The 57,671-nt window shown below is 64.9% G+C and carries 47 protein-coding genes and 2 tRNA genes (2 of these 49 running past the window's edge); 26 read left to right on the forward strand and 23 right to left on the reverse strand.

What is annotated here, in order from left to right; genetic code table 11:
• The 5 genes from N6L26_RS08640 to N6L26_RS08660 all read right to left on the reverse strand — a co-directional run.
• On the reverse strand, positions 1-475 hold the 5' portion of the coding sequence (locus N6L26_RS08640; protein ID WP_263605190.1) for an energy transducer TonB. Its footprint begins 272 nt before the window's first position; 475 of the gene's 747 nt are visible here — the first part of the coding sequence; it begins with the start codon at positions 473-475; its stop codon lies beyond the left edge, outside the window.
• Positions 475-903: a TonB system transport protein ExbD gene (gene exbD / locus N6L26_RS08645; protein WP_263605191.1), complete on the reverse strand. Its 429-nt coding sequence runs from the start codon at positions 901-903 to the stop codon at positions 475-477. The genes N6L26_RS08640 and exbD overlap by 1 nt, the downstream gene beginning before the upstream one ends.
• 1 nt (position 904) lies before the next feature.
• On the reverse strand, positions 905-1,639 hold the full coding sequence (gene exbB, locus N6L26_RS08650; protein ID WP_263605192.1) for a tonB-system energizer ExbB: 735 nt from the start codon (positions 1,637-1,639) through the stop codon (positions 905-907).
• 264 nt (positions 1,640-1,903) lie between these two features.
• Positions 1,904-2,242, reverse strand: a complete 339-nt coding sequence (locus tag N6L26_RS08655) for an ArsR/SmtB family transcription factor (RefSeq protein ID WP_263605193.1) — start codon at positions 2,240-2,242, stop codon at positions 1,904-1,906.
• Entirely contained in the window at positions 2,239-2,910 is a 672-nt protein-coding gene (locus tag N6L26_RS08660; protein WP_263605194.1) for a peroxiredoxin, read from the reverse strand. The genes N6L26_RS08655 and N6L26_RS08660 overlap by 4 nt, the downstream gene beginning before the upstream one ends.
• A 74-nt stretch (positions 2,911-2,984) precedes the next feature.
• On the opposite strand from N6L26_RS08660, the gene N6L26_RS08665 reads away from it, so the two are divergent.
• From N6L26_RS08665 to N6L26_RS08720, 12 genes are all read left to right on the forward strand, one after another.
• Positions 2,985-3,914 carry an MBL fold metallo-hydrolase gene (locus N6L26_RS08665; RefSeq protein WP_263605195.1) on the forward strand — a complete coding sequence of 310 codons (930 nt, stop codon included), beginning with the start codon at positions 2,985-2,987 and terminating at the stop codon, positions 3,912-3,914.
• Positions 3,911-4,360, forward strand: a complete 450-nt coding sequence (locus tag N6L26_RS08670; protein WP_263605196.1) for a YeeE/YedE family protein — start codon at positions 3,911-3,913, stop codon at positions 4,358-4,360. The genes N6L26_RS08665 and N6L26_RS08670 overlap by 4 nt, the downstream gene beginning before the upstream one ends.
• The gene (locus N6L26_RS08675) at positions 4,357-4,779 is read left to right on the forward strand and encodes a DUF6691 family protein (RefSeq protein WP_263605197.1); all 423 of its coding nucleotides are present in this window, start codon (positions 4,357-4,359) and stop codon (positions 4,777-4,779) included. Before N6L26_RS08670 ends, N6L26_RS08675 begins: the two co-directional genes overlap by 4 nt.
• The gene (locus N6L26_RS08680; RefSeq protein ID WP_263605198.1) at positions 4,776-5,189 is read left to right on the forward strand and encodes a TIGR01244 family sulfur transferase; all 414 of its coding nucleotides are present in this window, start codon (positions 4,776-4,778) and stop codon (positions 5,187-5,189) included. Before N6L26_RS08675 ends, N6L26_RS08680 begins: the two co-directional genes overlap by 4 nt.
• A 26-nt stretch (positions 5,190-5,215) precedes the next feature.
• Positions 5,216-6,448 carry an FAD/NAD(P)-binding oxidoreductase gene (locus N6L26_RS08685; protein WP_263605199.1) on the forward strand — a complete coding sequence of 411 codons (1,233 nt, stop codon included), beginning with the start codon at positions 5,216-5,218 and terminating at the stop codon, positions 6,446-6,448.
• A complete protein-coding gene (locus N6L26_RS08690; RefSeq protein WP_263605200.1) occupies positions 6,448-8,271 on the forward strand; it encodes a SulP family inorganic anion transporter in 1,824 nt (607 codons plus the stop codon). Before N6L26_RS08685 ends, N6L26_RS08690 begins: the two co-directional genes overlap by 1 nt.
• Positions 8,271-8,432: a transposase gene (locus tag N6L26_RS08695; protein ID WP_263605201.1), complete on the forward strand. Its 162-nt coding sequence runs from the start codon at positions 8,271-8,273 to the stop codon at positions 8,430-8,432. Before N6L26_RS08690 ends, N6L26_RS08695 begins: the two co-directional genes overlap by 1 nt.
• Before the next feature lie 58 nt (positions 8,433-8,490).
• Positions 8,491-9,945, forward strand: a complete 1,455-nt coding sequence (locus N6L26_RS08700; RefSeq protein ID WP_263605202.1) for a cytochrome ubiquinol oxidase subunit I — start codon at positions 8,491-8,493, stop codon at positions 9,943-9,945.
• A complete protein-coding gene (gene cydB / locus N6L26_RS08705) occupies positions 9,935-10,942 on the forward strand; it encodes a cytochrome d ubiquinol oxidase subunit II (protein ID WP_263605203.1) in 1,008 nt (335 codons plus the stop codon). The genes N6L26_RS08700 and cydB overlap by 11 nt, the downstream gene beginning before the upstream one ends.
• A complete protein-coding gene (locus N6L26_RS08710; RefSeq protein ID WP_263605204.1) occupies positions 10,942-11,064 on the forward strand; it encodes a DUF2474 domain-containing protein in 123 nt (40 codons plus the stop codon). Before cydB ends, N6L26_RS08710 begins: the two co-directional genes overlap by 1 nt.
• A gap of 195 nt (positions 11,065-11,259) precedes the next feature.
• Positions 11,260-11,889: a peroxiredoxin gene (locus N6L26_RS08715; protein WP_263605205.1), complete on the forward strand. Its 630-nt coding sequence runs from the start codon at positions 11,260-11,262 to the stop codon at positions 11,887-11,889.
• Between the two features lie 76 nt (positions 11,890-11,965).
• The gene (locus tag N6L26_RS08720) at positions 11,966-13,327 is read left to right on the forward strand and encodes an MBL fold metallo-hydrolase (RefSeq protein ID WP_263605206.1); all 1,362 of its coding nucleotides are present in this window, start codon (positions 11,966-11,968) and stop codon (positions 13,325-13,327) included.
• Positions 13,328-13,351: 24 nt separating this feature from the next.
• Here N6L26_RS08720 and N6L26_RS08725 read toward each other — a convergent pair whose 3' ends face one another.
• Genes N6L26_RS08725 through N6L26_RS08735 form a run of 3 tightly spaced genes read right to left on the reverse strand, consistent with a single transcriptional unit; the run spans position 13,352 to position 19,811 of the window.
• The gene (locus N6L26_RS08725; protein WP_263605207.1) at positions 13,352-17,149 is read right to left on the reverse strand and encodes a GMC oxidoreductase; all 3,798 of its coding nucleotides are present in this window, start codon (positions 17,147-17,149) and stop codon (positions 13,352-13,354) included.
• Entirely contained in the window at positions 17,146-18,582 is a 1,437-nt protein-coding gene (locus N6L26_RS08730) for a metallophosphoesterase (protein ID WP_263605208.1), read from the reverse strand. The genes N6L26_RS08725 and N6L26_RS08730 overlap by 4 nt, the downstream gene beginning before the upstream one ends.
• A complete protein-coding gene (locus tag N6L26_RS08735; protein WP_263605209.1) occupies positions 18,579-19,811 on the reverse strand; it encodes a serine hydrolase domain-containing protein in 1,233 nt (410 codons plus the stop codon). The genes N6L26_RS08730 and N6L26_RS08735 overlap by 4 nt, the downstream gene beginning before the upstream one ends.
• A gap of 198 nt (positions 19,812-20,009) precedes the next feature.
• Between N6L26_RS08735 and N6L26_RS08740 the strand changes: the two genes are divergently transcribed.
• Complete coding sequence (locus tag N6L26_RS08740) at positions 20,010-23,576, forward strand: hydantoinase B/oxoprolinase family protein (protein WP_263605210.1); 3,567 nt, start codon at positions 20,010-20,012, stop codon at positions 23,574-23,576.
• A 9-nt stretch (positions 23,577-23,585) separates the two neighbouring features.
• On the opposite strand, the gene N6L26_RS08745 is transcribed toward N6L26_RS08740, so the two are convergent.
• Positions 23,586-25,007 carry an aldehyde dehydrogenase family protein gene (locus N6L26_RS08745; protein WP_263605211.1) on the reverse strand — a complete coding sequence of 474 codons (1,422 nt, stop codon included), beginning with the start codon at positions 25,005-25,007 and terminating at the stop codon, positions 23,586-23,588.
• 125 nt (positions 25,008-25,132) lie between these two features.
• On the opposite strand from N6L26_RS08745, the gene N6L26_RS08750 reads away from it, so the two are divergent.
• Both N6L26_RS08750 and N6L26_RS08755 read left to right on the forward strand, forming a co-directional pair.
• Complete coding sequence (locus N6L26_RS08750) at positions 25,133-26,269, forward strand: acyl-CoA dehydrogenase family protein (RefSeq protein ID WP_263605212.1); 1,137 nt, start codon at positions 25,133-25,135, stop codon at positions 26,267-26,269.
• Complete coding sequence (locus N6L26_RS08755; RefSeq protein ID WP_263605213.1) at positions 26,266-26,997, forward strand: acyl-CoA dehydrogenase family protein; 732 nt, start codon at positions 26,266-26,268, stop codon at positions 26,995-26,997. The genes N6L26_RS08750 and N6L26_RS08755 overlap by 4 nt, the downstream gene beginning before the upstream one ends.
• On the opposite strand, the gene N6L26_RS08760 is transcribed toward N6L26_RS08755, so the two are convergent.
• Entirely contained in the window at positions 26,994-27,992 is a 999-nt protein-coding gene (locus N6L26_RS08760) for a helix-turn-helix transcriptional regulator (RefSeq protein WP_263605214.1), read from the reverse strand. The genes N6L26_RS08755 and N6L26_RS08760 overlap by 4 nt on opposite strands.
• An 84-nt stretch (positions 27,993-28,076) precedes the next feature.
• Here N6L26_RS08760 and cysD point away from each other — a divergent pair, with 84 nt between their 5' ends.
• On the forward strand, positions 28,077-28,997 hold the full coding sequence (cysD, locus tag N6L26_RS08765; RefSeq protein ID WP_263605215.1) for a sulfate adenylyltransferase subunit CysD: 921 nt from the start codon (positions 28,077-28,079) through the stop codon (positions 28,995-28,997).
• Positions 28,997-30,904 carry a sulfate adenylyltransferase subunit CysN gene (gene cysN, locus N6L26_RS08770; protein ID WP_263605216.1) on the forward strand — a complete coding sequence of 636 codons (1,908 nt, stop codon included), beginning with the start codon at positions 28,997-28,999 and terminating at the stop codon, positions 30,902-30,904. The genes cysD and cysN overlap by 1 nt, the downstream gene beginning before the upstream one ends.
• A 96-nt stretch (positions 30,905-31,000) precedes the next feature.
• Here cysN and N6L26_RS08775 read toward each other — a convergent pair whose 3' ends face one another.
• From N6L26_RS08775 to N6L26_RS08795, 5 genes are all read right to left on the reverse strand, one after another.
• Positions 31,001-34,039: a CHAT domain-containing protein gene (locus N6L26_RS08775; protein ID WP_263605217.1), complete on the reverse strand. Its 3,039-nt coding sequence runs from the start codon at positions 34,037-34,039 to the stop codon at positions 31,001-31,003.
• Positions 34,029-39,080, reverse strand: a complete 5,052-nt coding sequence (locus N6L26_RS08780; protein WP_263605218.1) for a beta strand repeat-containing protein — start codon at positions 39,078-39,080, stop codon at positions 34,029-34,031. Before N6L26_RS08780 ends, N6L26_RS08775 begins: the two co-directional genes overlap by 11 nt.
• Before the next feature lies 1 nt (position 39,081).
• Entirely contained in the window at positions 39,082-40,908 is a 1,827-nt protein-coding gene (locus N6L26_RS08785) for a ShlB/FhaC/HecB family hemolysin secretion/activation protein (protein ID WP_263605219.1), read from the reverse strand.
• Between the two features lie 203 nt (positions 40,909-41,111).
• Positions 41,112-41,187, reverse strand: a tRNA-Thr gene (locus N6L26_RS08790).
• 23 nt (positions 41,188-41,210) lie between these two features.
• Positions 41,211-41,284 (reverse strand) — tRNA-Cys (locus tag N6L26_RS08795).
• Between the two features lie 124 nt (positions 41,285-41,408).
• Between N6L26_RS08795 and N6L26_RS08800 the strand changes: the two genes are divergently transcribed.
• On the forward strand, positions 41,409-42,188 hold the full coding sequence (locus N6L26_RS08800; protein WP_263605220.1) for an acyl-CoA thioesterase: 780 nt from the start codon (positions 41,409-41,411) through the stop codon (positions 42,186-42,188).
• Positions 42,189-42,263: 75 nt separating this feature from the next.
• Here the strand turns inward: N6L26_RS08800 and N6L26_RS08805 are convergent, their stop codons facing one another.
• On the reverse strand, positions 42,264-42,929 hold the full coding sequence (locus N6L26_RS08805) for a hypothetical protein (protein ID WP_263605221.1): 666 nt from the start codon (positions 42,927-42,929) through the stop codon (positions 42,264-42,266).
• 258 nt (positions 42,930-43,187) lie between these two features.
• Entirely contained in the window at positions 43,188-44,354 is a 1,167-nt protein-coding gene (locus tag N6L26_RS08810; protein ID WP_263605222.1) for a hypothetical protein, read from the reverse strand.
• Positions 44,355-44,871: 517 nt separating this feature from the next.
• Between N6L26_RS08810 and N6L26_RS08815 the strand changes: the two genes are divergently transcribed.
• Positions 44,872-45,276 carry a GFA family protein gene (locus N6L26_RS08815; protein ID WP_263605223.1) on the forward strand — a complete coding sequence of 135 codons (405 nt, stop codon included), beginning with the start codon at positions 44,872-44,874 and terminating at the stop codon, positions 45,274-45,276.
• A 64-nt stretch (positions 45,277-45,340) separates the two neighbouring features.
• Here the strand turns inward: N6L26_RS08815 and N6L26_RS08820 are convergent, their stop codons facing one another.
• A complete protein-coding gene (locus N6L26_RS08820; protein WP_263605224.1) occupies positions 45,341-45,838 on the reverse strand; it encodes an RrF2 family transcriptional regulator in 498 nt (165 codons plus the stop codon).
• A 68-nt stretch (positions 45,839-45,906) separates the two neighbouring features.
• Here N6L26_RS08820 and N6L26_RS08825 point away from each other — a divergent pair, with 68 nt between their 5' ends.
• Positions 45,907-46,833, forward strand: a complete 927-nt coding sequence (locus N6L26_RS08825; RefSeq protein WP_263605225.1) for a hypothetical protein — start codon at positions 45,907-45,909, stop codon at positions 46,831-46,833.
• Between the two features lie 72 nt (positions 46,834-46,905).
• On the opposite strand, the gene N6L26_RS08830 is transcribed toward N6L26_RS08825, so the two are convergent.
• The 4 genes from N6L26_RS08830 to N6L26_RS08845 form a co-directional block, all read right to left on the reverse strand.
• The gene (locus N6L26_RS08830; RefSeq protein WP_263605226.1) at positions 46,906-47,649 is read right to left on the reverse strand and encodes a hypothetical protein; all 744 of its coding nucleotides are present in this window, start codon (positions 47,647-47,649) and stop codon (positions 46,906-46,908) included.
• Between the two features lie 63 nt (positions 47,650-47,712).
• Positions 47,713-48,510 carry a crotonase/enoyl-CoA hydratase family protein gene (locus N6L26_RS08835; protein WP_263605227.1) on the reverse strand — a complete coding sequence of 266 codons (798 nt, stop codon included), beginning with the start codon at positions 48,508-48,510 and terminating at the stop codon, positions 47,713-47,715.
• An 80-nt stretch (positions 48,511-48,590) separates the two neighbouring features.
• On the reverse strand, positions 48,591-49,244 hold the full coding sequence (locus N6L26_RS08840; RefSeq protein ID WP_263605228.1) for a winged-helix domain-containing protein: 654 nt from the start codon (positions 49,242-49,244) through the stop codon (positions 48,591-48,593).
• A gap of 107 nt (positions 49,245-49,351) precedes the next feature.
• Positions 49,352-50,539 (reverse strand): LL-diaminopimelate aminotransferase, encoded by a 1,188-nt coding sequence (locus N6L26_RS08845; protein WP_263605229.1) that lies wholly within the window; start codon positions 50,537-50,539, stop codon positions 49,352-49,354.
• A gap of 135 nt (positions 50,540-50,674) precedes the next feature.
• Between N6L26_RS08845 and N6L26_RS08850 the strand changes: the two genes are divergently transcribed.
• From N6L26_RS08850 to N6L26_RS08875, 6 genes are all read left to right on the forward strand, one after another.
• Positions 50,675-52,540 (forward strand): PHA/PHB synthase family protein, encoded by a 1,866-nt coding sequence (locus tag N6L26_RS08850; RefSeq protein ID WP_263605230.1) that lies wholly within the window; start codon positions 50,675-50,677, stop codon positions 52,538-52,540.
• Between the two features lie 107 nt (positions 52,541-52,647).
• Positions 52,648-53,397 (forward strand): phasin family protein, encoded by a 750-nt coding sequence (locus N6L26_RS08855; RefSeq protein WP_263605231.1) that lies wholly within the window; start codon positions 52,648-52,650, stop codon positions 53,395-53,397.
• A 208-nt stretch (positions 53,398-53,605) separates the two neighbouring features.
• Entirely contained in the window at positions 53,606-53,968 is a 363-nt protein-coding gene (clpS, locus tag N6L26_RS08860) for an ATP-dependent Clp protease adapter ClpS (protein ID WP_263605232.1), read from the forward strand.
• Between the two features lie 140 nt (positions 53,969-54,108).
• Positions 54,109-55,272 carry an LptF/LptG family permease gene (locus N6L26_RS08865; RefSeq protein ID WP_412071352.1) on the forward strand — a complete coding sequence of 388 codons (1,164 nt, stop codon included), beginning with the start codon at positions 54,109-54,111 and terminating at the stop codon, positions 55,270-55,272.
• A 9-nt stretch (positions 55,273-55,281) separates the two neighbouring features.
• A complete protein-coding gene (gene lptG, locus N6L26_RS08870) occupies positions 55,282-56,379 on the forward strand; it encodes an LPS export ABC transporter permease LptG (RefSeq protein WP_263605234.1) in 1,098 nt (365 codons plus the stop codon).
• A complete protein-coding gene (locus N6L26_RS08875; RefSeq protein WP_263605235.1) occupies positions 56,376-56,894 on the forward strand; it encodes a GNAT family N-acetyltransferase in 519 nt (172 codons plus the stop codon). Before lptG ends, N6L26_RS08875 begins: the two co-directional genes overlap by 4 nt.
• Before the next feature lie 37 nt (positions 56,895-56,931).
• Here N6L26_RS08875 and N6L26_RS08880 read toward each other — a convergent pair whose 3' ends face one another.
• Positions 56,932-57,671, reverse strand: the 3' portion of a protein-coding gene (locus N6L26_RS08880; protein ID WP_263605236.1) for a fatty acid desaturase family protein. It continues 358 nt past the right edge of the window; the window shows 740 of its 1,098 coding nt (coding positions 359-1,098); its start codon lies off the right edge, out of view — the gene reads right to left on this strand; it ends in the stop codon at positions 56,932-56,934.

Genomic DNA, 57,671 nt, shown 5'->3' on the forward strand with positions numbered 1-57,671 from the left:
GCGCGTAATAGTCAGCCTCTTCGCGCTTGGCCTTGGGGTCGTCGCCCGCAGTCGCGGCGGTCCCGGTGCCGCTGCCTTCGGGAGCGACCGCCAGCGCATTGCGCGCGGGCTGGACGGGTGCGATGGGCTGCGGCGCGGGCGTGACGCTGCGCCGCGAGGGGAGCGGCGGTGGTGGTGGCGGCGTGGCGACGAAATCGCGCGGCAACGGCGCCCGGACCTGCGGTGCCTCGATGCGCGGCTGGAAAGTCTGCGGCGGTACGTAATCGGGCTGGAGCGCGTCGACCGGCTGTTCGTTCAGCGCCGCAGGCGCCGGGGCGGCCTGCCGGGGCAGTTCGAGCAGGACGACCGGGTCTTCGACGATGGGCTTGGGCGGCGTGGTGCCGATAAGCAGCAGACCCGCGACCACGGCTGCGTGGCCGGCGAATGCGACGCCGCCCCCCAGCATCCAATTGGTGCGTCCTGCCTCTCCCAGCATCACTGCGCCGCTGCCCCGGATTCGGCACCGACCAGCGCCACATGGACATAGCCCGCGGCGCGCAGCGCGTTCATCGCCTGCATGATTGCGTCATAGGTGATCGCCTTGTCGGCGCGCAGGAAAACCCGCTCTTCGCGGTCGCCTGCGGTCGCTTCGGTGATCGCGGCACCCAGCGCGGCCAGTTGCACCGCGTCTTCATTGACCAGGATCGACCCGTCGGCCTGCAGCGACAGATAGACCGGCGCTTCGGGCTTGGCTGCAGATGCCGCGTTGGACACCGGCAGATCGACCTTCACATCGACCGTCGCGAGCGGCGCGGCGACCATGAAGATGATCAGCAGCACCAGCATCACATCGATAAACGGCGTGACATTGATTTCATGCGCGACCGCGAGGTCTTCGCTGTCCGAGGCGAGCCGGAGCGCCATCTCAGGCCTTGCCCTCCGGCAGCGTGCCACGGCTGAGATCGCGCGAGACCACGCGCAGCAGCGCGGCCGCACTATCCGCCACAACCGCACGGTGCGCCGCGATGGCGCGCGCAAAATGGTTGTAGATCACCACCGCCGGAATGGCGGCGACGAGTCCGAGTGCGGTGGCCAGCAGCGCTTCGGCAATACCGGGTGCGACCACTGCCAGATTGGTAGTCTGCTGTTCGGCAATGCCGATGAAGCTGTTCATGATGCCCCAGACAGTGCCGAACAATCCGACGAAGGGTGCGGTCGCCCCGATCGTGCCGAGGATGGTGACGCCCTGTGTCATCTTGCGCGCAACCTTCGCCTCGTGCCGGTCGAGCCGCGAGACCAGCCGTTCCTTCAGCCCTTCGCGGTCGTCAAGCGACCCGGCCGACTGGGCGATTTCTTCTCGCGCCTGGACGACGATCGGATGGTCGGCGAAGGCGGGGTCGAGCTGCGCCAGGGATTGCGTGGCGGCGAGCTTGTCGCGGCACTGCTCGGCGTTCTCGCGTTGCCGTGCGAGTTCGAGATGCTTGGCGACCAGCACGGTCCAGGTGACCAGCGAGGCCAGCACTAGCCCGATCATCACCAGCTTCACCACCCAGTCGGCCTGCGCAAACATGCCCCAGACGCTGAGATCGGTCGGCAGGCTAGGCGCGCCCGCTTGCGTTCCACCGACCTGCGCCTGCGCGCTGGCGGGGAAGGCCGTCAAAGCAAGGACGGCAGCAGAAAAATGATGTCGAGACACTTGTATGGGGGCCCTCGTGATTCGCTCGGAGGCCCGCCTAGTGCGACGCGCGCACTATTGCAAGTCATTCGCATTTGCAGGGCGTCTGCCCGCATTTACGGGTGGTATTGTTGCCACGAGCGCCGATCAACGATCACCGCGAGCCACGCCTTAGCTGTAAACGACCTGCGCAACTCGCAGCCCTGGGCGTTTCGAGAAGTTTCGCCCCCGCCCCGTGCGAACGGCCGATCAGGTAAGCCGCGCGAAGTTGGCGACGCCCGGGGCCGGGCTGCGGGTCGGACGCGTGGGAGCGATGTCTATTCCGGCCAGGCCGCCGAGCGCAGCCGAAACCGCCGCGACCCGCTGATCGTCGATGCGGTAGAAGACCAGCTTGGCGTCCTTGCGTGTCGTCACCAGCCCGGCATTGCGCAGCACGGCGAGCTGCTGCGACAGCGTCGGCTGGCCGATGTCCGCCACCTCGTCGATCTCGCCGACATTGCGTTCGGTCCCGGCGAGCGCTTGCAGGATGCGCAGGCGCACCGGATGCGCGACCGCCTTGAGCGCGTCGACCAGTTCGTCCCCGGTCATCTGCGCTTGCCCCGGCCCACTTCCTGCAGGAACCAGTCGGTGTGATCCTTCGCCGCGAAGACATCGTCGAGCTTGGCGCTGGGCTGCCGCAGCAGCTTCTCTCCCGGCTCCCAATTCGCCGGCGCAAGCACCGGATCCTTGTCGACCGCCTGCAGCGCATCGAGCGTACGGAGCATTTCGGGGGTCGAGCGTCCGACATTGGCAGGATAGCAGGTCATTGCGCGGATTACGCCGTGCGGATCGATGAAGAAGGTCGTGCGCACCGTGGCGCTGTCATTATCGCCCGGCGCGACCATGCCATAGGCGCGCCCGATGACGAGCGTGGGATCTTCGATGATCGGGAAACGCACTTCGATGTCGAACCGGTCGCGGATCATCCGCAGCCAGGCGAAATGCGAGAACAGGCTATCGACCGACAACGCCATCAAATCGCAATCGCGCTGCGCGAACTGGTCCGCCGCCTTGGCCAGCGCCACGAACTCGGTCGTGCAGACGGGAGTGAAGTCCGCCGGGTGCGAGAACAGGACCAGCCAGCGGCCGCGGCAATCCGACAGCCGCATGTCGCCCGCAGTGCTCCGGGCGGAAAAATCGGGGGCGATATCGCCGATCCGCAAGCCGGCCCCGGGGGCGATCCGCTCGCCACTGTCAGTCGAAGTAGGTTGAGTCATTTCGACTGCATACCACTTGACATCGGAAACGCAACACATATAAATAGTTTATGTAATCGAATGGAGTGAGAATCATGCAAAACGATCAATCGCTACAATCGGCCTCCCAGCAGATCGCCCGCGCACAGGACGATAAGGGCCTGCGCCCGTCGATCGCCGGGTTCTTCGACGAAGCAACCAATACTGTCTCCTATGTGGTGCATGACCCCAAGACCAGCGAGGCCGCGATCATCGATTCGGTCCTCGATTTCGAAGCCGCTTCGGGGCGGACTTCGAACGGTTCCGCCGATCGAATCGTGGAATACGTCACTTCCAATAATCTGAAAGTGACGTGGCTGATCGAAACCCATGCGCATGCCGATCACATTTCGGCGGCGCCCTATCTGCAGACCAAGCTCGGCGGCAAGCTCGCCATCGGCCGCGAGATCATTCGCGTGCAGGAAGTGTTCGGGAAGCTGTTCAACGCCGGGACCGACTTCGAGCGTGACGGGTCGCAGTTCGACAAGCTGTTCGACGATGGCGAGACCTTCAAGCTCGGTGAGCTCGAGGGCATTGCGCTTCACGTTCCCGGTCACACGCCCGCTGACATGGCCTTCATCATCGGCGACGCGGCGTTTGTCGGCGACACGATCTTCATGCCCGACTTCGGTACTGCGCGGGCGGATTTTCCCGGCGGGGACGCGCATCAACTGTTCCGCTCGATCCGGCGCCTGCTGTCGCTGCCGGACGAAACGCGCCTGTTCCTGTGCCACGACTACAAGGCCCCGGGGCGCGACGAATATGCCTGGGAAACCACGGTCAAGCAGCAGCGCGAGGAGAACGTGCACGTCAAGGACGGCGTTACCGAGGACGATTTCGTCACCATGCGCACCACCCGCGACAAGGGCTTGGACATGCCCAAGCTGATCATGCCGTCGGTGCAGGTGAACATTCGCGGCGGACGCCTGCCCGAACCCGAGGATAATGGCGTGAGCTACATCAAGATCCCGGTGAACGCCGTATGATGTTGCCAGGATTTCCAGATGCTGCGCCGCTCGCCGGCCTGGCGGGCGGCGCACTTATCGGTCTTGCCGCAGCGCTGATGCTGCTGGGGCTTGGCCGTATCGCGGGCGTTTCCGGGCTGGCGGCGAAGGCAGTCGGTCTCGGGGGTAGCGGGATCGCGCGCAGCGCCGCGTGGATGTTCGTGATCGGCCTGCCGCTCGGCGCACTGATCGTATCGCTCCTCAGCGGCGGGATCGACGCGCAGTTCGCCAATCCGCTGACGCTGGCGGTGGCCGGTGTGTTGGTCGGGGTCGGAACCCGGCTCGGCAGCGGCTGCACCAGCGGGCACGGGGTTTGCGGGGTCAGCCGCCTGTCGGGCCGCTCGATCGTCGCCACGGCGACCTTCATGGTTGCGGGCATTGCCACCGTCGCGCTGATGAACGCGATGGGGCTGGAGGTATTGCAATGAGCCGGATCACCTTTCCAAGCCTGATCGCAGGCACGCTGTTCGGCGCCGGACTGGCGCTGGGCGGGATGACCAATCCTGCGCGCGTGCGCGGATTTCTCGACATCTTCGGCGCCTGGGACCCGACACTTGCCTTCGTCATGGGCGGCGCGGTCATTGTTATGGCGATCGCCTGGCGGTTCGTGCCGCGTATGGCGGCGCCGCTGTTCGGCGAGCATTTCCACCTGCCGACCCGATCCGACCTTACCCCGCGCCTGATCGGCGGAGCGGCGCTGTTCGGCATCGGCTGGGGCGTGGCCGGACTGTGCCCCGGACCGGGCATCGCCGCGCTGGTGATCGAGCCCGCATCGGCAGCGATCTTTATCATGGCCATGCTAGCGGGCATGGGTCTTGTCCGGTTGTTCGAAGGAGCGGGCGCATGACAATTAACGAAGTCACCGAGCGGTTCGCGGTCGCCCCGCAAGTGCAGGTCGCCGAGATGCAGAGCGTGGCCGATGCCGGCTACGGCACGGTCATCTGCAATCGCCCCGATGGCGAGGAGGACGGCCAGCCCACCGTGGCCGAGATGCGCGAAGCCGCCGAACGCGCGGGCCTGGCCTTTCACCATATCCCGGTGGCGGGCGGCGCGTTTCCCGCAGAGGCAATCGCCGCCTTTAGACAGGTCCGCCAGCAAGCTGAGGGCAAGGTCCTGGCCTATTGCCGCACCGGCACGCGCTCGATCACGCTCGATACGCTGGCGAATATCGAGCAGCTGAGCGCCGATGCGCGCATCGAGCGGGCACGGCAGGCAGGCTACGACCTGTCCGCCCTGCGCCCCCAGCTCGGCACCTAACCCCCACATTTCCCGGAGAGATCGGCATGGCACAGACAATTTCCCACGAGGTGGTCATCATCGGCGGCGGATCGGCGGGGATCGCAACCGCATCCTCGATGCTGCGGCGCCGTCCCGGGCTGGATATCGCCATCGTCGAACCGGCCGAGGACCATTATTACCAGCCCGGCTGGACGATGGTCGGCGCAGGCGTGTTCGACGCGCCGGTGACCTGTCGCCCGATGGCCAGTGTCATGCCTCGGCGCGCGCACTGGATCCGCCAGGCCGCGGCCAGTTTCCAGCCCGAGCGCAACCAGGTGACCCTCGCCGACGGCAGTATGATCACTTACCGCCTGCTGATCGTCGCACCTGGTATCCGCCTGGCGTGGGAGAAGATCGCCGGTCTGGAAGCCACGCTCGGCAAGAACGGCGTGACCTCGAACTATCGCTATGACCTCGCGCCCTATACCTGGGAGCTGGTGCAGGGCCTCAAGTCCGGGCGGGCGATCTTCAGCCAGCCGCCCATGCCGATCAAATGCGCCGGCGCGCCGCAAAAGGCGATGTATTTGTCCTGCGATGCATGGGCCGATGGCCATGTGCTCGACAATATCGATGTCGAGTTCCGCAATGCGGGCGGCGTGCTCTTTGGGGTCAAGGAATACCTCCCCGCACTGATGGAATATGTCGAGAAATACGACATCGACCTCAAGCTCAACCAGACACTCATCGCGGTCGACGGACCCGCCAAGACCGCCACGTTCAAGACCGAAGCGGGCGAGGAAGTGGTCGCGTTCGACATGCTCCACGTCGTGCCCCCGCAGGTGGCACCGCAATTCGTGGCCGACAGCCCCCTGGCAAATGCCGAAAGCGGGTTTGTCGATGTCGACAAGTTCACGCTGCGCCATGTGCGCTATCCCGATGTCTTCGGTCTTGGCGATGCCGGGTCGAGCCCCAATGCCAAGACCGCCGCGGCCGCGCGCAAGCAGGCGCCGATCGTCGCGGTCAACGCGCTGGCAGTGCTCGACGGCAAGCAGCCGGTCGCCGATTACGATGGCTATGGCTCGTGCCCGCTGACGGTCGAGCGCGGCAAGATCGTGCTCGCCGAGTTCGGCTATGACGGCAAGCTGCTGCCCAGCTTCCCCACCTGGCTGATCGACGGCACCCGCCCGCGCCGGCTGAGCTGGCTGCTCAAGTCCGAAGCGCTACCGTGGATCTACTGGAACGGCATGCTCAAGGGCCATGAATGGATGGTCAAACCGCAGGTCAAGACCGCCGCGTGATGGATAGGCCGGAATCGGATACAGGCGTGGCGCAGGCCAGCGCCCCCGGACAGGGCCAGCGCGCAGGATTGCTGGCGCAGTATTTCCCCATTCTCGAATGGGGTCGGTCGTATAATGGCGCGATCCTGACCAAGGACATGGTGGCAGCTGTCGTCGTCACCATCATGCTGATCCCGCAAAGTCTTGCCTATGCGCTGCTGGCGGGCCTTCCGCCGGTGGTCGGGCTCTATGCCTCGATCCTGCCGCTGGTCGCCTATGCGATATTCGGCACCAGCCGCACGCTGGCGGTCGGGCCGGTTGCCGTGGTGTCGCTGATGACGGCAAGCGCGGCGGGTGCGGTCGCCGCGCAGGGCACGGCGCTCTATCTCGAAGCGGCGATCACGCTGGCGGCCTTGTCGGGCGTGATGCTGGCGGTGCTCGGCCTGCTGCGCATGGGGTTCCTCGCCAATCTGCTGTCGCATCCGGTGATCAGCGGGTTCATCACGGCCAGCGGTATTCTCATCGCGACCAGCCAGCTCAAGCATATCCTCGGCGTCAGCGCGGGCGGCAATACCTGGCCCGCGATGCTTGGCGGACTGGCATCCGCATTCGACCAGATCAATCCGTGGACGCTCGCGATCGGCGTGCCCGCGACGCTGTTCCTGTTCTGGGTCCGCAAGGGACTGAAACCCTTGCTGATGCGGCTGGGCCTGAAATTGCATACGGCCGATATCGTGGCCAAGGCCGGACCCGTAGCCGCGGTGGCAGTCACCATCCTTGCAGCGATTGCATTCGATCTCGGTGATCGCGGCGTGAACCTGGTCGGGGCGATCCCGCAGGGCCTGCCTCCCTTCGCCCTGCCCTCCACCGATCTCGACCTGATCGCGCAGCTATGGGTGCCCGCATTGCTGATCTCGATCATCGGCTTCGTCGAAAGCGTTTCGGTTGCGCAGACGCTGGCCGCCAAGCGCCGCCAGCGGATCGCGCCGAACCAGGAACTGATCGGCCTCGGCGCGTCGAATATCGCCAGCGCCGTTTCGGGCGGCTATCCGGTAACCGGCGGTTTCGCCCGCTCGGTGGTGAATTTCGATGCCGGTGCGGAAACGCCTGCGGCGGGCGCCTATACCGCGGTGGGTATCGCGCTGGCGGGGCTGTTCTTGACACCCCTGCTGTTCAGCCTGCCGATCGCGACCTTGGCCGCAACGATCATCGTCGCCGTGCTCAGCCTGGTCGATCTGAAAACACCGGGCCAGCTATGGCGCTATTCCAAGGCCGATTTCGCCGCGCATGTGGTGACCATCGGCATCACCCTGCTGGCGGGCGTCGAATTGGGGGTAATCTCCGGCGTTGCGGTCGGCCTGCTGCTGTATCTGTGGCGCGCCAGCCGCCCGCACGCCGCCATAGTCGGCCGCGTTCCCGAGACCGAGCACTTCCGCAATATCGATCGGCACCACGTCTTCACCGTCCCCTATATCCTCTCGATCCGCATCGACGAGAGCCTGACCTATCTCAACGCGCGCTGGCTCGAGGAATATGTGCTCGAAGAAGTCGCCGACCGGCCAGAGGTCCGCCATGTCATCCTGATGTGCAGCGCGGTGAACGAAATCGATGCTTCGGGGCTCGAGAGTCTGGAAGCGATCAATCACCGCATGGTCGATGCCGGGATCGGGCTCCATCTGTCCGAAGTCAAAGGACCCGTCATGGACCGCCTCAAGCGCACCCATTTCGTCGCCGATCTGCACGGCAAGGTATTCCTGTCGCAGAACCGCGCCTTTCGCGAGCTCGCGGCCAATGGCGGCCCTCCCGACACGCCCACTCCGGACATGGCACGGGGGATGATCTGATGGCGGTGATACCGGACAAGGATGCCCGCTGCCGCCGGATCGAGACGCTGATTGCCGCGGGCAAGGGCGTGTGCGAAAGCTGCCGCGAAGCCGGCATCTCGGAGAAAACCTTCTACCGCTGGCGCGCCGCACGCCAATCCGATGCAACACCCATTGCGTAATTCGGGCGGGCCTGTTGGCGTTCGCTCCGCTACACGAGCCGTGAGATAGGGGAAAGCCATGTTCGAAGGCGTCGACGCGCTTCTACTCGCCCGGATCCAGTTCGCCTTTACGGTGAGCTTCCATTTCATCTTCCCGGCCTTCTCGATCGGCCTGGCGAGCTTCCTCGCGGTGCTCGAAGGGCTGTGGCTCAAGACCGGCAAGTCGATCTATCTCGACCTGTTCAAATACTGGCTCAAGATCTTCGCCATCGCCTTTGCCATGGGCGTCGTGTCGGGCATCGTGATGAGCTACCAGTTCGGCACCAATTGGTCGGTCTTCTCCGACATTGCCGGCCCGGTGATCGGCCCGCTGATGGCCTATGAAGTCCTGACCGCCTTTTTCCTCGAGGCAGGCTTTCTCGGCGTCATGCTGTTCGGGATGAACAAGGTGGGCAAGAAGCTCCACTTCGCCGCCACGCTGATGGTCGCGGTAGGTACCTTTGTGTCGGCCTTCTGGATCCTGTCGGTGAACAGCTGGATGCAGACACCAGTCGGCTTCGAACTGGGCGCAAACGGGCAATATCTGCCGGGCGACAGCTGGGTCGAAATCATCTTCAATCCCAGCTTCCCTTACCGCCTCGTGCACACGGTTATCGCCGCCTATCTCACTACCGCCTTCGTCGTCGGCGGTGTGGGTGCATGGCACCTGCTGCGCGACCGCACCAACCTCCATGCGCGCAAGATGTTCTCGATGGCGATGTGGATGGCGGCGATCGTCGCGCCGATCCAGATTTTTGCCGGCGACATGCACGGGCTCAACACGCTCGAACACCAGCCGCAGAAGGTCATGGCGATGGAAGGGCATTACCAGAGCCATCCCGATGGCGCCCCCCTGATCCTGTTCGGCATTCCCGACAGCGAGGAGAAGCGGGTCAAATATGCCGTGGAAATTCCCAAGGCCTCCTCGCTGATCCTCAAGCACGATCTCGATGCGCCCATGGCGGGCCTAGATACGATTCCCGATGACGAGGAGCCGCCCGTGGGTATCGTGTTCTGGTCGTTCCGCATCATGGTCGGCATCGGCTTCGCCATGCTCGGGCTGGGGCTGTGGAGCCTGCTCGCGCGGGTCCGCAAGAAGCTCTACGACTGGCCGCTGCTCCACCGCGCCGCCCTGGTCATGGCGCCGAGTGGTTTCGTCGCGGTCATCGCCGGGTGGATCACCACCGAGGTCGGCCGCCAGCCCTACGTGATCTACAACCTGCTGCGTACGGCGGATGCCGCCAGCCCGCTCGACGCGCCCGCAGTGGGTGCCTCGCTGCTGGCTTTCGTGGTTGTCTATTTCGCCGTTTTCGGCGCGGGCGTGTGGTACATCCTCCACCTGATGCACAGTCCCCCGCATGTCGGCGAGAAGGGCGTCAAGCGCGGCGACACGGGCCCCATCCGGACCGCGGGCATCACCCCCGGCCCGTCGCAGAACCCTAGGCATTCCGACACCCTGCCACGCGATCACGAGGAGGCGACCGATGGCCGTTAATTTCGACCTTACCGTCATCTGGGCGTTCATCATCGCCTTTGCCGTATTCGCCTATGTCGTGATGGACGGCTTCGATCTCGGCATCGGGATACTCTTTCCGACCTTCGAAGTGGGGCCCGAACGCGACCGGGCGATGAATTCTATCGCCCCCGTCTGGGACGGTAACGAGACCTGGCTGGTGCTGGGCGGCGGCGGATTGCTCGCCGCCTTTCCGCTGGCTTATGCGGTGGTGCTGCCGGCGACCTATCCGCTGATCATCGCCATGCTGCTCGGCCTCGTGTTCCGTGGGGTGGCGTTCGAGTATCGCTGGCGCGATCCGGGGCACCGGCGGCTGTGGGACGCGGCATTCACCGGCGGCAGCTTCGTCGCGGCGATGGCGCAGGGCATGACGCTGGGTGCACTATTGCAGGGCATCGAGGTCGTCGACCGTGCCTATGCGGGCAGCTGGTTCGACTGGCTGACGCCCTATACGCTCCTTACCGGGCTCGGCACCGTGGCGGGTTATGCCCTGCTCGGCGCGACCTGGCTGGTGTGGAAGCTCGATGGCGACAGCCAGCATCACGCGCGCCAACTGGCCAAGCGCGCCGCTTGGGCCACGCTGGTGCTGATGGGCGGGGTCAGCCTCTACAACGTATTCCTCAATACCGATTATGCCCAACGCTGGCTCACCGCGCCCGAGATTTTCTTCGCCGCGCCGGTGCCGATCCTGACCGGGATCGTCGCCATCGCCCTGCTGCGCTCGCTGTCGGTCGAGCGGCACAGCAAGCCGTTCTGGCTCAGCCTGGGGCTGTTCTTCTTCGGCATGGCCGGACTCGGGTTCACCATGTGGCCCTATGTCGTGCCGCCGGGCCTGACCATCTGGGACGCTGCCGCGCCCGAGCGCAGCCAGATCTTCATGCTGGTCGGGGTTGCCATCACCATGCCGCTAATCATCGCCTATACCGCCTGGGCCTATTGGGTCTTCCGCGGCAAGGTGGGCGACGAGGGCTATCATTGATGGCCGGACCGGACGAGCGCCCGCTGTGGCAGCGGCTTGGCTGGATGGCGGTGATCTGGGCGGCAAGCATCGCCGTGCTCGGCACCGTCGCCTACATCATCCGGTTCTGGCTCAAGACCTGACGCGGCGGTGAGCCAACAGGCACTTAGTTATAGTTCCATGATAATTGATCCACGCGTATCGAACCAATTTACGCCTTCGATGCTTCAACCGAAGTGAATTCGATTACTCGATTAATGCAATCGTAAATTCGAATTGGACGATTGCCAAAGACGCGCATAAAAGGTGCACATCCACTCGAAACGAAGGATTTGCACATGAGCCTCCATATCGGCGACACTGCTCCCGACTTCACCGTCGATACCCAGAACGGCGAGATCAGCCTGCATGAATGGGCGGGCGACAGCTGGGTGTTCTTCTTCAGCCACCCGGCCGATTTTACCCCCGTCTGCACCACCGAGATGGGCCGCACCGCGCAGCTCGCGGATGAGTTCGAGAAGCGCAATGTGAAGCCGCTGGGCCTGTCTACCGACACCGCCGCCGAACATGCCCGGTGGATCGAGGACGTCAACGACACGCAGAACACCAATCTGGTTTTCCCGATCGTCGCCGACGCCGATCTCAAGATCGCGAAGCTCTACGACATGATCCATCCCGACGAGAGCGAGACTGCGGCAGTCCGTTCGGTCTTCCTCATCGACCCCGACAAGAAGGTTCGCCTGACGATGACCTATCCGATGAGCGTCGGCCGCAATTTCGACGAGATACTGCGCGCTATCGATGCGCTGCAGTTCAGCGACAAGCACGGGGTCGCGACCCCGGCGGACTGGCACCACGGCAAGGCGGCGATCATCCCGCCCTCTGTATCCGACGAGGATGCCAAGGCCCGCTTCCCGCAGGGCTTCACCACGCTGCGGCCCTATCTGCGCACGGTCGCGATCGACTAAGCTTGGTCCGACCCGATCGATGATACGGGCGGGATCGGTTTGCGCCGGTTCCGCCCGCCCGTGCTAGGAGAACGAAATGCTGCTCGAAAAAATCAAGACGCCCGGCCTGTCGCACCTGTCCTACCTGGTCGGATCCGGCGGCAAGGCGGCGGTGATCGATCCTCGCCGCGACTGCGAATGCTACGTCGAAATGGCGCGCGCCGCAGGGCTCGAGATCACCCATATCTTCGAAACGCATAGGAACGAGGACCTGGTATCGGGCGCACCGATCCTCGCAGCGCTTACCGGCGCGCGGGTATTGCACGGCCCCAACGCCGCAGCCGATGTCGTCTATGCCGAAACCGCGCGCGAAGGCGACGCGTTCGAAATCGGCCAGCTGACCATTCGCGTGCTTGAAACGCCTGGCCATACCGATGATCACCTCGCTTTCGTCCTGCATGACACCGCGTATCCCAACGGCCCGGTCGGCGTGTTCACCGGCGATGCGCTGTTCGTCGGCGATGTCGGCCGCACCGATTTCTATCCCGATCGCCAACGCGAAGTCGCCGGGCTGCTGTACGATTCGCTGCACAAGGTGCTGGCACTGGGCGACCAGGTCATTCTCTATCCCGCCCATGGCGCCGGTTCGGTTTGCGGATCGGGCATGGCGGAACGCGAATTTTCGACTGTCGGTCACGAACGCGCCAACAATCCGCGGCTGCAATTCGCCGACCGCGAGGCGTTCATCGATTTCAAGGTCGGCGAGAACCACTACCAGCCACCCTATTTCCGACTGATGGAACGGCTCAACCTCAGCGGCGGCGATCCGGCCCCGCGGGTCATGCGCCCGCGCCGCCTGCCACTGGCTGAACTGTCCGCGATCGAGGTCGATCACCTCGTCGATATCCGCGAGCCGCTGGCCTATGCGGCGGGGCATCTGCCCGGCGCGATGAACCTGCCGGTCGGGATGATCTCCGCCTTCGCCGGATGGTTTATCCGCGAGGGCGAGAGCATCGCGCTGATAGGCTCCGACGAAGATCAGCTTGCCGCCGCCATGACCCATCTCGTGCGCATCGCACTGGACAATGTTATCGGCGGCTATGTCGGTGTCGTTCCTGCTGCGGCACAGGGCCGCGATATGGCAACGATACCGATGATCGGAACTGCCGAAGTGGCGCGCCGTCTCGACAGCCCACCCGCGGGCTGGACGCTGCTCGATGTGCGCGACGCCGACGAACGCTCGGCAAGCGCGATCGAGGGTTCGCAGCATATCTATGTCGGCCAGTTGAACGAACGCTATCGCGAACTCGATCCGGCCGCGCACTACACGCTGATGTGCGCCAGCGGGATGCGGGCGACCGTCGCCGCGGGCTGGCTCGCCAGTCGCGGGTTCGCGAAACTCGACGTCTATCTCGGCTCGATGGGGGCTTGGAATGCTACCAAGGCCAAACCCACGTAAGCCGCGGGCCTGGCCGCTCCGCCCCTAGGCGGTTGCCTGCTGGTCAGCGTCGTGGGCGCGCCCTTCGAGCCATTCAAGCTGCTCGAGAATGACCGGCGTCACATCGCGGTGCGCGTTATGGCCGATGAACAGGTCCATATGGCCGTAATTCGGCACGATCCGCTGCTGGTATAGCTCGGGCTTGTTATTCCCCTGCAACCAGACGCGCGTGCGCTGGCCGCTTTCGGGATAGAACAGCTTGTTCGTCGCACCCGACAGGAAGCTGATCGGCAACGCCAGGCGGCGCGCTGCGTCGTCGCTCGTATAAACGGCTTGGCCCGCGGCATCGACTGCCAGCCCCTTGCGCATGACCTCCTGCAAGTGCTCGAACGGCTTGAGCGATACGCGGCTGAACATGCTGCCCAGCGCCAGATGCGTATCGTGACCCAGCTGGCTGTGGTCCCAGCTCGGACCGAACACGCCGAACACGCGGCGGCAGGTCGGGTTCTTGCACGCCTGCCCCTCGGGTACGGGAATCTGGTAAGCGATCGCGTCGATCTCGTAATCGGCCTCGGTGCCCTGGCTGACGAAGTCGAGATGCCCGTCGAGCAGCGAGATCTGTCCGAGCGTCCCCGCCACACCAAGATCGGCCTTCATGTAATTGAGCCAATCGGTCACCGGATGCAGCGTAAGCTGCGAGGAAATGAGCGAGCGCACGCCCGAGACCCAGCCTGCGCCAATCCCCATCAGTAAGCTCATCGAGCCCACACAATGAGCGATCGCCTGCACGCTGTCGGCACCGCTGACCTTGCGGATCCTCGCAATCGCAGCCGGCCAATCGTACTGCGCGATATCGTCGATCGTGAATTCGGGCGGATGTTCGGTATCATTGCCCGCATCTGCGCTGGCACGGTAATCGAACAGCCACACATCGTAACCCTGCGCCACGAGGCTTTCGGCGAGATTTTCCTCGACCGTCGGCGTGGCGAAGCTGGACGCGCGCACCGAAAAGCCGGGCGCCAGAACCAGCGGTCCGCGCGCGCCGCCGCGATAGCGGGTCAGGCCGATGCTCGCCCCGTCTTCGGTGGGCACGAAATGCTTTTCCGGCGGTGGCAGCCGCAGTTTGCGGTCCACCAGCTTGGCCGCATCCTTGGCGGCGAAATCGTTGAGCGTGGCCAGCATCCCGCCATAGGAGCGGAATACGGTCATCGCGAAGAAGCCCGCGTATTTGGCGACGAAATAGGTATCGATCGCCTTCTTGGCGCGCGGAATCTGCTTCACGACATGCGCAACCAGCGTCCCCGTATCGTGCACCTCGATCGTCGTCAGCTGGCGCATGAATTCGTCGATCCCCAGCTTAAGCACGCCGCGACCGATCAACTCGCCGCTGGCATCCTCCCCATGACGCAGCGTGACGAACAGCGTGGTGAGATCGGTCCAGGGATCGGACTTGCCGCGCTGCTCGAGCGTCTTGAAGCCGTGGAAATGGACCGGCCCCGCGGGACCGTCGAGCACCATATCATAGAGCATGGTCCAGCTTTCGGCGCGCGTCGGATCGGCGACCAGCAGGCGGAAGGTACCTTCGCGCACCGGCAGCGGATCGGGTGACAGCGCGGCGACCGTGACGGTGCCGGTAATGCGCGAACGGTGCTCCTTCTCCTCGATCATGCGATGGAGGTTCTCGGTCGTCACGGTCAGCCTGAAGTGGCAGTCGCCGCCATGCGTGCGGCCCCACGCCTCGCCATTGGCGTAATCGTCGCGGATACGTTCGACATGGCCGCAGGGACGGTGGTGGCACCCGACGTCGCTGATATGACCGGCCATCGTTTCGGTAAAGGACAGCCCGGGGGCCATCGCTTCGGGATGGTTCATCACCAGCTGGCGGATCGCCGCCTTGCCTTCGTTGATCGCGCCGCTCTCGAAATGCTCGGCGGCCTTCTCGATCCACTGGGCCACCGGTTCGATCGCATGGCCCGCTACCCATTTCGCAATTGCCAGCCGCAGGCCATCGCCGCGCGGGGCAAGTATCGGGTCTGGTGAGGCTTCCTCGACCGGCGCCGGTTGGGGCAGCGGCCCTTCCTCGCCAAGTGTGAAGTCGATGGTCCAGCCCTGCCGCTGCGCCAGCTTCTCGATAGCGCGTTCGGCCACCGCGGTGATCGTCAGCAGCGGATTGACGCCGACCGAGCCGGGCAGCGCGGCACCGTCGCAGACATAGAGACCTTCGTGAACATCGGTCCCCGCAGTGCCTGCAAAGACACGGCAGGTGTCATCGACCACGCCGGTGGCCGCATCGTCGCCCATGCCGCAGCCGCCGATCGGGTGAACCGTGATCAGCTTCTTGCCGAACGGGTCGCTCCACAGCGGATCGGAGAAATATTGCGCGTCGATCGCACGCGCCGCTTCGGCCATTTTGTCATCGTCGCGGCGGAAGGTGCGCTGTTCGCCTGCGCCCGGCCAGTGGATCGTCAACCGGTCGTCATCGAGCGCCAGCTGGCCGCCCGAATCGTCGACGCTCATCACCAGATAGGTCTGCATGCGCGACATCGGGCCCTTATAGGCCCATTCGGCGATACTGCCGGGGTCGGTCTGTACCGCTTCGCCCATCGCCTTGGCATCCATCAGGCGCGGCTTGACCTGGTCCATTCCGAAGCGGGTGAAGCCATCGGCCAGTGCCTCGCCGAAGAAGAACGCCGGGGCGAGCGCAGTGGCGATGATGCCGGGGGCAACGCCCTCCTCGATCACCAGCCCCTCGGTCACGTCCCTCGTCCCGCGCATGTCGATCACGCCGGTGATGCAGGGGCCAGGATAGGCTTCCTTCGCGACATCCGAAGCCCCCACGCCGATCGCATAAAGCGGCTGTGCGGTGAGCGTATCGTCCTCGTCCTTTTCGGCCTTGAGATAGCTGTCGTAAGCGAAGCCCAACGCATCGCCATTGCCCGAGAAATTGGCACCCAGCCGGTCGGAAAGCGCGAGACCCTTCTCGCGCGAGCGCAGCAGGATCTCTGTCGACCCGAGCGTGCCCGCGCCCAGAATGACATGGTCGGCAGTGATGCTGGTCGGGCCCTGCGGCGCATCGACGCCATTGGGCTCCAGATGGACACGCCACCGCTCGCCCTCGCGCTCGACCCACTGCACTTTCGCCTGCGTGAAGATTTCCGCACCGTGATTGGCGGCATCGGGCAGGTAGTTCATCAGCGTGGTATTCTTCGCGCCGACATTGCAGCCCGATACGCAGTCCCCGCAATTGGTGCAGGCCGGCTGCGGCACCCCGAACTTGTTGGTCTTGTCTTCGAAGGTGACGTTGATCGGCGTCTTGTAGAAGCGCTTGCCCATCTTCTCGGCCGAGTGTTCTAGCGCGTCGAGTTTGCCCAACGTCGGATAGCTGTCGGGATAAGGGTTGGGTGCGAGCATTTCGCGGGCGCGCTCGTAATAGGTGTCGATCTCGTGCTCGTGCTCTCGGAGCGCCGCGGGCCAATGCGCCTGGTCGAGCAGCCGCTTGTCGAGTTCGAGTGCGACATTGGCGTTGATGAGCGAGGTCCCGCCAAGCCCGCAGCCGACCAGCGCATATTGATCGTCGTTTACATGCACTTCGAACAAGGCATCGGCCGCACCGATCCGGCCGCCCTTGGCATTGATCTGCATCGCGTCCTGCGCGTCGGCAAGCTTGTTGGGATATTCGCCGGGGAGCCGTTCCTTGCCGCGTTCGAGGACAGCGACGTCCTGCCCCGCGCGTGCCAGCCGCGACGCGGCAACGCCTGCGCCATAGCCAGACCCGATCACCAGGACGGTGTAATGCTGTTTTGCCTGATCCAGGCTCTTCGCGATGCGTTTCTGCATGGTCATTCTGCCGCCTCCCGCAGGGATTCATCGGATGTTTCGAGCAGGTGGCGCACCCGCGCATCTGCTTCTTCAACGATGCGCGCATGAACCACGCGCGAAAAATCGGACCAGTGGCTCGCAGCCCGCTCGACGGCGTTGCCCGTCTCTTCCACCAGCCGCGAAACGCGCCCGCTGCCTTCGACCCGCACCGGCGCCATCGTGCCGTCGGTGGGATCGTTGAACAGCCGCAGCGAGGCGACTTCGAGATCGTCGGACACCAGCATCGCCGCGCAACCCTGCACAGGCATCAGCGTCGGTTCGTCGAGGACCCAGCCACCGGTGTTGAACACGCCAACCGGGCGCTGGTACCCTTCCACCATCAGTTCGTCCTGGAAGGGCTTGTGCGTATGACCGAACACGAACTGCAGTTCGGTCGGCAGTTCGCCCAGCTCGTCGCGCAATTGCGCCGCCATGGGCGTACCGAGATACCAGCCGATATCGTCGATCTCCGCTTCGCCGAGCACATGGCCATAGCCTTCGCGCTGGCGTTCTGCCGCGCGGCCTGCAGTCAAATCGACGCCGGCGCGCAGGAGATTGTCGAGCGTGATGCCGTATTTGAGCTGCATCGAGGGATCGATGCCGAGTTTCGAATTCAGCCCGCCGGTGATCCGCCGGGCAACGCTTTCGGCAAAGTCATGGCTCGCGCCGGCGCTGAGCATGGTCTCGTAAAGCGACCCGGCAGCCCCGCCAATATCGCCCGCGCTGCCGAGGTCTGACCACAGGAAATCGATCCACGGCCCGTTCTCCGCCTCGAGCTGGTGCATGGTCGCAGGCCGCGCCTCGCCATTGTCGAGGAACCCGCGCAGGTTGGACAGCGCGCGATACATGCCATCGAGATAATGCCCGTGGTGCATCACGACTGCGCGGCCGGTATCGCGATCGGCAAGGCCCCAATTGGGATAGGCGATGCGCACAGAAGCTCCCGCCAGATGCGGGCGGCGCGCGATCAGCGATTCCATCAGGCGGCAGCTGTGCATCGGCTGGCCGATGATCGGCGTGATGGGTTCCAGATCGCCCGGCATCTCGCTCGCCTGCAAGGCGGTAATGAATCGGTGATCCTGCGCCATGCGCCACAGATGATGGTCATGATTGCCCGCAACATAAACGATATCGCGGCGGAATATCTCGCGCCCGTCCTTGGGAAAAAAGGCATCGATCAGCTGGAGGAAGCTTTTCGACACATCGCCAAAGGGCGACAGCCCGAGGTCGAGCGCATCGCCGAGCAGGACGAGCTGCGGCTTTTCGCCATCGACCAGCGTTTTCCGCAGCCCATCGGCGAAAGACAGCAGCACCTCACTTGGCACATCGGCAACCTCGCCGCCGCCATGGAAATGCGTCAGCAGGCTGTCGCGCGCGCCGAGGTGGAGGTCCGACAGGACGATCTGGGCAATGCTCATGCGGTATTCTCCAGGCAGGTATAGAATGCGTCGCGCACGATCTTCTCGCGCGGGTCGTCCCATTTGCCGGTGCCGAGCTGGTTGGTGATCCAGGCATAGGCGACCCCGTCGTCCGGGTCGGCATAGGCAAGCGAGCCTCCCACCGCGAAACTGCCGAAGGCGCTGTGGGTGCGGGCATATTCCCAACTGTCGAAGGGTTTTTCGAAGCCGTGGGAATAATACATGTCGGCGGTCAGGACCTGGTCCTTCAGACCCTTGCGTGGGTGCGCGTGGCCGGCGCACAGCGTCTGCATTACCGCGGGGGTCACTCCCAGTTTCGCGCCGCCCTCGGCGAAGGCTTGATAGAGCATCGCCAGCCCGCGAGCGGAAGCGATGCCGCCCGCCGCGCCCTGGCCCACACGCCAGAAGTCCTCGCAATCCAGCGCCCCCGGTCCGGAAAGCAGCAGCGGATTGTTGAGCGTGCGGAAAGCCAGCGTGCCCGGCAGGCACATCTTGAAGGTCAGCGGCCAGGGCATGGTGGAATGATGGATAAACAGGTCCTGCATCCCGAACCCCTCGATCCGGGCAATGCGGCTGCGATCGAAATCCTCGGGCAGGCCGAGAAACACGTCGGCGTTCAGCGGTGCGATGAGTTCGTCCGCAACGAAGTGACCGAGATTGCGATGCTGCGGGTCGCGGCGGCGGATCAATTCACTGGCGATCCAGCCCAGCGTATAGGCGTGGTTCCCGGCGTAATCGCCCGGGGTCCAGTGGGGCTTCTGCCGCGCAATGGCAGCGCAGATGGCGTCCTCGTCACCCAGATTGTCGAGCGTGAGCGAAAAGTCGATTGCCGAAAGGCCGGCCTGTTCGGACAGTGCCTCGCCCACCGTGACCGCGCCTTTGCCATGCGCTGCGAATTCGGGCCAGATATCGGCCACCGGCTCGTCATAGGCGAACAGTCCGCGCGATACCGCGACCGCGCCCGCCATGCCGGTGATACCCTTGGTCAGCGAATAGATAAGCGCAACATCGTCGCGCTGCCATTCCTGTGTGCGCGCCTTGTCCTGCCACCCGCCCTGCAGGTCGACCACGGTCTCGCCATGATGGATGATCGTGCAGGCCGCGCCCAGCGCCGTGCGCGCCTGGATCGCGGCAGCGAAGGCATGCGCAACCGGTTCGAACCCGGGCGCGACGTAACCCCGCGTCCAATCGGCTGGATTGCTATTCGTCTCTTTGGTTTGAACGCTCATGCGGCGTAGCTGTTGCATCGACGACCCCCCGGCTCGATATCGGCGAGATCGCGCTCGCCCTCGTCAGGGCAAATAGCGATAATTGGTTAACGGCGCGTATGGGTTTGCCGCAGGAAGGGCGCTCGGCCCGCTCGCCACGCGCCAATCCAACGTGCGAAGCGTTTGAAATGGTTCGTCGGGCGTGCGAAACCAGGGGCCATGAGCGGAGAAGCGAAAACCGGCGCATGGCGCTTCGCAGTCGATCGCGGCGGGACCTTTACCGATGTCGTCGCAGTGACCCCCGCAGGGGCGCTGGTGACTGACAAGCTGTTGTCCGAGAACCCCGATCACTATCCCGATGCCGCGAGCGAGGCGGTCCGCCGGCTGATGGAACAGCATGGCACTGCGCCGATTGCCGAATTGCGGATCGGCACCACGGTCGCGACCAATGCCCTGCTCGAACGCAAGGGCGAACGCTTGGCGCTGGCGATCACGCGCGGCTTTGGCGATGCGCTGCGGATCGGCAACCAGGCGCGGCCCGACATCTTCGCGCGCCATATCGTGCTGCCCGAACAATTGCCCGCCCGGGTCATCGAGATCGCAGAACGTGTGGGCGCCGACGGCACGGTACTGACACCGCTCGACGAGGGGGCGGCACGGGCCGATTTCGCCGCGCTGCGCGCCGAAGGTTTCGATGCGCTCGCCATCGTCCTGATGCATGGCTGGAAATATCGCGGGCACGAGGAGCGGTTGGCCCGGATCGCCCGCGAACTCGGCTTCGCACAAGTGAGCATCAGCCATGAAGTCGCCCCGCTTATCCGCCTGATCCCGCGCGGCGATACGACGGTGGTGGACGCCTATCTCTCGCCCGTGCTGCGGCGCTATACCGACACGCTGCAGGCGGGGCTGCCCGACACGAAAAGCCTGCGGTTCATGCAATCGAATGGCGGGCTGGCCGAAGTCGGCGCATTTCGCGGCAAGGATGCCATCCTGTCGGGACCCGCGGGCGGAGTGGTCGGCATGGTCGCCGCAAGCACCCCGCTCGGGCACGACCGGCTGATCGGTTTCGACATGGGCGGGACCAGCACCGATGTGGCGCATTATGCGGGCGAGTACGAACTGACCGGTGACAGCGTGGTCGCGGGCGTCCGGGTCGCGGCCCCGATGATGCAGATTCATACCGTCGCTGCCGGGGGCGGCTCGATCTGCCAGTTCGACGGCGGACGGTTCCGCGTCGGGCCCGACAGCGCGGGCGCCGATCCCGGCCCCGCCTGCTACCGGAAGGGCGGACCGCTGACAGTTACCGACTGCAACCTGTTTCTTGGTCGGATCGACCCGGCGTTCTTCCCCCACGTGTTCGGTCCGGGCGGCGACCAGCCGCTCGATCCCGATGCAGCCCGAGAACGGCTCGAGGCAGTGGCAGCGGCGCTGCCCGAATCGCAGGACCTCGCCGCGATTGCCGAGGGCTTTCTCGCCATCGCGGTCGACAATATGGCCAATGCCATTCGCAAGATTAGTGTGGCGCGCGGGCACGACGTAACCGCTTATGCGCTCGCCTGCTTCGGGGGTGCCGGGGGCCAACACGCCTGCCGGGTCGCCGACGAGCTGGGCATGGAGACCGTGCTGGTCCACCCGCTCGCGGGGATACTCTCGGCCTATGGCATCGGCCTGGCGCCGGTAAAGGCGATCCACGAAGTTAGCATCGTGCGCGGTCTGGAGGAGGATTTCTCCAACGACCTGCGCGCTCTCGAACAGGATGCACGCGCGGCGCTGGCCGAACAAGGCATCGCGACGGACGCGGTGACGGTGGAATGCCATGCGCGGCTGCGGTTTGCGGGCAGCGACAGCCTGCTCCCCATCCCCTGCGAGAAACCTGGAGCGATGGACCACGCCTTTCGCGCGCTCCACCGCCAACGGTTCGGCTATTCCGACGCCGAAGCCCCGATTATCGTCGAGGCATTGAGCGTGGAAGCCAGCGGACGGAGCGGCGGCCTTGGTCACGTCCAGCCGTCACCGGTTGCCACATCGGGCACCGCGTCGGGCAGTTGGCACACGGTCGCGCGCGCTACGATGGCTCAGGGTGACCGCGTCGACGGCCTCGCGCTGGTGATCGACCCGGGTTCGACCACTGTGGTCGAAGCGGGCTGGCAGGCGCAGATTGCCGAGGAGGGAAGCCTCGTACTGACGCGCACGCAAGCGCTGCACCGCGACCGCGCATTGGGCACCGAAGCCGACCCGGTCCGGCTCGAGATCTTCAACAATCTGTTCATGGCCATCGCCGAGGAAATGGGCGTCTTGCTGCAATCGTCCGCGACCTCGGTCAACATCAAGGAACGGCTCGATTTCTCCTGCGCGCTGTTCGATGCGGAAGGCGCGTTGATCGCCAATGCACCGCATATCCCGGTGCATCTCGGCAGCATGGGTGACAGCATTGCGCGGGTGATCGAGGCACGCGGGGCGCGGGCCGACGGGCGCGGGTTCCGGCGCGGCGATGCCTATGTGCTCAACGATCCCTATCGCGGGGGGACCCATTTGCCCGACATCACGCTGATCGTGCCGGTGTTCTATGGCGAGAAGGGCGATGCGCCCGATGCCTTCGTCGCCGCACGCGGGCATCATTCGGACATTGGCGGGATCGCGCCCGGATCGATGCCGCCCACCAGCCGCACGATCGAGGAGGAAGGCGTCCTGATCGACAATTTCCTGCTGGTCGATGCAGGCGCGTTTCGCGAACAGGCCATGCGCGATCAGCTGGCGTCGGGCCGCTACCCCGCGCGCAATCCCGATCGCAACTTGTCCGACTTGCGCGCGCAGCTTGCCGCCTGCTCGAGAGGGGCGGAACTGCTCTGCCTTGCCGCGCGCGACAATGGCCCTGCGGTGGTTGCGGCCTATATGGGCCATGTCCTCGCCAATGCCGAAGAAAGCGTACGGCGATTGCTCGACCGGCTGCAGGACGGCGATTTCGCCTATCCGATGGACAATGGCGCGGTGGTCAAGGTTGCGATCCGCATCGACCATGCGAACCGTTCGGCGGTGTTCGACTTCACCGGCACCAGCGATCAGCTACCCGACAATTTCAACGCGCCGCGATCGATTACCCGCGCCGCGGCGCTGTACGTCGTGCGCACCCTGATCGACGATGCCATCCCGATGAACGATGGGTGCCTGCGTCCGATCGAACTGGTCGTGCCGCCCGGCTCGATGCTCGACCCGCAACCGGGAGCGGCGGTGGTGGCGGGCAATGTCGAGACCAGCCAGGCGGTCACCGACACGCTGTTTGCGGCGACCGGCCGCCTGGCACCCAGCCAGGGGACGATGAACAACTTCACTTTCGGCGACGGGACCGACCAATATTACGAGACGATCTGCGGCGGTTCGGGCGCAGGGGCCGGCCACGACGGCACCAACGCGGTACAGACGCATATGACCAATTCGCGGCTGACCGATCCCGAAATTCTCGAAACCCGCCTGCCCGTAAGGTTGGAGACGTTCGCGATCCGCCACGGCTCGGGCGGGCGCGGCACATTCTGCGGCGGCGACGGGGTGGAGCGGCGGATCACCTTCCTCCAACCGATGCACGCCAACATGCTCGCCAACCGGCGGAGGATCGCGCCGCGCGGCATTTGCGGCGGGCATGATGCCGCGCCGGGCCGCAACTGGGTCGAGCGCGCGGACGGCTCGCGCGAGGATCTGGGCGCGACCGCCTCTGCCGAGATGCAGCCCGGCGATACATTCGGGATCCTGACCCCGGGCGGAGGTGGCTTCGGCCCTCCCCGCCCGGACTAGGTCGGACGGTCAGACGGCGGCGTCGCGCTTGACCGTGATCACCTGCGGGTAGGTGAATTCCTTCAGCCCATCGATGCCGTATTCGGCGCCGAAGCCCGATTGCTTGTGCCCGCCAAACGGCGCGAAGGGCGAAAGCTGCATGAATTCGTTGATCCAGACGGTCCCGGTCTCGAGCTGTTCGGCGATCTCGACGCCCTTGTCGGTGTCCTTGGTCCAGACAGCGCCGGCCAGGCCGTATTCCGAATTGTTCGCCCGCTCGATCACTTCGTCGACCGTATCGAACTTCATCAGCGGCATGACCGGGCCGAACTGTTCCTCGGCCACGATCCGCGCATCTTCGGGCGGATTGTCGAGGATCGTGATCGGCACGTAATAGCCGGTGCCCGACGGGTCTTTCTCACCGCCGGTGAGGAACTTGTAACCGTTGTCGCGCGCATCCTGAATGAGGTCGAGCACGCGTTCGTACTGCTTCTTGTTCTGGATCGGACCGACGCCGGTGCCCTGCTGCGAACCATCGCCCACCACCACGGTCTTTGCGTAAGCGGCAATCGCCTGCGACAGATCGTCGTAGATGTCCTTGTGGATGTAGATCCGCTTGGCCGCGATGCAGACCTGGCCCGCATTGGAGAAGCTCGACCAGAACAGCTGCTCGGCGACCTTTTCGACATCGGCGTCGGGCAGCACGATCGACGCGTCATTGCCCCCCAGTTCGAGCGTGATGCGCTTGAGATCGCCCGATGCGCCTTCCATGATCTTCTTCCCCGTCGCGGTCGAGCCGGTGAAGGTGATCTTGTCGATGTCGGGGTGCTCGGTGATGAGCGGGCCGAGCGTGTCTTCGCCAGTGATGATATTCACCGTGCCCGCCGGGACCACATCCTTGATCAGTTCGGCGATCCGCAGCGTGGTCAGCGGCGTGAACGGCGACGGCTTGAGCACGATGGTGCAGCCTGCAACCAGCGCAGGGACGATCTTCTGGATCGCCATCATGATCGGGAAGTTCCACGGTACGATCCCGCCGACCACGCCCACCGGTACGCGCCGCGTGCGCGAGAGGCGGGTATCGTCATCCTGGTTGATGACATCGTCGAGCGTGAGCGTCGACTGCGCGGCGGCGAGGCCTGCCGCGCCGTAAATCTCCTGCTGCGCCTGCGTGTGCGGCTTGCCCTGTTCGGAAGTCAGCAAGCGGTAGAGCTCGTCCGCGTTTTCCTTGATTGCGGCGGCAATCCCCTGAACGACCTTCTGCCGTTCCTCGGGCGTGGTTTTCTTCCACTGCGTGAACGCGCGGCGCGCGGCAGCGACCGCGCTGTCGAGTTCTTCCTTGCCGCAGGACGGCACACGGCCGACGACCTGCTCGGTGGCGGGGTTGAGCACCTCGAGCCATTGGCCGTTATCGACCATCTTGCCGTCGATCAGGTTCTTGTAGTCGGTCATGTCTCTCTCCTCGCGCAAATCTGGGATTCGTCCCTTGGCATCACACTGTCGAAATTCGTTGCTCGATGCAACGGGTCTTGCGGTGCGGCGCCAAATTGGAGAGAGAGGCGCCGAAGAGGAGAGCAATGCAGACCTTCGTTACCGAAGCCGTCGATTGGCCCGAGACCGCGCCGGACCTGCGCGAACAGGTGCGCGCGCTGGTGGCCGCGCATGGCGAGCGCGACCCGGTCCGCCGTGCGAATTGCTGGACCAAGGCCGACGCCGGTTTCAGCAAGCGATTGGGCGATGCGGGCCTGCTGGGGATGACCTGGCCGACCGAATACGGCGGGCACGAGCGCAGCCAGCTCGAACGCTATGTGGTGATCGAGGAACTGCTCGCCGCGGGCGCACCGGTGGGCGCGCACTGGATCGCGGACCGGCAAAGCGGGCCACTGCTGCTGCGGCTGGGCAATGAAGACTTGAAGCGCCGCTGGGTGCCCGCAATCGCGCGGGGCGAGGCTTTCGCCTGCATCGGGTTGAGCGAACCGAATTCGGGTTCGGACCTCGCATCGGTGCGCACCGCGGCGCGGCGCGATGGCGACGGTTGGGTGCTCAACGGCCAGAAGGTCTGGACCACCGGCGCGCATGTCAGCCATTTCATGATCGCGCTGGTGCGGACCGAAGCGGGGAGCGAGCGGCAGCAGGGGCTGTCGCAATTCGTCATCCCGATGGATGCGCCCGGGGTCACCGTGAAACCGATCATCGACCTCACCGGCGCGCATGAATTCAACGAGGTGTTCTTCGAGGATGTGCGCCTGCCCGAAACCGCGCTGCTCGGGACCGAAGGCGACGGGTGGAAGCAGGCCACCGCCGAGCTCTCGCTCGAACGCGCCGGGCCCGAACGCTACCTGTCCTCGATGGTGCTATTCCTCGAACTGGTCCGCTACGCCGGTGCGAGGCAGGACATGGCGTTGCAGCAGCTGATCGGTCGGCTGACGGCAGATGCCTGGACGCTCCGGCTGATGAGCGCGTCGGTCGCGGCCAAGCTGGCACGGGGCGAGGACCCCGCGCTCGAGGCCACCATGGTCAAGGACCTTGGCAATTCCTACGAACAGGCGATCCCGCAACTGGTTCAGGCGGCGGCGGATTTTGCCGATGCAGATGCCGCCACCCTGCGCGATGTCTGTTTCTACCTTTTGCAGGTCAGCCCCAGCTTTTCGCTGCGAGGCGGCACGCGCGAGATCATCAAGGGCATCATCGCCCGGGGGCTGGGGCTGCGATGAGCGATACCAGACGCATGCTGGCAGAAATGACCGATCCGCTGTTCGCCGAACTGGGTCCTGACGCAACCATGGCGCGCGACGGCGACCGGCTCGACGAACTCGGCCTGCACGCACTGCTGGTGCCCGAAGACGATGGCGGTTTCGGCGGCAGCTGGATGGATGCGCTGATCGTCTTCCGGCTGGCGGGCTATCACGCGCTGGGGATCGACCTGCCGGACGTGACTATCGCGCGCGTTGTTGAACAGGATAGCGACCAGTGGTTCGGCCTGATGGCCTTCGCCCGCACCGCGCAGATCGCCGGGGCGCTCGACGCCGCGCTGGCGCTGTCGGTCGCCTATGCCAACGAGCGGGTGCAGTTCGGCAAGCCGCTGGGCAAGTTCCAGGCGGTCCAGCAGTCGCTGGCGAGCTTTGCCTGCGAAGCGGCGGCGGCCAATTGCGCGGCGATGGGAGCGGCGCAGGCGCTCGATCGCGGGGATGCGGAATTCGAGATCGCCGCCGCCAAGCTGCGCGCCAATCGCGCGGTCGAAGTGGGCACGACAGTCGCGCATCAGGTCCACGGCGCGATCGGCTTCACGCAGGAATACGGGCTGCACCCACTGACGCGGCGGTTGTGGCAATGGCGGTCCGAATTCGGCAATGACGCGCATTGGAGCGGCAAGCTCGGGGAGAGTGTCATGACGCGCGGCGCCGATGCCTTCTGGTCCGACCTGTCCGCACGCACCGATTAGGCCAGCGCCAGCACCCCGGTCAGGATATTGCGCACCAGATCGACCTGTCCGCGCGCGCCGGTCTTGGCGTAGATCTTCTTCGAATAATAGCGCGCGGTCTCGACCGTCAGACCGTGCGCCTGCGCGGCCTCGGTGATCGAGAGCCCTTGCGCCAGCGACCATGCCAACCGCGCTTCGGCGGGGGTGAGATCGAACAGGTCGACCAATTGTTCGTGCCGGTCGGCGCTCGAGGACCGGTCGCCGCGCAGATAGACCACCGCGACCGCCTTGCCCTCGCCCGCCAGCGCATCGACCCGCATCGGCGCGACGAGGATATCGATCCACGGGTCCTGGCTGAGATTGATCGCACGCGGACGGTGACGCCGGTCGGTCGCCATCGCCCGGACCAGTGCCGTCAGCTGGCGATCGACCGCCGGAGAGCCGGGAACCAGCCGATCGTAGGGGCCGCGCCGCAGCGCACCCGAGCGTTCGAGCAGCCGGCCCGCCTGGGCATCCAGATCGACGATCCGGCAGCGCCGGTCCACCGCGATCCAGCCGAAATTCATCCGGCGAAAGGCTTCCGCGCCGACCGAAGCCCGGCCGCGTTCGCGTTCGAGCGCGGAGACCACCTGCAGCGCCACCCGCAGATGCGGCACCAGCGCCGATAGCAGGCTGGCGATCTCGGCACCGGGCGCTTGTGGCGCGGCGGCACACAGCACGAGGCTCAGATCGCCGCTTCCCACACGCACCGCACGCAAGGCGCCATCGGGATTGCCCAGTTCTTCCCCCGCATAGACCCGCGCCTCGCGCATATCGCTATCGGCGAACGCACCAACAACACCATCGGCCAGGGCGACAAGACCCTCCTCGCCCGCGCTACGCAACCGGATCGCCACGCCATCCGCCGCGCATACCCGACGCAATTGGCGCAGGAAGGTCTGCCACATGGGCTGTTCGAACACGCCCGAATGGAGCGGTACGAGGAGCTCCGTCTCGCCGAGATTGGGGATGCGCATGCAATCGCCTTACTACCTCCCAAATGGGAGGTCCATCCTTTGTGTGGAGCGGTAAGCGAGGGGCAAGACTTGAGGAACCCCTTCATGACCGATCCCAAAACCCTGACCCATCTCCAGCGGCTCGAAGCCGAGAGCATCCACATCATGCGCGAAGTCGCCGCCGAGGCGGACAAGCCGGTGATGCTCTATTCGATCGGCAAGGACAGCGCCGTGATGCTGCATCTCGCCAAGAAAGCCTTTTACCCTTCGCCCCCGCCCTTCCCGCTGATGCATGTCGATACGACCTGGAAATTCCAGGACATGTACAAGCTGCGTGAAAAGGCCGCGCGCGACGCCGGGATGGACCTGATCGTCTATCAGAACCCCGAGGCCGAGGAGCGCGGGATCAACCCCTTCGACCACGGCCCGCTGCACACCGACATGTGGAAGACCGAGGGGCTCAAGCAGGCGCTCGACAAGCATGGGTTTGATGCCGCCTTCGGCGGCGCGCGCCGCGACGAGGAAAAGAGCCGCGCGAAAGAGCGCATCTTCTCCTTCCGCACCGCGACGCATGGCTGGGATCCGAAAAACCAGCGGCCCGAGCTGTGGAACATCTACAATGCGCGCAAGAAAAAAGGCGAGAGCATTCGCGTCTTCCCGCTGTCCAACTGGACCGAGCTCGACATCTGGCAATATATCATGGCCGAGAATATCGAGATCGTGCCGCTCTATTTCAGCGCCAAGCGCCCGACCTACGAGTATGAAGGCGGGCTGTTCATGGCCGACGACCTCGAGCGGCTCGAGGCCGTGATGGGGTACCGGCCCGAGATCACCGAACGTTCGATCCGTTTCCGCACGCTGGGCTGCTTCCCGCTGACCGGTGCGGTCGAGAGCGAGGCAGCCACCTTGCAGGAAGTGGTGCAGGAAATGCTGCTGACCACCACCAGCGAGCGGCAGGGCCGCGTGATCGACAAGGACGCGGGCGACGCGTCGATGGAGAAGAAGAAGCAGGAGGGTTATTTCTGATGACCGATCCCATTTACCAGACCGACGCGCTGATCGCCGACGATATCGAGGCCTATCTCGAGCAGCACCAGAACAAGTCGATGCTGCGCTTCATCACCTGCGGCAGCGTGGATGACGGCAAATCGACGCTGATCGGCCGGCTGCTCTACGATTCGAAGATGATCTTCGAAGACCAGCTTGCCGCGCTCGAGAACGACAGCAAGAAAGTCGGCACGCAGGGGCAGGAGATCGACTTCGCCCTGCTCGTCGACGGGCTTGCCGCCGAGCGCGAGCAAGGCATCACGATCGACGTGGCCTATCGCTTTTTCGCGACCGAGAAACGCAAGTTCATCGTCGCCGACTGCCCGGGACACGAGCAATATACCCGCAATATGGTGACCGGGGCCTCGACCGCCGATTGCGCCGCCATCCTGATCGATGCGCGCAAGGGCGTGCTGGTCCAGACCAAGCGCCACAGCTTCCTGTGCCACCAGCTCGGCATCAAGAACCTGGTGCTCGCGGTGAACAAGATGGACCTCATCGATTACGATCAGGCCAGGTTCGACGCGATCGTCGCCGATTACGCGGCCTTCGCCAAGAGCATCGGGATCGAAAGCTTTACCGCCATCCCGATGTCGGGCCTCGCGGGCGACAACATCACCACGCGCTCGGACAACACCGCTTGGTATGATGGCCCGGTGCTGATCGACCACCTCGAGACCATCGAGGTCAACAATACCGCCAATCAGGCCAAACCGTTCCGCATGCCGGTGCAGTGGGTCAATCGGCCCAATCTCGACTTCCGCGGCTTTTCGGGCCAGATCGCCACCGGCACCGTCAAGCCGGGTGACGAGCTGCGTTCGCTGCCCTCGGGCAAGACGAGCACGGTCAAGTCGATCGTGACCATGGATGGCGAACTCGACGAAGCAGTTGCCGGCCAGTCGGTGACGATCACGCTTGCGGACGAGATCGACTGTTCGCGCGGCGACGTGCTCGCGACCGCCGACAGCCCGCCCGAAGTCGCCGACCAGTTCGAAACGACGATCGTGTGGATGGATGACGAACCGCTGGTGGTCGGACGCGCCTACTGGCTCAAGCTTGGCTCGCAAATGGTCAGCGTGACCGTGGCCGAGCCCAAGTTCGAGATCGACGTCAACACGATGGAACATCTCGCTTCGCAAACACTGCATCTCAACCAGATCGGCGTGTGCGAAATCACCACCGACAAGCGGATCGTGTTCGATCCCTATACCGAAAATCGCGCGCTGGGCGGGTTCATCCTGATCGACAAGATCACCCACCATACGGTCGGGGCGGGGATGATCCACTTCAGCCTGCGCCGCAGCCAGAACGTCCACTGGCAGGCGACCGACATCACGCGCGACCATCACGCCGCGATGAAGAACCAGACGCCGCGTGTGCTGTGGTTCACCGGCCTGTCGGGCTCGGGCAAGTCGACCATTGCCAACGAAGTCGAGAAGAAGCTGGCGATCATGAACCGCCACACCTTCCTGCTCGATGGCGACAATGTCCGCCACGGTCTCAACAAGGACCTCGGCTTCACCGAAAGCGACCGGATCGAGAACATCCGTCGGATCGGCGAGGTAGCACGGTTGATGACCGATGCAGGGCTTATCGTCCTCACCGCTTTCATCAGCCCCTTCCGGGCCGATCGCCAGCTGGTGCGCGACATGATCGATAGCGGCGAGTTCATCGAAATCCATGTCGACACGCCGCTGGAAGTGGCCGAGGCGCGCGATGTGAAGGGGCTCTACAAGAAGGCTCGTGAAGGCAAGCTCAAGAACTTCACCGGGATCGACAGTCCCTATGAAGCCCCCGAGAGCCCCGAGATCCGCGTCAACACGGTCGAAATGACCCCCGAGGAAGCCGCCGATTACATCATCGGCGAGATCCTCCCGCTGAAGTAGGACCCTCCCGCTGAGATAAGACAAAGGGGCGCCACACGGCGCCCCTTTTCGTTTCAGCGTCGGCTGTCCGGGAGCGTCCCGGGCTGTCGGACGGACTCAGTTGCGCAATTGCGCCCCGCCATCGCCGACAATCGCGAATGCCGACCAATAGAACGGATGCGAGGTCTCGCTCTGGTCCATCAGCCGGCGCTGCGACTGGCGCATGGCTTCGGCCAGCGAGGTTCCCGGTGTCACCGCAAAGAAGCCGTCGATCAGCCGGTTCGTCGCATCGTAATCGTCCGGCACCGGCCAATGGCTGGCGACGACGGTCCTGCCGCCCGCACCGACGAAAGCGCGGACCAATCCATCGAGGGCAAACCCGCCGCCGCTGACGCCCGCTTCGCGCGTAGCGCCGAGCGTTGCCTCTCCGGCCGTGTCGCAGGCCGAGAGAATGACCAGATCGGCATCGATCTTGAGATCGAAGATTTCCGCGAAGGACAGCAGCCCATCGGACTGCTCGTCCCCGAACGAGGTCAGCAGCGCCGGACGCGGCGGGCATTCGGGCTGCGGGGCGGTTACGAGGCCGTGCGTGGCGAAATGGAGGATGCGATACTGATCGAGGTCTTCCATCCCCAGAACCGCGGTATCGGTAAAGGTGTCGCCGGTGACGATCCGCTCTTGTGCGGTGCCCGCACCCAGGCTGCGCGAGGCAGCGTAAAGCTCGTCGGCCTTGATCGGATAGTCCCAGATCGACGGCGCCCACAGGCAGTCGGCCCCGCCAGCCAGCGCCGCACGCGTGCCGAGCGTCCCGCGCCCCTGGGTCAGCGGCGTGTTCTCGCCGAACCCGATATATTCGCGGACCGCGGAGGACCCGGGGGCCCGGCGGACATCGCGGAAGGCCGACGGGGACACGGTGGTCGTGATCCTGACCGCACGCCCCAGCCAGTTGGTCCCGGTGAAGTCGTAGTCGTCGCCGCCCTGCGCGATCCGCTCGACATAGCGATCGACGCTGGCGTCATCGGCGACCAGCAGGTTCGCAGGCAGCCGCAACATCGCGCCATCGGGTTCGAATACGAGATGGTCGAGCGCTTTCACCTCACCATCGACCGGTTCGAGCAGCGCCTTGTACAGCGCGCGCGATTTTTCGATGTCGAAGGGGAAGGTCAGCGTCTGCCCGTTCTCGACATAGGCGATAGTGGCCCGCAAATCGTCCACCTCGGCCTCGAGCGCCTCGGGATCGACACCTGCGCGATAGGCGCGCGCCATCTCCGACGTGGCAAAGATGGCGAAGGTCGCGCCGTCCAGCGTCGCCAGCTTGAGATAGCCTTCGCCTGGCCGCAGCGTCCCCTGCAATTCCTCCAACGTAACCCGGCCATCAGATACCGCGCGGAAACGGGGATATTCGCCCAGCCTGTCCTGTATCGCCAATTGCTGCGTCTCGAGCTGGGCGAGCGCTGTGCGCTGCGCGGTCAGCCGTTCGGCAACCAGCGGATCGGCAACCGCCTGCCCTTCGAGCAGCGCCACACGATTGCGCAATTGTTCGACCGAACGCCCGACATTGACCGCCTTGCGGAAGAGTTGCGAGGCTTCGTCGCTCCCGCCCGACAACTCACGTGCAAGCACCGCCTGGGTTTGCGCCAGGCCCGGGCGTTGCAGCAGCTGGCTGGCAAGAAACATGTCCGCCGCAGCCTCCGCGTCTGCATCCCCGTCCCGGGTCAGCAGATCGAAGAACGGCACCAGCAAACGGCGCAGGGCTGGCGTCGGCTTGCCCTGCGCATCGCCCACCAGATCGCGATAGGCAGCGAGCGCTTCGTCGCTCCGCCCGCTGCGCGCCAGATAGCCCGCATATTGCGCCTTGCTGCTCAGCAGTGCGGGGGAATTGGGGTAATTGGTCTCAAGCAGCGCGATCGCTCGGCCATGATAGCCCTCGGCAGCACCCGCATCGTTCTTGTCCTCGGCCAGGTCGGCCAGTTCGCCCAGCACCTGCGCACGCAGCCACAGGATCGAACGGACCGAACCATTACGGACACTCGCCAGGCCGCTGTCGGCATCGGCCAAGCGCTGCTCGGCTTCACCCTTGCGCCCCAGAAGACGCAGCGCGGTCGCGCCGAGATAGTCGGTCTGCCCGTCGAGCAGATCGGCGCGTTCGAGCGCGGAGAGCCCGCCGACTTCGTCCAGCGCACTCGTCTGTTCGGCCGACAGCCGTGCGGCCAGCGCATCGGTGATTTCCTGGCCCGCCAGCGCATCCTGCGACGTCGCGCCGGTTGCGAGCGGGCGCTCGATGATGTCGAGCGCCACCTGCGGCGCCCCCGCATTCAATGCATCGATCGCCTCATAATTGCGCAGCAGCCGCGCCAGCACCGGATCGCCGCCGACTTGCCCGCGCACGCTCGCGAAACCTCTGGAGGCTTCGGCATAATTGCCGAGGTTCGATTGTAGGAGCGCGGCATTGAGGCGCGCTTCGAGGGCATTGTCGCCTTCTGCAGTGGCGGCAGTCGCGGCGAAGAATTCGGCGGCTTCGGCGAAATCGCCGCTATTGCTGCGGCGGTAGGCTTCGGCGATCACCGCATCCGAGGCGAGCGCGCGCGCCTGTGCGCGGGCAAAGGCGACCGCGTCCCCGGTTTCGGTAAGCGGGATCTCGACGTTCCCCTGGACAGGACGATCGTTGACCAGCGTGGCAATCCCGAGCCGCACGGCATCGGAATAGGCGGTAATGGCCTCACCGGCATAGAGCTTCCCGCCGTGCTTGCCCGCCACGAGGACGCGCCGCGTCCCCAGATCGCTATCGCTGCAGGAATAGCTTTGGCTGTCCCCCAGCGCGTCGGGTACGGCGGTTCCGTCACCTTCGCGGCATTCGGCCGAGGGGAGGAACCGCGCCTGCGCATTCGCGCCTTGCGCATCGCGAAGAACCCAGAGCGTGCCTACAGGGGCTGCGGCATCGCGGCAGACGATCGTATATCCGCGATCGAACAATCCGGCCCCTGGCTGCGGCGGCATGATCTGCGCTTCGCACAGGCCATTGGCCCCGATCGGGAAGGTGTCGCTATAGCTGACCGGACGCTCGCCATTCTGTGCAGCAACGGGCTGAAGCGGAGCCGACAGCGTCACTGCTGCGGCGCTGCAGGCCGCCAATACGGTCCAGGTTTTACTGCTCATCGGAATCCTCCGCGGTCTCATCATCCTGCTCGGGGGCTTCTTCGCCCGCGCCATAGAGCGCGATATCTCCGCCACTGGCGACCGGATCGTCGATCGCGCCCTGCTTGCCGATCAGCGAGGCGCTGAGCAGCCCTGGGAAATCGGCTCCGAACTCGACATTGCTGTCCTGTTCGCTCTGCTCGACCGGTGCGGTTGCGATCGCTGCGGTGGTCGTCACCGCAGCCGCCGGCGCTTTCTGGTCGATCTCCTCAAGCACCTCCTCGCGCGTATCGGGCGGCGGCGGTTCGACCCCGGCGCATTGCGCGGTGTTGATCGTGCAATCGTTGAATTGCGACGCGTCGGTGTAGGTCGTGAACAGTCCGTCGAGGTCCTCATCGGTACTGAACTCGACCAGAGCGAAGAAATCCTCTCCGGTCACGAAACTGCCATCGCCGTTCAACTGGCGGCCGTAGGCGAAGACATCAAGCGCTCCGCCCGAGGGGGTTTGCTGGTCGTCATTTTCGAAGCTGGCGATCGACAAACCTCCGGTGACGGTAATGCCCGCCGGAGCCTGGCTCGTTCCCGTATTGCGAACCAGCAGGCTGCTGCCGACCGCGAGCAGGACATCGCCGGCGCGCAAATATCCAAGCGGATCGGAACTGCCCGCGGCGGCGGCTGCCAGCAGCGCGTCGCGGCCGGCAAAGCCGACGTCGTCGCGAAGCTGCGCGATGGTGTCCGCATCGGCCATCCAGAAGTCGTTGCCGAAGAAGCTGAACCGCCCGGTTGGATTGTCCTGCGAATCGACAATGCCGATCCCTCCCGGGGTCACGATTTCGAGCCGTTGTGCCAGGATGGACAGTTCATCGGTCGGAGCCGCATCGACATAGGCAAGGATGCCTTCGACGCGGGCCACTCCGCCTGCGCCGATAAACACACTGGCCACGCCATCGTCCAGCGACCCGAAGATGGTCGTGTCACGGATCAGCAGATCGTCCGACGCCATGCCTTCGAAAGAGGCGCCGAAATAGGCGGCGCTCGCGTCGATGCGTTCAAGCTCGGCCTGGGTAAGCGTGTAACCCCCGGTATCGCCGGTTCCGCCAAGCACGGTCGTCGCGTCGTTGCCGAACACGACGAGATTGAGAAACTCGGCGCCGATCCTTGCCCCCGCGAGAATGTCGAGTTCGCTGGAAAGGATGAACACATCCTGCCCGCCGAAGCCGATCTGGTCGTCATTGTCGCCATCGATCGTCACGGTACCACCGGTATCGATGGAGATGGCGGCAGTGGGATCGCCGATGCTTGGTCCGCCGATCAGCCCGCCGTTCGCCGTGACGATGTCGAGATCGCCGGTGAGCTCGAACTGCGCCAATCCCGTTATCGGGATCGCGCCGCCCGCAGCACGAATCAGCGACGCATCCCCAGCGCTGGCGCCGGTCGCCCGCGCGACAAGCTGATCGAGTCCGATCGTCCCGCCATTGGCGATGATCTCGAACGCCCCGGCCGTATCCGCGCCAAGCGCTTCCAGCCGCAGGAAATCCGCCTCGATAGCAGCCTCGGCGCTCGCCAGAACCTGGACCAGGCCGCCAATTGCACCGCCTGATTGCACGCCTGTCGCGTCGAAGCCGCCGAACCCATTGGCAGTGAGGGTTGCATCCCCGAAGGACAGGCTGCCACCGGTCCGGCTGTGCACATAGGCCAGACCGCCGGTCCCACTCCCGCCATCGCCGTCACTCGACCCGCCTCCGAAGGCGCTCGCATCGAGAGTGGTTGTGCCCGAGATGGTCGTGGTGCCCGCCAATACGTCGAGGAAGGCTGTTCCGCCTGTAGCATTCCCGCCGACAGCCCCGCCCCCACCATTCGCAAGCGAATTGAGGATAACATCGCCGCCGACCGTGAGGATCGCGGTGTCCGAAGTGGTTATGCTAGCGACCCCGCCTTCAGCCAGACCGCCATCGCCCGTTTCCGAAGCCCCGCCGTTGCCGATCGCGGAATATTGGATGTCGCCAGTCACATTGAGGATTGAATCGCTGTCGATCGAGACGTCACCCGCGCGCCCGGCGCCGCCATTGCCGGTCGTCCCGCTGCCGCCGGTGCCTTGCGCGCTGCCGATGACGGATAGCGCGTTGAGCGTGCCACCGACGATCCCCATCCCGGCATTGCCGCCAAAGCCGTCCCCGCCGGTCGAACCGGCCCCGCCGGTGCCATCGGCGCGAGTCGAAATGTTCCCCGCGTCGACCTGCGAACCATTGGCGAACACGCCCGCGAAGCCGCCCGCGGCAATTCCGCCCGCACCAAGCGCGACAGCGCCCGATCCGCCATCGCCGCCATTGCCGCTTGCTTCGAGCGTCAGCATATCGAACTGCGCCCGGCCATTGCCGAGCGATCCGTCGCCGCCGCCGCTGAATGTGCCGGCCTGCGTGGTACCGCCCACGCCCGCGCCACCGGCTCCGCCGACCTGTCCGGTACCGCCGGTGCCGCCCGTGCCGCCGAAACCGCTCGCCGAAAGCGCGGTGCTGCCCCCGACCGTCAGCGTGGCATTGTCGCGGCCGGCGAGTGCGAAGGCGCCGCCCGTACCGGGTGTTCCCTGGAATGTGCCTCCCGTACCGTTGCCGCCGGCGCCCGCGCCGATCGTGCTGCCATCACCTTCGCCGCCGTCGCCGCCGACACCCGAGGCATTCATCGATGCATCGCCGGCGATCGTAAGACTGGCGGAGAGGGTTTGCGAACCATCGGCCTGGATATAGGCGGTGCCGCCCAGCGCATTGCCGCCGGTGCCACCGAAGCCAATCGACGCATCTCCGGCCGAGGCATTGGCAGAAAGCGCGGCCGATCCATCGACGCTGATACTACCGTAGGTGGCGTAGATCCCGGCTATACCCCCCGTCGCATCTCCGCCCGCCTGTCCATCCCCGCCAGATGCGGTGGCTTGGAAATCCACATCTCCCCCGACATTTACGTCGCCGGTGCCTTCGGTCAGGATGATCACGCGACCGGCGCTGCCATCGCCCCCGGCTGCAATGGACCCAGCGGCGCCGGTGCCAATCGCAAAGCCGACAACATCGGCCGTCGTAATCGCCCCTGTACCAGTGGCGTATATTTGCCCGACACCACCAATGCCTGCGCCGCCCGCACCACCGATGCCCCCCGAACCCGGAACCTGCAGCGTCGTGGTCCCAGCGATGTCGATGGTCCCGTCAAGGGCATTGATCAACGCCTCGCCGCCCTGACCCAGCCCCCCGGTATCACCAGGACCGCCGCCGAACACGCTCGCGCCACGTCCTCCAGTACCCGACGCATTGAGTGTCAGCGTGCCGCCGAAAGTGATTGCCCCGCCATCGGCTTCGACATTCGCCAATCCGCCGGTCCCTGCACCGCCGTCGATGATGCCCACCGCTCCGTCCGCATCGCCGCCACTACCGATCGCTGTCAGTGTCGCGTTCCCGACGACATCGATGATCCCGCCGCTCTGCGCGACGATCTCACTGCTGCCGCCGGTGGCACTGTAACCGACGCGCCCGTTGCCGAAGGCGGACGTATCGACGGACAAGGTGGCGCCAAGTTCGATGACACCGGCGTTCTGTGCAGCCAAGATAGCGCTGCCACCGTTTCCATTGCCAAGCCCGCCCGAGGTCGTTTGGTCGAGCGCTCGGGCGCGTAGGATCACGTCGCCATCGATCGACAGCGAGCCCCCGTTCGCGCTCAGTTCGATCTCGCCTCCGGTCGCCGCGCCATTATCCTGCACCGGCGTGGCGTCGGCAGTCAGCGCACCCGCGATCTTCAGTGTCGCATCTTGGCGTGCAATAAGGTCGATCGTTCCGCCGATCACGTCGCCCGAGGTGGCGATGGTTCCGCGGGCCAGCAAATCGGCATCCCCGGTGATCGTAAGATCGTTGCCATTGGTCGCGGTGAGCGAGATCGCACGTGCCGCCTCGACCGTGAGGCCATCCTCGAAATCAATCGCGCCGGCATTGGACGTGACGCTGAAATTGCCCGTCGCCCCGGCGAAGACACTTGATGTCAGGTTGGCGGCACCGGTGACCGAAATCGATTCTGCCACCGCTCCGTCATCGACCCCACCGGTCTCCACATCGCGCCCGAAGACATCATAACCGGCGGACAGGATGATATCGCCATTATCGACTCCGGCGCTAACCGCGGTGTCGAACCCCAGATTGCCGCGCAGGAGCATGGTGATCGGATCGTTCACCGCGCGCGCGACCATGTAAATCACATGGTTGTCGCCCGCGCCCAGACTCGACGGGCCGCCGGTGACGCCGCGATGGTCGATTGGCGTGGCCACGCTCGTCCCAACCGGGATTTCGATATCGAACAGTCCGCTATTGTAGGTCAGGTTGACCTGCTCGCCTGCAATGTAGGCGGTCGAGCCATTGATATTGGCGTTGCCCTGCATCGAAATTTGCGGTGCGGCAGTGACGAAATAACTGCCTTCGCCCGCCGCGGTGATTTGAGCCCCCGGCGTGATCGATATGCCCGCGGTCGATCCTTGCGTTCCAGTCAGCTCAAGCGCTCCACCCGCAGCATAGCTCTCGAAACTGTCGAGATCGGCATCGAGAGTCGTCAGTAGAAGCTGGCCGACATCGAACACCGCTGTGCCGCCAACTAGGATCCCGGTGGGCGAATAGAAGGCGACCGTCCCGCCAGTGGAGAATCCTCCGTTGGCGTCTTGGAGACGCGAGATGACCGACCCCTGGAACACCACCACATCGCCATTGGTCGAAGGCAGAATGCGGTTGAGGACTGCAAACCCGCCCTGCCCCGGTCCGTCCTGGAAATAGGCTGTCGCACCATTGGGAAGAAAGGTCAGCGCATTGCCCTGGTCATCCTCGAAGGGGAACCAGTCGAGCACCGCGGTTGCAGAAGTGATCGTGAATGTGTCGACATCCGTGACCGAGCGATCGATATCGACGGTACCCCGCACGATTGTGGGAGCTCCATTGAAAGCATCTGCCCGCGCCTGCGAAGGGATCGCCAATACTGCGGCCATGGCGAGTCCGGCGCCGCCAAGCAGCAGGGGCAGACGATGATTGATCGAGCGGGCCATATCAGAACCTCCAGGGAAGCAGGCGGGTGGTGAGCGAAACGAGCACGCGCACGTCTCCGCGATCGGCAGCGAAATCGGGTTTCTCGAGCGGCACTGCGACAGCCACATCGGCCTGCAGCGCGCTGCCATAAGCAAAGCGGATACCGCCGCCCGCCGACCACAGGCGATCGGGATTGAGCGGGGAACGGCTCGGGTCCTCGTTCCAGGCCCAGGCCATGTCGGTGAAGAGATAGCCTTCCCACGCCAGTTCGGCGAGGCCATCGGGCGCCAGCGAACCGTAGCCCATTTCCAGCGACAACGCGTAGCCGCTATCCCCGAGAATGCTGCCCGGGTCATAGCCGCGGCCAAGCGAATAATTGCCCGCAGAGAATTCCTCGAAGGCGGGCAGCGGATCGCGGGAGAATTGTGCATTCATGCCGAGCGAGAAACGCACATCGGGTATGGGCCGGTAATCGGCCTCGCCTTCGATCCGTACCAGCAAGGGCGTGGGATCGGCCTCGATCCGGTTGGGGGCTACACCCGCCACAATGCAGGTGCGCGGATCGGTGCGGCAATCGGGGGTGGCATCGAATATGTCGATCCCCTGGCGCAGCTCGATCGCGCCGCGCGCGCCAAGCCGGGGTTCGAAGGCGCTGAAGCCATTGGTGCCCGCGATGCTGGCGGGATCGGCGTAGAGCGAATCCACCCGCAGGAAGACCGTCCGCACCCGGTCGCGCGTCAGGCGCAGATCGTTCACCGTCAGGTCCTGGTCGACGTAATCGAATCCGCTGCTCAGGATATGCGAGGTGCTGCGGCTGCGCTGGATCGGGTAGGACAGCCCCGCTGAGGCGAACAGCGTTTCGGATTCGACATCGAGCCCGGGCAGGTCGAGATCGGGGTCGGTCCAGCTATAGGTGAACTGGCCGAACATCCGCAGACCATCGCCGCCGATCGCGAAATCATGCCGGAGCTGGACGGTTTGCTGCTCCTCGAACTCGGCGGTGGAGAACAGCGCGACGCTGGTCCGGTCGCCGAGCCCGGTCAGATCATAGACCTCGCCGCGCAGCAGCCCGCCGAACCGGCCAAGCGCCTTGGATCCGAAGTTCTGGACATTGAGATCGAGCGTTCCGCGCCGCCGTATCACCGCGATATCGCCGACCAGATCCCCCGGCGCTCCGCCTGCGGCAGGGCGCAGCGAGAGACGAACATCGACCCCCGGCAGGTCGTCGGCGAGCAGCAGATAGCGCTCGGCCCGCGTGGTGTTGAAGACCGCATCCTGCGTCAGCGGTTCGAGATAGGTCGCCACCAATTGCTCGGAAGGCCCCGCATCGCCGCGCACCCGCAATGCCGTGACCCGGCCGAACACAACGCGCATTTCCGCGTCGCCATTGGACAGCCGCTGCGCAGGGATTTCGACCGTCGCGAGATAGCCCGCCTGCTGAAGCCGCTGGTTGGCCGCCGCGCGGACATCGCACAGCACCGATACGGGCAGTTCGCGACCCACATAGCTCTCGTAGGCTCCGGTCAGGTCGACTTCGGGCGCTTTGTCCGCACCGATGAAGCGCACCGCATTGAGCGTTACCGTGATGTCGGCCAGATCGGGCGCGTCGAGCGCGCAGGGCGAGCGCTCCATTCCCCCGTCGATCGTCAGCGTGGTGGGCGGCGCAACCGGCTCGCGTGCTTGCGGCGGGGTCAGCTCGCTGCGGCTTGGCACCGCTTGTGCTTGCGCCATCGCGGGATTGGCAAGCGCGAACGCCCCCACCCCGGCCAGCAAGACCGTGCGTGCGCGGTGTAACGCGGGCCCATCGCCGCTATTCAAATTCGTGTAGATACGCTGGCCAAAGCCCATTCGGATCGCCCCCCAACAGCACAGTACATGCACTCGTCGATTTAATCAGCGATCCGCCGGGCCCGTTATCCGGGCCTCTTCCTTGTGATAAGCAAGGCCTTAACATCCTCCCACGCGAATTGTCATGCTGAATCTTGCACGCCCCACCGAGGGACGGTCACGGCTTGAGGAAATCGCGCGGGCATGGGGTGAGGCGGAAGTCGTGGTGCCGCTTACAGGACTCGAACCTGTGACCCCATCATTACGAATGATGTGCTCTACCAACTGAGCTAAAGCGGCACTTTCGCGGTGTGCGCGGGAAGTGGAGGCCCGAGCCGGAATCGAACCGGCGTGCAAGGATTTGCAGTCCTCTGCGTAACCACTCCGCCATCGGGCCTCGCCCGGCCTCTCGGTCGGGAAGCGGCGCACTAGCGATTCTCGCGGGCAAAGGCAATCGCCTCGTCGCGCCTTACGTAACGTCAGTCTGGACGCGTGGCGGGATAGGCGCAATGACCCTGCGCATGAGCATTGCCAACCTCCTCGATCCGATCACCGCAGCAGGCGGCGAAACGCGCTTTTCCGGGCTCGACCACTGGATGCAGGGGCGCACGCTGTATGGCGGTGCGTCGGCGCTGATCGCCTATACCGCGGTCGCCCGGGCCTTTCCCGACCTGCCACCCTTGCGCGGGGCGCAGGTCGCCTTCGTTGCGCCCACCGGCCCCGAGGTCGAGCTGCGCCGCGAGATCGTGCGGCAGGGCCGCAATGTCGCGCAGGTGCGTAGCGAGATCTGGTGCGAGGGCAAATGCACGCTCACCGCCTTCTGGCTGTTCGGCACCGAGCGCGAGGCCAATGCGCTGCACGATGCCGCACCGGTCGCCGACTGGCCCGGTCCGCCCGAGGAAGCCGAGAGCGCGATGCACGGCAAGGGCCCCGCCTTCATCCAGAACAATTTCGAGATCCTCCGCGCGCAGGAGCAGCAGGGCCCCGGCGACCCGGTGGTGCGGCGCTGGGCGCGGCTGACCGACCGCGAGGGGCTCGACCCGGTAAGCGAGTTGATCCTGCTGGGCGATGTGCTGCCGCCGGGCGCGATGCGCGCGATGAAGCGGCAGGGACCGATCAGTTCGGTCAACTGGTCGTTCAACCTGCTCGAACCCGCGCCGACGACCCGTGACGGGTGGTGGATGAGCGAGAACGCCAGCCAGCACGCGGCGCATGGCTATTCATCCGAACGGCTGCGGCTGTGGAACGCCGAGGGCAAGCAGGTGCTCGACGGGATGCAATGCGTGGCGGTGTTCGGCTGAACCCGATCGGGCGACAAGCAGGCGACAAGGGCGACACCCTGTCGCCCGCCGGAACGCCATCACATGCCGCTGTAATTACTCGGTAATACCGCCTCCATCGGTGGGCGACACTTCGGCGGGCACCCCCGCCCCCGCTCCCTCGTCCGGATCGGCGGCTTCCTCCTGTTCGGGCCGGTCCCCGTCGGCCTCGACCTCGGAGCGCGCCTCGCGCTCTTCCTCGGCATCGCCCCGCCAGTGCGGCGGCCCGCGTTCGACCCGATCCGCGAGCGCGGCCAGATCGCCGGTGCCGAAGGCCGCTTCGGGCAGGAAATCGTATCTGGGCTTGCGCACGAGGCCCTGGCGCATGGCGAGCAATGCCAGCGTCAGCCGCTCGTCATAGCGGCGCGAGGTGCCGACCAGTTCGCCATTGTAGTAATGCGGCACTTCGACTCCGTTGAGCGCGCGGTCGAGCGCCGCCTCGGCAAGCACGTCGAAGCGCGCGGCGAAGGCGGCTTCCCAGGCCCTGTCGAAGGGCGTCCCGCGCAGCCGCGCGCGCAGCTTATAGGCCGATTGCCGCCCCATCCCCACCGCGCGCGCCGCGGCGGAGACATTATGCGTCGCGGCGAGTTCGCGCAGGAAGGCGGCCTGCCGCGCGGGCGTCCAGCCGCCATGGCGCGGGTCGGCGGGAGGTGTGGGGAGCGATGCAGGTGCGATGTCGTCACCGGCCTGCACGAAGGAGGAAGGGTGCGGTTGGTCTGTCATCCGCCAGGTTAAGACAAATTCGGCGCGTGTAGGAAAGGGGTTTTGGGTAAGGCCGGGGCTTTGTCGATCATTGCCTGGGGGGATGCGGTACCGGGCCGCCTTGCGCGCGGCGCAAACGCTTTGCTTGCGGGGCAGCGCCCCACAAGCCAAGCCCGAGATAAACAGCCGGCACCCTTAATGGTAGCGGATGACGCGAACGGCTTACTATGCCGGCCCGGCAACCGTCTGCTGCGCGGCCCCACCATCGCGAGCCGTAATCTACGCGGTCTGCAGTTGGTTGAAATAGGTCACGAGATCGGTCGTCTGGCCAATGGCCATCGCGGCCTGCACGTCTTGCTGCGACATGCCCGGTTCGAGCTGCGCATTGTTGACGTTGATGTCGATGATCAGGCTGCCTGCCTGATTATAGGCATCTGTCCAGGCGGCGACGGCTTCGTTCAGATCGTCGGCGACCGACTGATAGTTGCACGCCTGTTCATCGGCGATGGCGGCCTGAATGTCGTTCACGGCGTTCGTCACCTCGTTGTCGAGCGTCTGCCATTCCGCCTCGACATTCTTGAGGTTCGACTGCACGTCGGCCGTCTGCGCCGCGAAATCCCCATATTGCTTCGCCATGCCCTGGAGCACGGCGACGTCCTGGGTGATCCCGGTGATCTGGGCCTGCTTCGCTTCGATCTCCGCCTTGTCCGCCTTGATCTTGATCGCATCGAGGGCGATGTACGTAGTGGCCACCGCAACGACAGGTCCGAGCACGATCCAGGCGAGCGCCCCGACAGGCCACGCGGCAATCGTGGCGACCACACCCAGGGTAAGCGCAATGCCGTCGGCGATAGCGAGGCCAACGATGGCTGCGGTCAGGGACTTGATTTCCGCCTTGAGCCGCTCGATCGCGGCGTTCAGCTCGTCGATCTTTTGCTGATCCGCCCCCGCGTCGGCCGACGACTTGTTCGCGATCGTCTGCAGTTGTTGCGCCATATCCGGCACCTTGTTCTGGTAATCCTGCACGGCCGAGAGCGTGCCCGACACGAAGGCAAGCACCAGCGAGACCTGCGACTTGACGAGGTTCAGGTCCGCGGTCAGCGCTGACTTGGCGCCGGCGTTTCCCGGGTTCTGGACCAGCGCTTGGGCCTGGTTTCTCGCGTCCTGCAGGGCGGCGGAAATGGTGGCGTTATAGCCCTGGACGCTGGCCGGGACGGTGAGCAGGCGCGCCATCACATTGTTGATCCAGTCGAGCGCGTCCGCCTGGGCGGCCTGGTGCGCGTTGACGAAATCCTGCCAGTCGGGAGGCAGCGTGTTCAGGACACCGAGCTGCGAACTGTAAACGCCGGTCGCTTCGTTGTTAACGAAGATGACGCTTTGCTTATATGCGCTGTGAACATCGGCGATATTCCGAGCGCTAGTGCGGAATGCGTGGTGAAGAGCCATTGCAACATCCTCCTGTTGGCCAGGCCGACAAGATGTATCCAAGTTATCAAGCGCGCAGACGAGCTTAAAACGCGAAAACCCGGTGCGAATGCGATCTTCGAGTCGGCGTAGTTTTTCCTTTATACACTCGAATATTTACAGCGTCCATGGACACCCACTCTTCGAAGGGAGTAAAATTATGCCCAAAACGGTCCCATCTATTCGATGATATACTTCCCGGCTCGTCGAGCGAATGTCGATATACCGGATGAATGCGCGAACTGACCCGGCTCAACCCATCAGCTTCGGGCTAGCCACTTGGTCCATTCCGGTCCCATCGCGGAATTCATCCTGCCCGGTCAGCGCTCCGGCAACAGGCTTCGACGGCTGCTCGGCGGAATTGCCCAGCGCCGGGATGGTCTTCGAGCGGCCGGTGGATGAGCGAGAACGCGACCCGGCACGCGGCGCATAGCTATTCCAGCGAGGGGGTGTCCGAATTCGGGTGCAAAACGCGCGCCGCCAGCGCTATCAGCCGCGAATGATAAAAACGTCCTGCCTGTGCGGCCAGATCGGTCTCGAGCTGACAAAGCGGCCCGAATTCATCCATGAATGCAACTGCACATTGTGCAGCAAGACGGGTGCACGATGGGCCTATTTCCACCCCTCCGAGGTCACCGTTCACGGCCAGGCGCAAGGATACCGCCGGGCCGACAAGGCAGAGCCCAATGCCGAAGTGCAATTCTGCCCGACATGCGGCGCAACGAGCCATTTCGTCCTGACCGAAAGAGCCATCGCCGCGCACGGCAACACCATGATGGGCGTGAATATGTGGTTGGCCGATGCAGAAGACCTTGCGGGGATCGAACTGCGGCACCCCGATGGCCGCGACTGGTCGGGTGAAGGCGACTTCACCTATGTGCGCGAGGCCCGATCGCTGGGCTAAGCTCAAGCGCCCGCGATCCGCGCCGGCCCCTTACCCCCTTACCACTGCCCCCAACCCCTGCGGGTCAGCCGCGCGTCCGCACATTGCCGGAAATCCATGCGCCTGCCCGGGCGGTTTTCTCCGGGCCCAGCTGCGCGGCCACCGCGCCCGCCAGTGTGGCGAGATCGACTTGCGCCAGGCTGGCGCGATAGGCTTCCTCCGCGCGCCAGAACCCCCCGGCGATATTGCACGGCACTTTGCAATCGGCGGGCTTGCTGGCGCAAGGACCGTTCTGGCGGATCTCGCTGCAGCGGAACATCGGCTCGTCGCCATCGACCGCCAGCAATATGTCGAGCAGCGTGATATCGCCGGGCGCGCGGGCGAGCGTGTAGAACCCGCTCCTCCCGCGCCCACCGGTGACGATCCCGGCACGCGCCAGCGCCTGCATCTGCTTGGCCATATAGGGCTCGGGCAGCGCGTGGAATTCGGCCAGCGCGGAGAGCGGCAAGCCCTTGTCGGGCCACAGCGGCACCAGCAGCGCGCAGGCATGGCCTGCCCATTCGACGCCCTTGTTGATCCGCATGCCCGACATTCCTCTTGCGCGGCCTCCTTTAAATGGATATTCAATATCCGGATATAGGGAGTCCGATAATGTATGGCAAACCTGACGCGCTCGATCGGCTGGTGCAAGTCCTGCTGGCGCTTGTGGCGCTGTTCGCACTGGTCTTCGGCCTGTTCATGCTCACCGACCCGTTCGGCTGGTACCAGTTCGTGGACACGGTCAAAGCAAGCGGTCCGGCCAATGCGCATTTCATCCGGGATATCGGGATCGCCTATCTCGTCTCGGGCGCGCTGATCGCTTTCGCAGCGGCCAATCCGGGGCTGCGCTGGGGCAGCGCGCTGGTCGGCGCGGCGTGGCTGGGCGCGCATGGCGTGCTGCATATTTACGAAGTACTCACCGGGATCTGCGGCCCCGGCATCTTCTGGCGCGATGCGCCCGGCGTGCTCGGCCCGCCGCTGGTGGTGCTGGTCGCTATCGGCATCCAGTTCGGCCGCCAGCGCGTCTCGCCCGTGCCCCTGCCCAAGGGGGTCTTCGTAAACGGGATGAAGCGGATGGTCGGCAATGCCGAGCCCTATTACGACGATCTGTCCGATGCGGGCGGCTTTGCGGTCGAGAAATTCCAGCACGCGATGGTGCTGGCGGGGCATTATTACCATGCGCCCAGCGATATGATCCACATGGCGCGGCTCGGCTCGACCCGCGCGGAAGATTGCGGGCCCTGCGTCGAGATCGTCCGCAATTTCGCGCTAGCCGACGGCATGGACAAGGACCGGTTGCAAAACGCGTTGATGGGCCAGCCCGAATGCGAGTCCGATGCGCTCGCCTTCGGCTTTGGCGAGGCCATCGCCAGCGGCGACATCCTGCGCGCGGCCGAATTGGGCGAGGCAATCGAGGCGCAGCATTCGCGCCCCGTCCGCACCGAAATGACGCTCGCCGCCGCCAGCGGCAGACTGTTCCCCGCGATCAAGCGCGGGCTGGGCTATGCCTCGGCCTGCGCTATCCCGAGGGCGGGGTGATTGGGCACGGCGGTAAGATATGGGTCGCGAACGAACGCTGGGATTGGAGCGGCAAGAGGAAAACATAGCGCTTCATTGACCATCACTTCGCACAAATGAGATTTTGCCAACCTGATATTCGATCGGGAGTTGACCGATCGGCGTATCTCTTGGCCTCGATAAAAGGGTGGCCTTTGTTCGATTCAGCCACCCCAGACGCTGCCCAATCCCGCTCGTAACCGGATCGTCCGTAATCTGCACAGTGATGCGCTTGAGGCGGACCCCTTCGCCAAAGGTAGCGGCCAGATCGTCGGGGTCGACTCGTTCAACGCTGGTAGGATCGTCGAGGTCGCCGAAGGTTACCAGCATCGGATAGGCCGAGCGTTGGTCCATCCGGTCGATGCGGGAAAAATGGCGCGGTACGGTCCTTTCCGGCCGATGCCGGAGCATGTTCCGATATCCGTCCCGAAGAGCATTCTCGCCGGTGTACTGGGGAGACAGGCGATACATCACCCGTCCCGCCCAATCAATGTCGGCTTCCGAACGCAGCAGTGCGAACAGCACCTGATCCTCGCCGAGATCGACCGACACCGCTTCGCCGCGCAGGCGGTTGGTGACCCGCCCGGGGGTCGGGATTGAATATCCGCCCGCTACCTGGGTATCCACCTCGATCACGCTCGACCCGGTCTTCACCCCATCAGGGGTATCGACCTCCACCGTCAGGCGATAGCGATAGGCTGGCGTATCGTCGGTGAGCGAACACCCCGAGACTGCCAGTGCAAAACAGAGCACGACCCATCCGGACATGTGGCGAATGATTTGCGGAAATTGCTGCATACCGGCGTGCTTAGACGCAGATCGTCATAGCTATGTTAACGCGCGCAGCCGGAGCGCCGCCACTCACACGTCCTTGAACACCGGCGCGCGTTTCTGCATTTCGGCCATCACCGCCTCGATCTGGTTGGGCTGGCGGATGATGCCGTCCTGTTCTTCGCTCTCGGCCATCAGGATCGCGTCCTCGCCTTCTTCGTGCATCACGCGGAACAGCCGCTTGGCGCCGCGGATGGCCTGCGGGTTCTTGTTGGCGATGGTTTCGGCGAGCGCATTGGCCTTGGCCAGCGGGTCCTCGTCGAGCATGGTGGCGAAGCCGAGCTGGAGCGCCTCTTCGCCGACAAATTCGCGATTGGTGTAGGTCAGTTCGCGCAAGGTGTCGTCGCGCACCAGCCCGCGCCACAGCGCATAGCCGCCCATGTCGGGCACGAGGCCCCATTTCATTTCCATTACCGCCATGCGCGTCTGCGGGTGGACCACGCGGATATCGGCGCCGCTGGCGATCTGCAGCCCGCCGCCGAAGCATACGCCGTGGACCGCGGCGATCACGGGCACGGGGCATTTGCGCCAGGTCATCGCGGCTTCCTGCGCGCGGTTGGCATTGCCATGCGTCCGCTCGACCAGCGCGGCCGAGCCCGCCGGTTCGCCGCCGAAGCTCGCGGTATCCAGACCCGCGCAGAAGGCACGGCCTTCGCCCGACAGCACCGCCACGCGCAGGCCTGGCATGTCGCGCAGCGCCTCGCCCGCAGCCAGCACAGCCTCGAACTGGGCCGGGTCCAGCGCGTTCATCTTGTCGCCGCGGGTGAAGCGCACCTGCGCCACGCCATTGTCGGCCAGATCGATGGAAACGCGGTCGTTGAAATTCATGGCAGTGCCTCTCTTCCGAAAATATCCCTTGGCACCTTGGTAGCCATCGGGCGGGACAAGTCCAGTTGCGCCGCGGGCGATCAGGCAGAATAGGCAAGCGGCGGGGCGACGCTGTCGGCCGCCAGCCGGTAGCCCCCCTGCGGGTGGGTTTCGACCAGCCAGCCGCAGCGCGAAACGTGGAGCTTGGCGCGCAGCCGCGAGACATGCACTTCGAGCGAATTGGTTTCGGGCACGTGGTCGAGCCGCCAGACATCGCGCAGCAATTGCGCGCGCGTCACCTGCTGACCGGGGGTTTCCGCCAGCCGCCAGAGCAGCGCGAATTCGCGCGGGTGCAGGCCGAGCCAGCGACCGTCCAGCCGCCCGTCGCGGTGGAACAGGTCGAGCAGGACGGGGCCGGCCTGGATGCGCCGCGGGAGCTCGGCGGCCTGCGCGTCGATCCGCGACAGCCGCGCATCGAGTTCGACATGCGCGACCTGACTGTCGAGCGCATCGCCCAGCCCGTGATCGAGCAGCCGCGCACGTTCCCACGCATTATCGACGCCGACCGCGACGATCCGCCCGCGCGCTGCCAGTTCGCGCCAGTCGCGCAGCCTGCTGGCCGCGCGCCAATCGAGCATGCCGGGCAAGCCTCCGGTTTCGCGCGCGTGGGTCATCGACCAGTCCGCCAACCGCAAATCCCACCGGATCGGAACAATCGGGCTGGTCGACAGCCATACGAATGTCGGCCCCCTCACGAATCGCCCCTCTCGGTTCTCCGATACGATTCAGAGACTAAGTAGGGGAATTCATTTGCAAACCGGGATAGCGGGCAGATGCACCCGATCCGGATGTATCTTGGGCGCTAGCGGCGCGCGTGTTCGGCGAGGAAGCGCTTGATATTGCGCGCGGCCTGGCGGATGCGCTGCTCGTTCTCGACCATGGCGATGCGGACATGGCCTTCGCCTTCCTCGCCATAGCCGACGCCTGCCGCCACCGCGACATCGGCATGCTCGAGCAATTGCTTGGAAAATTCGAGACTGCCCATTTCCTCGAACCCCGGCGGCAGCTTGGCCCAGGCGAACATGCTGGCGGGCGGCGAGGGAATATCCCAGCCTGCGCGGGCGAAGCTTTCGACCATCACGTCGCGGCGGTGCTGGTAGCGCGCACGGTTGTCCTCGACCACGTCCTGCGGCCCGTTGAGCGCGGCGCAGGCGGCCGCCTGGATCGGGGTGAAGGCGCCGTAGTCGAGATAGCTCTTCACCCGCGTCAGCGCCGAAATCAGCGTCGGGTTGCCGACCGCAAAGCCCATCCGCCAGCCGGCCATCGAATAGGTTTTCGACATCGAGGTAAACTCGACCGCGACATCCTTCGCGCCGGGCACTTCGAGGATCGAGCGGGTCGGCTTGCCGTCGTAATAGAGCTCCGAATAGGCCAGGTCGGACAGGACCCAGACCTTGTTCTCGCGCGCCCAGGCGACCAGCCGCTCGTAAAACGCGAGATCGACCGTCTCGGCGGTGGGATTGCTGGGATAATTGACCACCAGTACCGTCGGCCGCGGCACGGTGTAGGCCATCGCGTTGTCGAGCGCCTTCCAGTAATATTCGTCGGGCGTGGTCGGCACGCTGCGGATGGTCGCCCCGGCAATGATGAAGCCGAAGGTGTGGATCGGATAGGACGGGCTGGGCGCCAGCACGACATCGCCCGGCGCGGTGATCGCGGTGGCCATGGACGACAGGCCTTCCTTCGATCCCATCGTCACCACCACCTCGCTTTCGGGATCGAGTTCGACCTCGAACCGGCGGGCGTAGTAATTGGCCTGGGCCTTGCGCAGGCCCGGGATCCCCTTCGATTGCGAATAGCCATGCGCGCTGGGCTTGCCGGCGACTTCGCACAATTTGTCGATCACATGCTGCGGCGGCGGATGGTCGGGATTGCCCATACCGAGATCGATGATGTCGCGCCCCGCCTGCCGCGCCGCATGCCGCATCGCGTTGACTTCGGCGATGACATAGGGCGGCAGGCGCTTGATACGGTAGAATTCGTCGGACATCATGGCTCTTTCGGGCTGTGGGCGAGTCACACTGATTACCTATTCATCATGCAGGTGCAATCGGCACGCGTGCATGCGGCGGCGGAATATCCTATTGTCCCCCCAACAGACGCTTGGCAGCAAGCAGGAGCGATGATGACCGACGACGGCCCCGATCCTTTCACCAACATGTTCGAAGCCCCGGCCAAACTTGCGCGGGCGCTGTTCGCGCCGCTGACCGAAGCGACCACCGGCACGGCGCTGAAACCCGAAGACATGCAGCACTGGGCCGAAGTCGGGACGAAGCTGCAGGGCATGTGGCTCGAATACCAGACCGAGCAGCTGGGCGATCCGCAGACCTTCGCCGCCTATTTCGATCCGGCGCGCTGGATGCGCATGGCCGATGACTGGTACCGCCAGATGCCGCTCGCCGATCCGGCGCGGCAGCAGGCGCTGATGCAGGAAGGCATGGCGCTGTGGCAGCAAGTGCTCGGGCAATACGGGATGAGCCCCGAGGGGCAGCCGGTCGCCGAGGGCGAACCCGACTTGCCGCGTTCGGACCGCCGCTTCGCCGATCCGCGCTGGCGCGCGCATCCGGCCTATGCGCTGATCCACCAGACCTATCTGTTCCTTGCCGAACGGGTCGCCGAGATGGTCGACCGGATGGAAGGCCTGTCGGACGAGAAGCGCGAACAGCTGCGCTTCACCACCCGGACCATCACCGAGGCGGCGAGCCCGTCCAATTTCCCGCTGCTCAATCCCGTAGTGATGGAGCGGACGCTGGAGACGCGCGGCGACAATCTGGTGCGCGGCATGGAGCACCTGCTCGCCGACCTGCGGCGCGGGCAATTGAGCCATACCGATGACAGCGCCTTCACGCTGGGCGAGAACATCGCCGTGACGCCGGGCAAGGTCGTCCACGAAACCCCGCTCTACCAGCTGATCCAGTATTCGCCGGCCACCGACACGGTGATGGAAACGCCGCTGGTGATCTTCCCGCCGTGGATCAACCGCTTCTACATCCTCGACCTCAACCCCAAGAAGAGCTTCGTGCGCTGGGCAGTCGAACAGGGCGTGACCGTGTTCATGGTCAGCTGGAAATCGGCCGATGCCAGCATGCGCGACGTGGTGTGGGACGATTACGTCCGCGCGCAGATCGACGCGATCGACCATATCCGCACGCGGCTGGGCACCCCGGCGGTAAACGCCATCGGCTATTGCGTGGCGGGGACCACGCTGGCGGCCACGCTCGCGCTGCTCCACCGCCGCGGCGAGCAGGACAAGGTCGCCAGCGCCACCTTCTTCACCGCGCAGGTCGATTTCGAGAAGGCGGGCGAGCTGCTCAATTTCGTCGACGATCCGCAACTGGGTGTGGTCAAGGCGATGACCGCCGATGGCTATCTCGACGGGCGCTACATGGCGGCGACCTTCAACCTGCTGCGCGGCACCGATCTAATCTGGAACTACGTGGTCAACAATTACCTGCTGGGCGAGAACTACCCGGCCTTCGACCTGCTCCACTGGAACGGCGATGTGACCAACCTGCCCGCCAAGTGGCACGAGCAGTATCTGCGCGACCTCTATCGCGACAACCGGCTGGTCGAGGCGGATGCGCTGAGCGTCGACGGCACGCCGATCGATCTCGGGCTGGTTGCGACCCCGACCTATATCCAGGCAGGGAAGGAAGACCATATCGCCCCTGCCGAGAGCGTCTGGCGGATCACCGAGCATTTCACCGGCCCGCTCAAATTCGTGCTGGCCGGCTCGGGCCACATTGCCGGCGTGGTGAACCCGCCCGAAGCGCAGAAATACCAGTACTGGACCAATGACGGGACCCCGCGCAGCCTGGCCGAGTTTCGCGAAGGCGCCACCGAACACAAGGGCAGCTGGTGGCCCGACTGGATCGACTGGCTGCGCGAACAGGACGGCGCGACGGTGCCTGCCAAGGGTAAGCGCAAGCCGGGTGGCCGCGGGGACACCGCGATCGAAGACGCGCCCGGACGCTACGTCGCGACGCGCTGACAGCGGCACGAACGCGCCACTGCGCTTTATTGTGCACTGCACAAAATCTGCTTGACTTCGCGGTTGCAATGCCTATTTTGTGCAGTGCAACAAAAGTGAGGTTTCCCATGGCCGAGAGTCCGAGCAAGATCGATGCCGCCGCCACGGTGAGCACCACGAAGGTCGCGCAGGCCGTCGATGGGGACAAGGCGGCCCCGGTGAATACCGCAAAGGTCGCCAAGGCGGTCGCGAAGCCCGCCAAAGCGGCGCCGAAGAAGGCCGCGGTGAAGAAAGCCGCACCGAAAAAGGCCGTCGCCAAGAAGGCCGCACCGGTGAAGAAGCCGGTCGCTGCCCCGACGTCCAAGGCTGCCCCCGAGAAGGCCGCTGCTGCCCCGACCACCCCGATCCCCCAGTTGAAGGAAACCATCATGGCCACCGCCAAGAACGACACCACCACCGAATACACCGCCAAAGCCCAGGAACTGGCTGCGGACATGCAGGCCCGCGTCAAGTCGGCCTATGACAAGGGCACCGAGATGACCAAGGAAGCTGTCGCGTTCCAGAAGGGCAATCTCGAAGCGCTCGTGGAATCGGGCAAAATCCTTGCCGGCGGCATGCAGGACATGGGCCGTACCTGTGTCGAGGAAGCCAAGTCGGCTGCCGAAACCACGCAGGACGATGTCAAGAAGTTCGCCGCGATCAAGTCGCCGACCGAAATGTTCCAGCTGCAGGGCGAGATTGCCCGCCGCAATTTCGACGCCATGGTCTCGACCACGTCGAAGAACACCGAGACCATGCTCAAGCTCGTCAACGAGGCGTTTGCCCCGATGTCGAACCGCATGAGCCTTGCTGCCGAAAAGGTCGGCAAGGCCGCCTGAACGGCGCCAACCAGCTTCAATTCCGCCGGGCTCTCTCCTCTCTCCCTCGCTCGGTGAAATTGGATACCGTGGGCCGGATGGCATTTGCCATCCGGCCCTTTTTCTATCCTTCCCTGCCGTCGCCGCGCGCGGTTCCCGCCGCGCAATCGGCAGCGCGCGCCGCTCGCGGCTTGCGATTTGGCGATGCGATACGATATTGGGCTCCGCAATGACCGAGATTCTGCCACCCTTCCCGATCTGCGCTGCCGACGAGAATGACGACACGCGCGAACGCGATGGTCAGGTCGGCATTGCCACCAAGACCCGCGCCAAGCCCAAGAAGCCGAGCCAGTACAAGGTGCTGCTGCTCAACGACGATTACACGCCGATGGAATTCGTGGTGATCGTGCTCAAGCGCTTCTTCAAGATGGACATGGAAGAAGCGACCCGCGTGATGCTGCATGTCCATCAGAAGGGCGTCGGCATCTGCGGCATCTTCCCCTATGAGGTCGCCGAAACCAAGGTGCACCAAGTGATGGATTTCGCGCGCCAGAACCAGCATCCGCTGCAGTGCACGCTCGAGAAAGCCTGAGCCCTGCGGCGCGGCACAAGGGGCATGACCTGCGCACAAAAGCGCGCTAGGGCGTCCGGCGAAAATAACTGACCGGCGAAACCTTGCTCAGATTCCTGCCCAGCATAGATCGGTATATCTTCCGGCTCGTGATCGTGCCGATGCTTTCGGTGTTCGCCATCGCCGCCTCGCTGCTCGTGCTCGACAAGATGCTGCGGCTGTTCGATTTCGTTGCGATCGAGGGCGGCCCCGTCGGGGTCGTGTTCAAGATGCTGGTCGCGCTGGTGCCCGAATATGCCAGCCTCGCCATCCCGCTCGGCTTGCTGCTCGGCATCCTGCTCGCCTTTCGCAAGCTGGCGACATCGAGCGAGCTCGATGTGCTGCGCGCGGTGGGCTTGGGCTACGGGCGGCTGCTAAGAGTGCCCTACGCGATCACCGCGGTGCTGATGATCGTCAATGTCGCGCTGGTGTTCTTCATCCAGCCGGTCAGCCGCTATTATTACGAGCAGATGGAATACGAGCTGCGCTCGGGGGCGCTGGGCGCGTCGATCAAGGTCGGCGAGTTCACCACGCTGGCCGATCGCATGGCGCTGCGGATCGAGGAAAGCGAAGACGACGGGCGGCGGCTGAAGGGCATCTTCGCGCGCGTGGCGAACGATCAGGACCAGGTGCTGTCGATCTCCGCCAAGGAAGGCGCCTTCCTCGCCACCACCGATAGCCCCGACACGATCATCCTGCGCCTGACCGATGGCACGATCGTGCAGGACACGGGCAGCCAGACGCCGCGCGTACTGACCTTCACCCGCCATGATCTGCCGATCGACCTGCCCGCGATCGAACAGTTCCGCGAACGCGGCGATGCCGAGCGCGAATATATCCTTCCCGAACTGCTTCGCGTCGGGTGGAGCGACGAGCAACCCGACGACAAACGCGATGCCAGTCAGGCGAGCTTCAACTTCCGGCTGGTCGAAGTGGTGATGATGGCGTTGTTGCCGCTGCTGGCGGTGGCGCTGGGCGTGCCGCCCAAACGATCGACCAGCGCGCTGGGCGTGTTCCTGTCGATCATCATGGTGGTCGCCTATCACAAGGTGAACCAGTACGGCGAGGATATCGCCGCGCTCGGCCGGCTCGACCCGTTCCTCGCGCTGTGGGGGCCGTTCCTGCTGTTTGCCGCGCTGATCGGGTGGATGTACTGGCGCGTCGCCCATGTCCCCGGCGGACAGGCAATCGGCGCGCTGGAAATCTGGTTCGACAAGATCGCCAAGCGTGTCGGACGGCTGTTCAAACGGCGGCGGCTCAAGATCGACCTCGCGGCCGCCGAATAGCAGGATCCCATGCAGCTCGACTTCTTTCCCTCGCGCACGCTGACGCTGTACCTGGCGAAGCTCTTTGCCGTGCGCATCGCGGCCATGCTGTTCGTCCTGGTGCTGGTGTTGATGATGCTCGACCTGCTTTCGAGCAGCGGCGAAATCCTCGCCGTGCCGGGTAATGGCCAGGGCGAACTGCTCACCTATGCGGGGCTGCGGATACCGCAGTTGATCTCGCGCTTCCTGCCCTATTCGGTGCTGTTGGCGACGCTGATCACGCTGGTGACACTCAACCAGAACAGCGAGGTCATCGCGATGAAGGCGGCGGGGCTGTCGGCGCACCAGGTGCTGGCGCCGCTATTGCTGACCGCAGGCATCGTGTCGCTGGTCACCTTCGGCTTCAACGAGCGCGTGGTCACCCGTTCGACCGAAACGCTCAAGGCGTGGGAAGCGGTCGATTTCGGCCCCATCCCGACCGACAGCAGGGTGCGGACCAATGTCTATCTGACCGATAATGGCAATATCCTCACTGCCGCCTATCTCGCGGGTTCGGGCGATGCGATCGCCATGCGCAAGGTCACCTGGTACCAGCGCAATGACGAAGGGATGATCGTCGAACAGGTGCAGGCCGATAGCGCGCGCTATGCCAGCCCCGGCTGGCGGCTCGAGGGGATTACCCGGTTCAGCGTGCAGAATGCGGTGACCGAACAGCCTGCCACCATGGTGGTGGGCGAAGGGCTGACCCCCGACCAGATCGACTTGGCCAAGATCGACCCCGACGCCGAACCCTTCTGGACGCTGACCAATTCGATTGCCGAATTCGAACGCGCGGGGCGGCGGACCTCCGAATTGCGCGCCAAGTGGTGGCACAAGATATCGGGGCCGCTGTCGGCTTTCCTGATGCCGCTGCTGGGCGCGGTCGCCGCCTTCGGGCTGGCGCGGTCAGGGCAGCTGTTCGTGCGCGCGGTGATCGGCATGGCGCTGGGGTTTGCCTATTTCGTGATCGACAATGCCGCGCTGGCGATGGGCAGTTTCGGCGGCTACCCGCCCTCGCTGGCGGCCTGGGCGCCGTTCTTCCTGTTCCTGCTGATCGGCGAGACGGTGCTCATCCGCACCGAGGAATGAGCGATTTCTCGATCCGGCTGGCGCGCGCCGCGGATGCCGAAGCCCTACCCGCTGTCGAACGCGCCGCCGCGGTGCTGTTCGCGGGCGATCCCGATTGCGCGAATATCGATTTCGATGCGGTTCGTTCTGCCGGGGAATACCGCCGGTTAATCGCGCGCGGCCATTGCCTCGTCGCCGAAATGGGCGAGCGGATCGTCGGCTTCCTCGCCGCCCAGCCTTGCGGCCGCGAACTGCATATTTGCGAAATGGACGTGCATCCCGACTGCCAGGGCGAGGGGATCGGCGCGGTGATGCTGCGCGCCTGCCTGATCGATGCGGGCAATGCGGGTTTCCGCGCGGTGACGCTGACGACCTTCCGCGACCTGCCGTGGAACGGACCGTTCTACACGCGGATCGGCTTTGTCGAAGTGGCGGACCTAGCCGCGCACCCCCGGCTGGCGGAAGAAATCGCGGCCGAGATCGAGGCCGGACTGCCCGCCGAGCGGCGCATCGCGATGATCCACTTTCTCGGCTGACAGCCTCGCTACCGGATGAAGCTGGTGCAGCGCGCGATCAGCCGCGCGGGCGCATGGTGTTACGCGCGATGCGGGCGACCAGCACCCCCATCCCCGCATGGTTGGCCCCGTGATAGCTCGAATCGGTCGCCAGCTCGCCCACCAGGCGGCGATGCGCCTCGGGCAGCGAGTGATAGGGCATCGAGGGCATCAGGTGATGCAGCGCATGATAGCGCAGGCCCACCGGCGCCCAGATTTCGGCGATCCGGCCCGGCGGCGGGACATTGACGCTGTCGAGGAATTGCGCGGTGACGGTCATCGCCTCGCCCTCGTTCTCCCAAAGGTGGGCGACCAGCGTACGCAGTTGGTTGAGCAGCGCGACCACCGAAGCCACCGCCAGCGCGACCAGCAGGGGTTTCCAGCCAAAGGCGAAGACGCTGCCGATCAGCGCCCAGCTCCACACCATGCCGCCCGCTTCCTGCAGCATCACCCGGCGGCGCAGGTCGCCTTCGGGGTTCTTGCGGCGGAAATCGGGATTGATCGCAAGCGCGCTGAGCCGCTGCCACGTCAGCCGGCGGATCGGCGGGATGATCGCTCCCAGTGGAACGAGCACTGCGAAACGCAGCAGCAGCGCGACCGGCGCGAGTAGCGCGATCAGCACGAATGCGGGCAGGCTCCACGGCTTCATCAGCGCCAGCGGAAGGTATTCGGGATCCTCGATCGTGCCATATTGCGTACGCTTGTGATGCAGCGTGTGGACGCCTTCATACATGAAGGACGGCGTCAGCATGGGCACGC

Source organism: Qipengyuania sp. SS22, from assembly GCF_025736935.1.
GTDB lineage: Bacteria > Pseudomonadota > Alphaproteobacteria > Sphingomonadales > Sphingomonadaceae > Qipengyuania.

Excerpts from the sequence above, each read along its gene's own strand:
- N6L26_RS08855 (WP_263605231.1), top strand. The coding sequence starts at position 52,648 with ATGGCCGAGAGTCCGAGCAAGATCGATGCCGCCGCCACGGTGAGCACC.
- N6L26_RS08810 (WP_263605222.1), bottom strand. The coding sequence starts at position 44,354 with ATGGCTCTTCACCACGCATTCCGCACTAGCGCTCGGAATATCGCCGAT.
- N6L26_RS08695 (WP_263605201.1), top strand. The coding sequence starts at position 8,271 with ATGGCGGTGATACCGGACAAGGATGCCCGCTGCCGCCGGATCGAGACG.
- N6L26_RS08845 (WP_263605229.1), bottom strand. The coding sequence starts at position 50,539 with ATGTCCGACGAATTCTACCGTATCAAGCGCCTGCCGCCCTATGTCATC.
- cydB (WP_263605203.1), top strand. The coding sequence starts at position 9,935 with ATGGCCGTTAATTTCGACCTTACCGTCATCTGGGCGTTCATCATCGCC.
- N6L26_RS08820 (WP_263605224.1), bottom strand. The coding sequence starts at position 45,838 with ATGCGGATCAACAAGGGCGTCGAATGGGCAGGCCATGCCTGCGCGCTG.
- N6L26_RS08875 (WP_263605235.1), top strand. The coding sequence starts at position 56,376 with ATGAGCGATTTCTCGATCCGGCTGGCGCGCGCCGCGGATGCCGAAGCC.
- N6L26_RS08655 (WP_263605193.1), bottom strand. The coding sequence starts at position 2,242 with ATGACCGGGGACGAACTGGTCGACGCGCTCAAGGCGGTCGCGCATCCG.
- cysD (WP_263605215.1), top strand. The coding sequence starts at position 28,077 with ATGACCGATCCCAAAACCCTGACCCATCTCCAGCGGCTCGAAGCCGAG.
- N6L26_RS08780 (WP_263605218.1), bottom strand. The coding sequence starts at position 39,080 with ATGGCCCGCTCGATCAATCATCGTCTGCCCCTGCTGCTTGGCGGCGCC.
- N6L26_RS08835 (WP_263605227.1), bottom strand. The coding sequence starts at position 48,510 with ATGAATTTCAACGACCGCGTTTCCATCGATCTGGCCGACAATGGCGTG.
- exbD (WP_263605191.1), bottom strand. The coding sequence starts at position 903 with ATGGCGCTCCGGCTCGCCTCGGACAGCGAAGACCTCGCGGTCGCGCAT.
- N6L26_RS08760 (WP_263605214.1), bottom strand. The coding sequence starts at position 27,992 with ATGCGCATCCCCAATCTCGGCGAGACGGAGCTCCTCGTACCGCTCCAT.
- N6L26_RS08800 (WP_263605220.1), top strand. The coding sequence starts at position 41,409 with ATGAGCATTGCCAACCTCCTCGATCCGATCACCGCAGCAGGCGGCGAA.
- N6L26_RS08700 (WP_263605202.1), top strand. The coding sequence starts at position 8,491 with ATGTTCGAAGGCGTCGACGCGCTTCTACTCGCCCGGATCCAGTTCGCC.
- N6L26_RS08680 (WP_263605198.1), top strand. The coding sequence starts at position 4,776 with ATGACAATTAACGAAGTCACCGAGCGGTTCGCGGTCGCCCCGCAAGTG.
- N6L26_RS08690 (WP_263605200.1), top strand. The coding sequence starts at position 6,448 with ATGGATAGGCCGGAATCGGATACAGGCGTGGCGCAGGCCAGCGCCCCC.
- N6L26_RS08805 (WP_263605221.1), bottom strand. The coding sequence starts at position 42,929 with ATGACAGACCAACCGCACCCTTCCTCCTTCGTGCAGGCCGGTGACGAC.
- N6L26_RS08710 (WP_263605204.1), top strand. The coding sequence starts at position 10,942 with ATGGCCGGACCGGACGAGCGCCCGCTGTGGCAGCGGCTTGGCTGGATG.
- N6L26_RS08665 (WP_263605195.1), top strand. The coding sequence starts at position 2,985 with ATGCAAAACGATCAATCGCTACAATCGGCCTCCCAGCAGATCGCCCGC.
- N6L26_RS08685 (WP_263605199.1), top strand. The coding sequence starts at position 5,216 with ATGGCACAGACAATTTCCCACGAGGTGGTCATCATCGGCGGCGGATCG.
- N6L26_RS08755 (WP_263605213.1), top strand. The coding sequence starts at position 26,266 with ATGAGCGATACCAGACGCATGCTGGCAGAAATGACCGATCCGCTGTTC.
- cysN (WP_263605216.1), top strand. The coding sequence starts at position 28,997 with ATGACCGATCCCATTTACCAGACCGACGCGCTGATCGCCGACGATATC.
- N6L26_RS08775 (WP_263605217.1), bottom strand. The coding sequence starts at position 34,039 with ATGAGCAGTAAAACCTGGACCGTATTGGCGGCCTGCAGCGCCGCAGCA.
- N6L26_RS08865 (WP_412071352.1), top strand. The coding sequence starts at position 54,109 with ATGCTTTCGGTGTTCGCCATCGCCGCCTCGCTGCTCGTGCTCGACAAG.
- N6L26_RS08715 (WP_263605205.1), top strand. The coding sequence starts at position 11,260 with ATGAGCCTCCATATCGGCGACACTGCTCCCGACTTCACCGTCGATACC.
- N6L26_RS08850 (WP_263605230.1), top strand. The coding sequence starts at position 50,675 with ATGACCGACGACGGCCCCGATCCTTTCACCAACATGTTCGAAGCCCCG.
- N6L26_RS08740 (WP_263605210.1), top strand. The coding sequence starts at position 20,010 with ATGAGCGGAGAAGCGAAAACCGGCGCATGGCGCTTCGCAGTCGATCGC.
- N6L26_RS08720 (WP_263605206.1), top strand. The coding sequence starts at position 11,966 with ATGCTGCTCGAAAAAATCAAGACGCCCGGCCTGTCGCACCTGTCCTAC.
- N6L26_RS08745 (WP_263605211.1), bottom strand. The coding sequence starts at position 25,007 with ATGACCGACTACAAGAACCTGATCGACGGCAAGATGGTCGATAACGGC.
- N6L26_RS08730 (WP_263605208.1), bottom strand. The coding sequence starts at position 18,582 with ATGAGCATTGCCCAGATCGTCCTGTCGGACCTCCACCTCGGCGCGCGC.
- N6L26_RS08785 (WP_263605219.1), bottom strand. The coding sequence starts at position 40,908 with ATGGGCTTTGGCCAGCGTATCTACACGAATTTGAATAGCGGCGATGGG.
- N6L26_RS08725 (WP_263605207.1), bottom strand. The coding sequence starts at position 17,149 with ATGACCATGCAGAAACGCATCGCGAAGAGCCTGGATCAGGCAAAACAG.
- N6L26_RS08670 (WP_263605196.1), top strand. The coding sequence starts at position 3,911 with ATGATGTTGCCAGGATTTCCAGATGCTGCGCCGCTCGCCGGCCTGGCG.
- lptG (WP_263605234.1), top strand. The coding sequence starts at position 55,282 with ATGCAGCTCGACTTCTTTCCCTCGCGCACGCTGACGCTGTACCTGGCG.
- N6L26_RS08735 (WP_263605209.1), bottom strand. The coding sequence starts at position 19,811 with ATGAGCGTTCAAACCAAAGAGACGAATAGCAATCCAGCCGATTGGACG.
- N6L26_RS08750 (WP_263605212.1), top strand. The coding sequence starts at position 25,133 with ATGCAGACCTTCGTTACCGAAGCCGTCGATTGGCCCGAGACCGCGCCG.
- N6L26_RS08825 (WP_263605225.1), top strand. The coding sequence starts at position 45,907 with ATGTATGGCAAACCTGACGCGCTCGATCGGCTGGTGCAAGTCCTGCTG.
- N6L26_RS08830 (WP_263605226.1), bottom strand. The coding sequence starts at position 47,649 with ATGCAGCAATTTCCGCAAATCATTCGCCACATGTCCGGATGGGTCGTG.
- clpS (WP_263605232.1), top strand. The coding sequence starts at position 53,606 with ATGACCGAGATTCTGCCACCCTTCCCGATCTGCGCTGCCGACGAGAAT.
- N6L26_RS08815 (WP_263605223.1), top strand. The coding sequence starts at position 44,872 with ATGATAAAAACGTCCTGCCTGTGCGGCCAGATCGGTCTCGAGCTGACA.
- N6L26_RS08660 (WP_263605194.1), bottom strand. The coding sequence starts at position 2,910 with ATGACTCAACCTACTTCGACTGACAGTGGCGAGCGGATCGCCCCCGGG.
- N6L26_RS08675 (WP_263605197.1), top strand. The coding sequence starts at position 4,357 with ATGAGCCGGATCACCTTTCCAAGCCTGATCGCAGGCACGCTGTTCGGC.